Annotated in this window: 46 protein-coding genes, 1 tRNA gene and 1 pseudogene; 20 read left to right on the plus strand and 28 right to left on the minus strand. The window is 41.1% G+C overall.

What is annotated here, in order from left to right:
- Positions 1-115 precede the first annotated feature (115 nt).
- Together ACTRWE_RS12855 and ACTRWE_RS12860 are read right to left on the minus strand one after the other, a co-directional pair.
- On the minus strand, positions 116-724 hold the full coding sequence (locus ACTRWE_RS12855; RefSeq protein WP_273002276.1) for a paraquat-inducible protein A: 609 nt from the start codon (positions 722-724) through the stop codon (positions 116-118).
- Between the two features lie 53 nt (positions 725-777).
- A complete protein-coding gene (locus tag ACTRWE_RS12860) occupies positions 778-2,052 on the minus strand; it encodes an EAL and HDOD domain-containing protein (RefSeq protein ID WP_024601950.1) in 1,275 nt (424 codons plus the stop codon).
- A 267-nt stretch (positions 2,053-2,319) separates the two neighbouring features.
- On the opposite strand from ACTRWE_RS12860, the gene ACTRWE_RS12865 reads away from it, so the two are divergent.
- Both ACTRWE_RS12865 and ACTRWE_RS12870 read left to right on the plus strand, forming a co-directional pair.
- The gene (locus ACTRWE_RS12865) at positions 2,320-2,886 is read left to right on the plus strand and encodes a PhnA domain-containing protein (protein ID WP_273002272.1); all 567 of its coding nucleotides are present in this window, start codon (positions 2,320-2,322) and stop codon (positions 2,884-2,886) included.
- A gap of 135 nt (positions 2,887-3,021) precedes the next feature.
- Complete coding sequence (locus tag ACTRWE_RS12870) at positions 3,022-3,828, plus strand: META domain-containing protein (RefSeq protein ID WP_350607600.1); 807 nt, start codon at positions 3,022-3,024, stop codon at positions 3,826-3,828.
- 430 nt (positions 3,829-4,258) lie between these two features.
- Here ACTRWE_RS12870 and ACTRWE_RS12875 read toward each other — a convergent pair whose 3' ends face one another.
- Positions 4,259-5,098, minus strand: coding sequence for a 23S rRNA (adenine(2030)-N(6))-methyltransferase RlmJ (locus ACTRWE_RS12875; protein WP_013466006.1), 840 nt, complete (start codon positions 5,096-5,098; stop codon positions 4,259-4,261).
- A gap of 238 nt (positions 5,099-5,336) precedes the next feature.
- On the opposite strand from ACTRWE_RS12875, the gene ACTRWE_RS12880 reads away from it, so the two are divergent.
- From ACTRWE_RS12880 to ACTRWE_RS12920, 9 genes are all read left to right on the plus strand, one after another.
- Positions 5,337-5,567 (plus strand): hypothetical protein, encoded by a 231-nt coding sequence (locus tag ACTRWE_RS12880; RefSeq protein WP_008466311.1) that lies wholly within the window; start codon positions 5,337-5,339, stop codon positions 5,565-5,567.
- Positions 5,567-5,872 (plus strand): cell division protein ZapA, encoded by a 306-nt coding sequence (locus ACTRWE_RS12885; RefSeq protein WP_013466007.1) that lies wholly within the window; start codon positions 5,567-5,569, stop codon positions 5,870-5,872. Before ACTRWE_RS12880 ends, ACTRWE_RS12885 begins: the two co-directional genes overlap by 1 nt.
- Before the next feature lie 56 nt (positions 5,873-5,928).
- Positions 5,929-6,948 (plus strand): MBL fold metallo-hydrolase, encoded by a 1,020-nt coding sequence (locus ACTRWE_RS12890; protein ID WP_273001722.1) that lies wholly within the window; start codon positions 5,929-5,931, stop codon positions 6,946-6,948.
- 56 nt (positions 6,949-7,004) lie between these two features.
- A complete protein-coding gene (locus ACTRWE_RS12895; RefSeq protein ID WP_055012394.1) occupies positions 7,005-8,453 on the plus strand; it encodes a transglycosylase SLT domain-containing protein in 1,449 nt (482 codons plus the stop codon).
- Positions 8,454-8,519: 66 nt separating this feature from the next.
- On the plus strand, positions 8,520-9,008 hold the full coding sequence (locus ACTRWE_RS12900) for an FKBP-type peptidyl-prolyl cis-trans isomerase (protein ID WP_054202647.1): 489 nt from the start codon (positions 8,520-8,522) through the stop codon (positions 9,006-9,008).
- Between the two features lie 21 nt (positions 9,009-9,029).
- The gene (locus ACTRWE_RS12905) at positions 9,030-9,758 is read left to right on the plus strand and encodes an SDR family NAD(P)-dependent oxidoreductase (RefSeq protein WP_010391710.1); all 729 of its coding nucleotides are present in this window, start codon (positions 9,030-9,032) and stop codon (positions 9,756-9,758) included.
- Positions 9,755-10,594 (plus strand): amidohydrolase family protein, encoded by an 840-nt coding sequence (locus tag ACTRWE_RS12910; protein ID WP_350607595.1) that lies wholly within the window; start codon positions 9,755-9,757, stop codon positions 10,592-10,594. Before ACTRWE_RS12905 ends, ACTRWE_RS12910 begins: the two co-directional genes overlap by 4 nt.
- A gap of 48 nt (positions 10,595-10,642) precedes the next feature.
- Positions 10,643-12,205 (plus strand): S41 family peptidase, encoded by a 1,563-nt coding sequence (locus tag ACTRWE_RS12915; RefSeq protein WP_462880126.1) that lies wholly within the window; start codon positions 10,643-10,645, stop codon positions 12,203-12,205.
- Positions 12,206-12,208: 3 nt separating this feature from the next.
- Positions 12,209-12,595 carry a hypothetical protein gene (locus ACTRWE_RS12920; protein ID WP_350607590.1) on the plus strand — a complete coding sequence of 129 codons (387 nt, stop codon included), beginning with the start codon at positions 12,209-12,211 and terminating at the stop codon, positions 12,593-12,595.
- A gap of 51 nt (positions 12,596-12,646) precedes the next feature.
- On the opposite strand, the gene ACTRWE_RS12925 is transcribed toward ACTRWE_RS12920, so the two are convergent.
- The 4 genes from ACTRWE_RS12925 to ACTRWE_RS12940 form a co-directional block, all read right to left on the minus strand.
- Positions 12,647-13,822: a mandelate racemase/muconate lactonizing enzyme family protein gene (locus ACTRWE_RS12925; RefSeq protein WP_010391702.1), complete on the minus strand. Its 1,176-nt coding sequence runs from the start codon at positions 13,820-13,822 to the stop codon at positions 12,647-12,649.
- Between the two features lie 27 nt (positions 13,823-13,849).
- Positions 13,850-14,617: a class II aldolase/adducin family protein gene (locus ACTRWE_RS12930; RefSeq protein ID WP_350607587.1), complete on the minus strand. Its 768-nt coding sequence runs from the start codon at positions 14,615-14,617 to the stop codon at positions 13,850-13,852.
- A 134-nt stretch (positions 14,618-14,751) separates the two neighbouring features.
- A complete protein-coding gene (locus ACTRWE_RS12935; RefSeq protein ID WP_010391700.1) occupies positions 14,752-15,075 on the minus strand; it encodes a c-type cytochrome in 324 nt (107 codons plus the stop codon).
- 171 nt (positions 15,076-15,246) lie between these two features.
- Positions 15,247-15,786, minus strand: a complete 540-nt coding sequence (locus ACTRWE_RS12940) for a DUF2058 domain-containing protein (protein WP_010391699.1) — start codon at positions 15,784-15,786, stop codon at positions 15,247-15,249.
- A gap of 194 nt (positions 15,787-15,980) precedes the next feature.
- Here ACTRWE_RS12940 and ACTRWE_RS12945 point away from each other — a divergent pair, with 194 nt between their 5' ends.
- Positions 15,981-17,129 carry an MFS transporter gene (locus ACTRWE_RS12945; protein WP_350607584.1) on the plus strand — a complete coding sequence of 383 codons (1,149 nt, stop codon included), beginning with the start codon at positions 15,981-15,983 and terminating at the stop codon, positions 17,127-17,129.
- Here ACTRWE_RS12945 and ACTRWE_RS12950 read toward each other — a convergent pair.
- Complete coding sequence (locus tag ACTRWE_RS12950) at positions 17,096-17,596, minus strand: prolyl-tRNA synthetase associated domain-containing protein (RefSeq protein WP_013466016.1); 501 nt, start codon at positions 17,594-17,596, stop codon at positions 17,096-17,098. The genes ACTRWE_RS12945 and ACTRWE_RS12950 overlap by 34 nt on opposite strands.
- A gap of 1 nt (position 17,597) precedes the next feature.
- Positions 17,598-17,984, minus strand: a complete 387-nt coding sequence (locus tag ACTRWE_RS12955; RefSeq protein WP_350607582.1) for a hypothetical protein — start codon at positions 17,982-17,984, stop codon at positions 17,598-17,600.
- A gap of 165 nt (positions 17,985-18,149) precedes the next feature.
- Between ACTRWE_RS12955 and ACTRWE_RS12960 the strand changes: the two genes are divergently transcribed.
- Positions 18,150-18,225, plus strand: a tRNA-Ala gene (locus ACTRWE_RS12960).
- 180 nt (positions 18,226-18,405) lie between these two features.
- Here the strand turns inward: ACTRWE_RS12960 and ACTRWE_RS12965 are convergent.
- Positions 18,406-19,653: a glutamate-5-semialdehyde dehydrogenase gene (locus ACTRWE_RS12965; protein ID WP_076921856.1), complete on the minus strand. Its 1,248-nt coding sequence runs from the start codon at positions 19,651-19,653 to the stop codon at positions 18,406-18,408.
- Positions 19,650-20,756, minus strand: coding sequence for a glutamate 5-kinase (proB, locus tag ACTRWE_RS12970; protein WP_013466019.1), 1,107 nt, complete (start codon positions 20,754-20,756; stop codon positions 19,650-19,652). The genes ACTRWE_RS12965 and proB overlap by 4 nt, the downstream gene beginning before the upstream one ends.
- An 862-nt stretch (positions 20,757-21,618) precedes the next feature.
- On the opposite strand from proB, the gene ACTRWE_RS12975 reads away from it, so the two are divergent.
- Positions 21,619-23,478 (plus strand): cation:proton antiporter, encoded by a 1,860-nt coding sequence (locus ACTRWE_RS12975; protein ID WP_013466020.1) that lies wholly within the window; start codon positions 21,619-21,621, stop codon positions 23,476-23,478.
- Positions 23,479-23,610: 132 nt separating this feature from the next.
- Here ACTRWE_RS12975 and ACTRWE_RS12980 read toward each other — a convergent pair whose 3' ends face one another.
- From ACTRWE_RS12980 to cutA, 15 genes are all read right to left on the minus strand, one after another.
- Positions 23,611-24,249: a tetratricopeptide repeat protein gene (locus ACTRWE_RS12980; RefSeq protein ID WP_054202658.1), complete on the minus strand. Its 639-nt coding sequence runs from the start codon at positions 24,247-24,249 to the stop codon at positions 23,611-23,613.
- Between the two features lie 124 nt (positions 24,250-24,373).
- On the minus strand, positions 24,374-25,687 hold the full coding sequence (locus ACTRWE_RS12985) for an adenylosuccinate synthase (RefSeq protein WP_024601937.1): 1,314 nt from the start codon (positions 25,685-25,687) through the stop codon (positions 24,374-24,376).
- A 209-nt stretch (positions 25,688-25,896) separates the two neighbouring features.
- On the minus strand, positions 25,897-26,775 hold the full coding sequence (hflC, locus tag ACTRWE_RS12990; protein ID WP_013466023.1) for a protease modulator HflC: 879 nt from the start codon (positions 26,773-26,775) through the stop codon (positions 25,897-25,899).
- 5 nt (positions 26,776-26,780) lie between these two features.
- Complete coding sequence (gene hflK / locus ACTRWE_RS12995) at positions 26,781-27,950, minus strand: FtsH protease activity modulator HflK (protein ID WP_138765202.1); 1,170 nt, start codon at positions 27,948-27,950, stop codon at positions 26,781-26,783.
- Positions 27,951-28,050: 100 nt separating this feature from the next.
- Complete coding sequence (hflX, locus tag ACTRWE_RS13000) at positions 28,051-29,340, minus strand: ribosome rescue GTPase HflX (RefSeq protein WP_138765203.1); 1,290 nt, start codon at positions 29,338-29,340, stop codon at positions 28,051-28,053.
- 16 nt (positions 29,341-29,356) lie between these two features.
- Complete coding sequence (hfq, locus tag ACTRWE_RS13005) at positions 29,357-29,620, minus strand: RNA chaperone Hfq (protein ID WP_013466026.1); 264 nt, start codon at positions 29,618-29,620, stop codon at positions 29,357-29,359.
- 81 nt (positions 29,621-29,701) lie between these two features.
- Positions 29,702-30,619, minus strand: coding sequence for a tRNA (adenosine(37)-N6)-dimethylallyltransferase MiaA (miaA, locus tag ACTRWE_RS13010; protein WP_462880127.1), 918 nt, complete (start codon positions 30,617-30,619; stop codon positions 29,702-29,704).
- Between the two features lie 10 nt (positions 30,620-30,629).
- Positions 30,630-32,456, minus strand: a complete 1,827-nt coding sequence (gene mutL, locus ACTRWE_RS13015) for a DNA mismatch repair endonuclease MutL (RefSeq protein ID WP_138765205.1) — start codon at positions 32,454-32,456, stop codon at positions 30,630-30,632.
- 29 nt (positions 32,457-32,485) lie between these two features.
- A complete protein-coding gene (locus ACTRWE_RS13020) occupies positions 32,486-33,829 on the minus strand; it encodes an N-acetylmuramoyl-L-alanine amidase (RefSeq protein WP_024601933.1) in 1,344 nt (447 codons plus the stop codon).
- Between the two features lie 28 nt (positions 33,830-33,857).
- The gene (gene tsaE, locus ACTRWE_RS13025; RefSeq protein ID WP_013466030.1) at positions 33,858-34,325 is read right to left on the minus strand and encodes a tRNA (adenosine(37)-N6)-threonylcarbamoyltransferase complex ATPase subunit type 1 TsaE; all 468 of its coding nucleotides are present in this window, start codon (positions 34,323-34,325) and stop codon (positions 33,858-33,860) included.
- A 126-nt stretch (positions 34,326-34,451) separates the two neighbouring features.
- Positions 34,452-35,792, minus strand: coding sequence for an acetyl-CoA carboxylase biotin carboxylase subunit (gene accC / locus ACTRWE_RS13030; RefSeq protein ID WP_013466031.1), 1,341 nt, complete (start codon positions 35,790-35,792; stop codon positions 34,452-34,454).
- A 26-nt stretch (positions 35,793-35,818) separates the two neighbouring features.
- A complete protein-coding gene (gene accB / locus ACTRWE_RS13035; RefSeq protein WP_024601932.1) occupies positions 35,819-36,280 on the minus strand; it encodes an acetyl-CoA carboxylase biotin carboxyl carrier protein in 462 nt (153 codons plus the stop codon).
- A gap of 33 nt (positions 36,281-36,313) precedes the next feature.
- Positions 36,314-36,766 (minus strand): type II 3-dehydroquinate dehydratase, encoded by a 453-nt coding sequence (gene aroQ, locus ACTRWE_RS13040; RefSeq protein ID WP_013466033.1) that lies wholly within the window; start codon positions 36,764-36,766, stop codon positions 36,314-36,316.
- Between the two features lie 230 nt (positions 36,767-36,996).
- Positions 36,997-38,802 (minus strand): protein-disulfide reductase DsbD, encoded by a 1,806-nt coding sequence (locus tag ACTRWE_RS13045; protein ID WP_350607571.1) that lies wholly within the window; start codon positions 38,800-38,802, stop codon positions 36,997-36,999.
- Positions 38,802-39,122: a divalent-cation tolerance protein CutA gene (gene cutA, locus ACTRWE_RS13050; protein WP_013466035.1), complete on the minus strand. Its 321-nt coding sequence runs from the start codon at positions 39,120-39,122 to the stop codon at positions 38,802-38,804. The genes ACTRWE_RS13045 and cutA overlap by 1 nt, the downstream gene beginning before the upstream one ends.
- A gap of 240 nt (positions 39,123-39,362) precedes the next feature.
- Between cutA and ACTRWE_RS13055 the strand changes: the two genes are divergently transcribed.
- The 6 genes and pseudogenes from ACTRWE_RS13055 (at position 39,363) to rnk (ending at position 45,740) form a co-directional block, all read left to right on the plus strand.
- Positions 39,363-39,842: an FxsA family protein gene (locus ACTRWE_RS13055; RefSeq protein ID WP_064664113.1), complete on the plus strand. Its 480-nt coding sequence runs from the start codon at positions 39,363-39,365 to the stop codon at positions 39,840-39,842.
- A 109-nt stretch (positions 39,843-39,951) separates the two neighbouring features.
- On the plus strand, positions 39,952-40,239 hold the full coding sequence (locus ACTRWE_RS13060; protein ID WP_008113511.1) for a co-chaperone GroES: 288 nt from the start codon (positions 39,952-39,954) through the stop codon (positions 40,237-40,239).
- 49 nt (positions 40,240-40,288) lie between these two features.
- Positions 40,289-41,935: a chaperonin GroEL gene (gene groL, locus ACTRWE_RS13065; RefSeq protein WP_013466037.1), complete on the plus strand. Its 1,647-nt coding sequence runs from the start codon at positions 40,289-40,291 to the stop codon at positions 41,933-41,935.
- Positions 41,936-43,013: 1,078 nt separating this feature from the next.
- Positions 43,014-44,684: pseudogene (gene ltrA, locus ACTRWE_RS13070) on the plus strand (group II intron reverse transcriptase/maturase).
- A 16-nt stretch (positions 44,685-44,700) separates the two neighbouring features.
- Positions 44,701-45,033: a hypothetical protein gene (locus ACTRWE_RS13075; RefSeq protein WP_462880128.1), complete on the plus strand. Its 333-nt coding sequence runs from the start codon at positions 44,701-44,703 to the stop codon at positions 45,031-45,033.
- Between the two features lie 293 nt (positions 45,034-45,326).
- Complete coding sequence (rnk, locus tag ACTRWE_RS13080) at positions 45,327-45,740, plus strand: nucleoside diphosphate kinase regulator (protein WP_024601929.1); 414 nt, start codon at positions 45,327-45,329, stop codon at positions 45,738-45,740.
- A gap of 80 nt (positions 45,741-45,820) precedes the next feature.
- Here the strand turns inward: rnk and ACTRWE_RS13085 are convergent, their stop codons facing one another.
- A complete protein-coding gene (locus ACTRWE_RS13085; protein ID WP_462880129.1) occupies positions 45,821-47,788 on the minus strand; it encodes a methyl-accepting chemotaxis protein in 1,968 nt (655 codons plus the stop codon).
- 96 nt (positions 47,789-47,884) lie between these two features.
- Complete coding sequence (locus ACTRWE_RS13090; RefSeq protein WP_462880130.1) at positions 47,885-49,387, minus strand: NAD(P)H-hydrate dehydratase; 1,503 nt, start codon at positions 49,385-49,387, stop codon at positions 47,885-47,887.
- Positions 49,388-50,250 lie beyond the last annotated feature (863 nt).

A 50,250-nucleotide genomic window follows, 5' to 3' on the forward strand; every position in this document is an offset into this window, starting at 1 on the left:
CAAAAGTGAGTAACAAAGTTAGCGTGAGTAAAATACAGTAAATACGTTGCAATGAATTAACCTAATAATAAATAGACATTTAAAGTTTATGGTAACTGCGTTTAAAACTCAATCATTAACTGGTTTTTACCACTGGCTTTATCAAGCTACTAGCCGCAATGGCGAACAGGCAATAGCCGGTAAAATACCAAAAACCAGTACCAAACTCAGCATGCATATTAAGTAAGTCTTCTGAGTTCGCGTTTGCATTACCAGCCATGTAAGCCACGATTAATGCAATAACAAACACATCCACCATACTCCATTTACTTAAGCCAATTATCACTTTACCAAGCTTGTACTTAAACGAAGTCTCCTTCAGTGCACAATAAAACAATTGAAGCAACAACTTAATAGTTGGGATCACTATTGAAAAAAACGCCACTAATATCGCCACTAAGTAGTTTTTGTTATCGGCCAGTTCGTTAACGGTGCCCCAAATACTACGCGTTTTTTGATAAGCGCTGATCTCACCTTCAAGTTTGTCTAACCCCAACATACTCGAGACCATCATTAGCATATTACGGGTGTTTTGATTTCCTTCATCTGCCAGCATTTCAATACCGGCTTGAGCAAGTTTAGATTTATCAATTTTTCCTTCCATACTCAGCACTGGCTGGGTCACCCCGGGGATCAATAAAGCTAAGGCAATTAAAATAGTCGTGATAGGTAAAAATAAACGCATGGTGTAATACTAAGTAAAATCAATATGTGCCAATCATACCCAAACGTTTTACGTTAGTCTTGTTCAATAATGGTGGCTAATAACTCATCCGCATATTGGCGCGCATCTAACATGGCTGTATACACCAGCTCTATATCTGATGCAGGGCGAATAGTCTCTAGCAACTTTTTAGCCAATTGCCAGTTATCTTCTTCTACTGCTTTTATTAAATGTAATGAGTTCCCCATCATGCCATCAAAACTTAAAAGTGCACCAGATAACTCAGCCCCTAAGCTAAACTCTTTGGCAATAGCTTCCAGTTCCATATCTAAAATAGCATCAAGCACCGACATCAAGCCGACTAAATAGCCTTGCTCTGCAATAATCTTTCCGCCAGGCTCTAAAATCAATTGCATAAACTGCGCTCTACATAAACCTAAACGAGTAAGTTCACTAGGTTTGTCTGAGCCAAGTTCGCTCAGCGCCAGTACTCGTACAAACTTTCTAATAGAATCTTCCCCTAAATACACAACCGCTTGTGGAATTGACGTAATCACTAAATTTTTATTAGCAGAGCGAGCATTAACTAGTTTGAGAACACGTGCGGTTAAACCCACATCTTTAGAAATACGTTGATTAATTTCGTTAAAATCCAAATCAGGACGAGATGTGCAGCGCAATAAATCAAAAACCGCCATTTTTAACGGCTCAACATTACCGTAACTGAGCATTTCTGGCCGTGCAAAAAAGAATCCTTGAAAGTAATCGCATCCAGCTTCTTTAAGCTGCCTAAATTCGTCATACGTTTCGATTCGCTCTACCACTATTTTAACCTCAGGGTGATTGCGTTTGAGCTTTTTAAGTAGCATGGTGGTTTTTATTATAGGCTCTTCTACTTCAAGCTTTATATAATCAACCAAACTGAGCAAAGGTTGCCATTTTTCATGCGCGTCATAATCATCTAACGCAAATACATACCCTGCTTTTTTTAGCTCAGTTACTCGTTGAGTAACAAGCTCGATATTTTCAGTACGCTCAACAATTTCAATTACAGTATTTTCAGGCTGTAATAATGTAGGTAAATCCTCTAAAAGCCCTTCGCTAGATAGGTTTATAAACACGGTCTGATTAAGCGCCAGCTTTTCCACCCCAACCAGCATTAACGCATTAAAAAAAAGTCGCCCAGTGGCCTGCCCGTCGGTTGTTCCCGCAGGAAAGGCATTATTAACTGAATCGCGATAAAGTAACTCAAAGGCAAAAATGCTTCTATCAGCATGAAAAATGGGTTGCCTAGCAATATATTGAGTGACCAAAATAGATGAATTTTTTACGTCTGGATTATTTGGCATTACCCTTCCTGTTTTGCAGTGATGTAAGCGTTATTTTTATTGTTATACCTAACCAGTATAGTGAAACTTTAAAGACTTGCTGCAATTTTAATTCGAATAAAAAACAAGCAACTAAGCCTAAATTTATATTCTTAAAATAAAAACCTTTATTAACCTTATTTTTTATAAGGTTTTGCTGCTATCAGCCGCTCTGAGCATACCCAAAGGTTATGGTTATAAGGTATAATGCGATTATAAATTTTTTATAAACTCACAAGAGCCCCTAATATGAGCATTGAACAAGCCTTAATAGAGCGTAGCAACAACCAATGTGAACTCTGCGCAGCAACAGATAACTTAACTGTATACGAAGTACCTCCAGTTACCGAAGCTCATTCAGATAAATGCATTTACACCTGTCAAACATGTAAAGATCAAATTGAGGGCACCCGCGATTTAACTCCTACTCATTGGCATTGTTTAAATGACAGCATGTGGAGCCAAACACCGGCGGTACAAGTTGTTGCTTATCGCATGCTGACACGACTAGCAGCCGATAATGGCTGGGCACAAGACGCACTTGATATGATTTACCTTGAAGAATACACATTAACATGGGCTCAGCAAGCGCTTGCTGAAGATGATGATATTAAACACATTGATAGTAATGGCGTAGTGCTACAAGCTGGCGACACCGTTACGTTAATAAAAGATCTAGATGTGAAAGGTAGTAGCTTAACAGCAAAACGCGGTACTGCTGTGCGTAATATTGGCTTAACCAGCAACCCAGAACATATTGAAGGGCGTGTTGATGGACAACGTATTGTAATTTTAACTAAATACGTTAAAAAATAAGTAACGAATCAAGGCGCCTAGCGTCTTTTTTTATATCTCAACTTTCTGTATTGGCTGTATTTACAAGTTAAGCGATGATTAAGTAACTTAGCCGTATGCTACTGTTTATATCCGTAATTATATCTAGGAACTGTTATGTTCTCACCAAAGCCAAACTCAATCTTAAAGTCGGTTGCAGGCCTATGTTTTTTAGCAAGTGGCACACTTATGCTTAGCGCATGTAACGATGACACCGCACAGCAAAATAGCGCTGTGAAACAAACAACAGCCTCTCTACCAGTGCAAGTTAGCTACCTAGATCGCAGCCTATTAGCGCCTAATTCACAGCTAACCGTTACCTTGGTTGATGTGTCAAAAATGGATGTGGCAGCAACCGTTATTTCTGAGCAGGTAATTGATTTAGTAGGCGCACCGCCGTATAAAGTAGAGCTTGAATACAACCTTGAAAAAATTGATCCAGCCCATCGCTACAGCGTGCGCGCAACCATTAATAATCAAGGAAACTTACTATACACCAGCACAACAAGTAACTCGCCTTTTGCTAATACGGCCTCATCAGAGCCTTTAGAAATTATTGTTTCAAAAGTAGCGTCAAAGCCAGACGTTGACTTAGTAAATACCTACTTCAAAGCCGTTTCAATCGATGGCAATCCCGTTGAAGTGAATACTAAAGAGCCATTTATTCAATTTAATAGTGACAACACTGTGCACGGTTTTTTAGGGTGCAATAACTTTAATGGCGGTTATGAAGTATCGAAGCAAGCAGTGACTTTTACGCAGTTAGCAACCACGCAAAAAATGTGTCATGACAATATGGAACAAGAAAGCGCCATGGCGGGTGTGCTGCAAGCAGCAACGCAATGGCAAATTAACGGTGAAAAATTAGTATTACAAAATGAGGCAGGCAAGCAACTTGCAACCTTTAACGCTGTTTACTTTTAATTAAGCGTAACAATACTCCGCAACTAAGTAGATCAGTATAAAGCCCAGTTAAACTAGGGTCTGTTGATCTTTCAAGGTTAAATTTGCAGCAGTCTGTTTGGTATTTAGGCAAGGCAGCGCCTATGTGGTGTGGTTATTCCCCATAAATAGGCGATAACGCAGCATCAATGCCAAACAGGCGCTGCCCGAAGGGTTCTGCCTAAGGGCGATTTACTCTTTGTTGCCTACATGGATGTAGGTAAGGGGCGTGAGCAGGACGCGGAAGCTTTGCTCGGTTTTTACTTATTCTTACATGGATGTAAGCCAGTAGAATAACGCAGGAGCAGTTATCGAGCCCACTAGGTTACAAACCTCGCGCCGCGATTAAACCGCCCCTAGTTTGAACAAATTTTAATCCGCAAAGGTCAACAGACCCTAGGCTTATTTATTTTTATTCGGCAACTAACTGCTCGCTGCGATAAAAGCCACTTGGCTTACTCAACAAGCTTACTAGTTCAGGTAACACGTCATCCATAGTTTGTTTCAGCTTCCAGGGTGGATTTATCACTATCATTCCAGAGGCGGTCATACCATGTACTTCTGTATCTGCTTCAGTACCTAATTCAAATAATTGAATATTTTTAATGCCCGCGTCAATTAAACCCTGCTCCATATTATCAATACGTTCTCTGTCCACAACCGGATACCAGATCATGTAAGTCCCTGTTGCAAAGCGTTGATGTGCTTTAACAATGGTTTGTACTACCGTATTGTAATCGTCTTTTATTTCATAAGGTGGGTCTATTAACACACAGGCTCTGCGCGAAGCTGGCGGTAACAAACCAATTAAGCCTGCAAACCCATTTTCGCCGCGTACACGAATAGAACGCTTACCTTGCATGTTTTCTTCAAGTAAGACTAAATCTCGCGGATGCAGCTCAAAAAACCAGCCCTTATCTTGACGGCGTAAAAAGTGCTCGGCTATTTTTGGTGAGCCTGGGTAAAACGCCAGCGATGCGCTCTCATTAAATGATTTTATTAGTTCAATGTAGTCATTTAAGGCACTGTGTTGGCTAGTATGTTGCCACAGTTTTTCAATGCCATCTTGGTACTCTTGGGTTTTTTGCGCGTCAGGTGCAGCAAGCTCAAAAAAACCAGCCCCCGAATGCGTATCAATATAGTCAAGCGGCTTATCTTTAATTGTTTGATAACCCAGTACTTGCGCTAACACTAAATGTTTAAGTACATCGGCAGGGTTACCCGCATGAAAGGAGTGTCTGTAACTAAGCATTATTTATTTTCACCATACGCTATTTAATAAAATCAGTGAACCATAAGCACACTACTTTGACAATCGATACCAGCAAAAGCGGGGGTTTACGTGAACCGCTTCTGAATGAAAAAGCCAATAGCGTGAATTATCCCTTAACATAGAATAAAAATCACCTAAAACCAGCGTAAATGCTGGCAAATAAACACACTTTGCTTTACATTTGCATGACATTAATTACAGTTATATGAGCGCATTTATGAACAACAACACTCTTCAACAACTCGAACAACTGATCGACCAACTAATTACCCGTAATAATCAGTTACAAACTGATATTTCAGAGCTTAAAGAGCAAAATAGCAAGCTACTTGATGAAAATGAGTTATTGCAGTTAGAAGCCCTTGAAAATGAAGAAAAACAAAAAGATGCAAGTACCACCTTGTCATCATTGTTAGATAAATTACAAAGCGCGCAACAGGCAAGCTAATGTCTGAGCTGCAAAACCAGCGAGTCACTGTTGAATTGCTTGGTAAAGAGCAGCAATTTGCTTGTCCTGCGGGGCAAGAAGAGGCACTAAAAGCGGCCGCCAAAAATCTGAATGATTTAGTTGAACAAATGAAACAACGTTCAACAGTCAGAAACGATCAAAAAGCATTACTTATGGCTGCCTTAAATTTAAGCCACGAATTGCTTGAAGCGAAAACTCAAAAATCAGTTGAGCTTGAATATCAAGATCAACTGATTGATAAATTGAGTCAGTACTTAAGCTCGAACTCTGAGCACACTAAATAAAAGCGCATTTTGCGCTTTTATTGTTTTTACCGTCAAAAATACAGCTAGAGATAAAGATGCAACCATTTTTAAGTAAAGCTCAAAAAATAGGTAAGTGCTTACTGCCTTTAATTTGCTTGTTTATGCAAACAAAAAGCGAGGCAGCAATTGAGTGGCAACCGTTGTCAGCTAATATTCAATTTCTTAAGCAACCTGAAAGACTTCGTTTTTACGATTCTAACCAAGTATTAATTGAAGGCAGTGAATGTGCCTTACTCGTTGATGCCAGTGGTAACTTTGCGGCAGTAGAACAACTGGTAACTGAGCTAAAACAACGTCTAAAGACGCCTTTATGTTACTTAGTTGCAACCCACTTTCATGACGATCACTTACTGGGGATGGCGGTTATGCAGCATTACTTCCCAGACGCAAAACTTATTACTCACCAACAAGTCGCTAACGACTTTTCGCTTTACCAGCAAGCCTTAACAGACAAGCTAGAGGGATTCGAGAAAAGCATTGAGCTGAGCTATCAACGATTAGCCACCTTACCCGATGCTGAGCAAGTTCAATGGCGAGAAAAGCTTACCCGCGCTAAAAAGCGCTTATTTCGCTGGCAAGACTATCAATTAACACCACCAAAAATGAGTATTAGTGAATCTAAAACGTTAGATTTAGGTGGCTATACACTCACTATAAACCCGCATCAGGCACATACTAATGGCGATTTAACATTACTTGCCGACAAGGGTAAAACCTTAATAGGTGGTGATATAATTGACTGGCTACCCTACCCAGGGCATGGCGAGCTTAATCAATGGCAACGCTTATTAAAAAAATATATAAATAATAATACGCTGTCACTTTTTATTCCTGGCCATGGCAATTTAGTCGATAAAGTTAAATTAAAACAGTCACTCACGTTTTTAGAAGCAATTACGGAGCAGGTTAAAAACAACCCTGAAGCCAGTATTGAGCAATTACAAAAAAAATTCCCAAGTGAAGTACTAAAACCTTACCAACAAGAACCACTTGATATAAAATCAAGTAACTTATTTTTGCAATCGGGATTACTTCGCGCTAAAAACAGTCAATAACTGAACACAATGGATTGTGTTAAAATATGGAAATATATTTTTTAAAAAGGAACAAAATGCGTCACCTGATCTTATGCTTTGCCATTATATTGCTATGTAGCTGTAAAACCACACAGCCAGAGATCATTGCGCCTGTAGTCCCTGCACCTGTAGAGCAAAAAACCGCACAATCAAACACGCCGACCTCTACAAACACCAAAAAAATCATTAATATAAAAACAATACCTAAAGCCCTAAAAGTAACTCAACCAACTGACTTATGGGCACATATTGCTGATAACTTACATTTACCGGTTGAGCAAAATCAGGCGTTAAAGAAACGCATTAACTGGTATTTAAAACAACCGAATTATTTAAATATAGTGTCTCGCCGTGCAGAGCCTTTTTTATACCATATAGTAAAAAAAGTAGAGCAAAAGCAACTCCCCATGGAACTGGCATTACTGCCATTTGTAGAAAGTGGCTTTAGGCCTACCGCCCGCTCAAGTGAGCACGCTGTGGGTGTGTGGCAACTGGTTGCAGCAACTGCACATCATTTTGGGGTTAAATCAGATCAATGGTACGACGGACGCCAAGATGTACTGGCCTCAACCGATGCAGCACTAGATTACTTAAGCTATTTACATAAACGTTTTGATGGTAATTGGTTGCATGCACTTGCAGCCTATAACACCGGTGAAGGCAGAGTTAAACGTGCTATAAAACGCAATCAAAAACGAGGGAAGTCAACTGACTTTTGGGCACTAACCCTACCAAAAGAAACCGCTGACTATGTACCAAAACTATTAGCATTAAGCTATTTAGTAAAACACCCTAAGGCAAAATTTAAACGCCCAAAGCTTCCTTATAAAGCACTGACCACCTCGTTAAATGTGGCAAAACAGTTCGATTTTTCAATTATGGCCAAGCTCTCTGGTATGGGTGTAAAACAGCTACATGCTCTTAATCGGGGTTATTTAAAAAACCAAAGTTCCCCCCATGGCCCGCATACTTTGTTGCTTCCTATTGAGCAACAAGCTTTACTAAAAAACCGTTTTTTTAAAGCCAATTTTGCAGGCGAATACATAGTCAAAAAAAATGACACACTATACGGTATTGCTAGGCATTTTGGCTTGCCTTTAAAGGCACTAAAACAGCTCAATAATAAGCAAAATAACTTTATTGGTGTTGGCGAAAAACTTATTTTAGGAGAGCCTCAAACGTTACCTGAATCGCTCACTATTAACTATAAAATAAGCCCTTACTTGGAACAAAAAGAGCCCGTTATTCCAACCATCGAGGTAGATTACCACGTTAAACCCGGTGATAACCTGTGGAATATAAGTCAGTTGTATGGCGTTGCTCATAGCGATTTAGCACGTTGGAATAAGTTATCAGCATCTAGCGTATTAAAGCCTGGGACTCAGTTAGTTTTATTTATACCCCAAGCTGCGACACCTAAAACCACACCGGCTAAAAAAGATCTGTTACTCGACTTACAAAATACATTAAATCATCCCCGTTAAGTTTCTAAAGCGCAGTATTTCGCGTAAAATTGCTTTTTAATTTATTTAAATCTTAAAGAGACATGCATGCAAATCAGTAAAAATTCGGCCGTTGAATTTCATTACACCCTTAGCGAAGCCGGTGAACAAATAGAAAGTAGCCTTAACGACGCGCCATTAAGTTACATTCACGGCAGCGAAGGCATGCTACCCGGTTTAGAAACCGCACTTGAAGGTAAAACTGCTGGTGATAAATTTAGCGTAACGTTATCTCCAAGTGAATCATACGGCGAGCGTGTTGATGATTTAATTCAGCGCATTCCGCTTAAGCATTTACAAGGCGATGTAAAAGTGTGGAAGCCAGGTATGACTGCAATGGTGCAATCAAATCAGGGTCGCCATCAAGTGACTATCGTAAAAGTAGGCCGCTTTAATGCTGATTGTGATTTAAACCACCCATTTGCTGGTAAAACGCTGACCTTTGATGTTGAGGTTGTATCAGTTCGTGAAGCAACAAGCGAAGAAATCTCTCATGGCCACGTTCATGCTGAAGGTGGTTGCGGCCACGCACATTAATTGCTAATTAGAGGAGCAAGTATGTCAAAAGTTGCAATAGTAACCGGTGGCTCTAAAGGCATTGGCTTTGCTGTGGTACAGCGATTATTAACTAACGGCTATCAGGTTCATAACTTAGATATTGAGCCAAGTGAGAGTGGTGTTTTTCATCAATGTGATGTTAGTGATGTAACCGCCGTACGCCAGTGTATACAGGCTATTATTGAAAAAACACAACGTATTGATGTACTTGTTTCAAACGCTGGTAAGCATCTAAGTGCCACAATTGAGCACACCGATGAAGCGACATTCGATGCGTTAATGGCACTGAATGTTAAAGGTGCGTACGCGGCTATACAAAGCGTATTACCAACTATGAAAGCACAGCAAGATGGCGCTATTGTGTTAATTGCCTCAGATCAGGCCATTATAGGCAAACAAAACTCATTTGCTTATAACTTAACTAAGCACGCATTGGCTTCAATGGCTAAAACCACCGCCTTGGATTACGCAAGCTTTAATATTCGCGCTAATGCAGTGTGCCCTGGCACCATAGAAACGCCGTTATTTCATAATGCAATTGATGCATATTGTAAAAGAAGTGGTGCTAACAAAGCCGATATTGTTGCCGAAGAAGCCGCATTACAACCGCTCAACCGTTTAGGTCAAGCCGATGAAGTTGCTGCACTGGTAAGCTTTTTAGTAAGTGCAGATGCCAGCTTTATTACTGGTAGCTTACAACGTATTGATGGTGGCTACACAGCACAATGAGTACTAAAATTATTGACCCGCATCTGCACTTTTTTAATTTGCCGGAGGGTCAATACACCTGGCTACAAGGTGCGAACCCACCAGCTTGGTCTAACTTAGATAAAATAAAGCAGCCCATCAGCGTTGCTGAACTGATCAAAAGTACTAACTTTGAACTCGCAGGTTTAGTGCACATAGAAGCTGGGTTTGATAATAACCAGCCAGTTAAAGAATTAAACTGGTTAGCCAAACATATTAAAAATATACCTTATAAAGCAATTAGCTTTGCAACAATTAACCAGCCAAATAACGCATTTAAACTAGCACTTCAGCAGCTAGATCATCACTCTCTTGTAGGCATTAGAGATATCACTGAAGGTCATGATGCCGAGCGCTTATTGAGCCCTCATTGTCTCGATAACCTGCGACACTTGAGCCAATTAAAGCTGCATTTTGAAGCCCAATTTGAAGTAGAAAACCTCAACATCACTGAGCGGCTCATTTCTTATGCCAACAAAGTTAGTGGCTTACAAATAATCATTAATCACGCAGGGCTTGCACACAACCTTGCAAACTGGGCAACTGCAATTGAACTACTTGCAAAACAGCCTAATGTTGCGATTAAGTTTTCAGGTTTTGAATTACTCATGCTTAATAGCGAGCAGCAAAACCAATGTTTTAAACATATTTTAAAGCATTTTGGTATGCAAAGAGTGATGTTTGCTAGCAACTTCCCCGTGTGCCAAATTAATATTAACTACAACGAGTTATGGCAACATTATCGCAGCCTGTGTAGCGACGATCTTACATGGCAATATTTGAGTTACAAAAATGCTGCAAGCCTCTATCAACTCTAAATGAAAACCGCTATATTTAGCTCAACAGTTTAAAAAACGAGCATGCGTATGGCCATTTTTAATTCATCTTCTCTTAAATACACATTACTCCCTTTTTCACTAGCCGCTTTATTAACAGGTTGTGGTGGTGGAGGTAGCGACAATGCGACCAACCCAACAACTGATAATAGCGGCTGGACCTCAGGTGTATTTGCCAGTTCAGGGCAATTTAAAGGTCAATGCCAAGCAATTAATGAAAAAAACTGGCTACGCTCTTGGAGTAACGAAACCTACCTATGGTATGACGAAATTATTGATACCAACCCTGCATTAACGTCAGGGATTATTGATTACTTTAATACTTTAAAAACGGAGCAACTGACTGAGTCAGGTGCGAAAAAAGATAACTTTCACTTTAGTTTGCCGACCGATGAGTGGCAAAGACAAAATCAATCCGGCCTAAGCTTTGGTTATGGCTTTAATATAAAAATAATTGCCGGTAGCGCGCCACGCCAAGCAGTTGTTAGCTACACCGAACCAAATACCCCAGCTAGTAATCAAAATATTATTCGTGGTTTTGAGCTTTTAGAAGTTGATGGCGTTGATTTTATTAACACCACCTCATCGAGCGAGGTAGGTATTATTAATGCAGGTTTATTCCCCGAGCAAACGGGTAAAGTTACCGAATTTGTATTTAGGGATATCAGCACTAATGAAAACCGCACAGTGACGCTCACGTCTCAAAACATCGAATCGCAACCAGTAATGAATGTTCGTACCGATTTAGCCGCTGGTGATGTTGGTTATTTTCAATTTAATAGCCACAACGCCATAGCCGAAACACAGCTTTACAACGCCTTTAACCAACTCGCTGCCAGTAGCATTAAAGATTTAGTCATTGACCTGCGCTATAACGGGGGTGGGTTATTACAAATGGCTAGCCAAGTAGGCTACATGGTGGGGGGCAGTAACACGCAAGGTAAAATATTTGAACGGACCATATTTAATGATAAATTCCCTAATACCAACCCCGTCACAGGCCAAGCACTGACGCCGATGCCTTTTACAAATCGTTTTGTCGGCTTTGAAAATAATCCTGCAATTGTAGCGGGCACGCCGTTACCCACCTTAAACTTAGAACGGGTATTTGTACTTACCACCAGCAGTACCTGCTCGGCTAGTGAGGCTATCATTAACGGGCTACGCGGAGCAGATGTTGAAATTATTCAGATAGGCGCAGGCACCTGTGGTAAACCGTATGGTTTTTACCCTACCGACAACTGCGACACCACTTATTTTACTATTCAATTTACTGGCGAAAATAACAAAGGTTTTGGTGAATATTCAGATGGCTTTGCACCGCAAAATACCATTGATGACGCACGACAACCGGTTCGTATTGCTGGGTGTGCTGTTGCCGATGATTTTACTAAGCGCTTAGGTGATGCTAGTGAAAGCTTATTAAGTACAGCGCTGAGCTATAGAGAAAACGGCAGTTGCCCTGCCCCAAGCTCAATAAATAGTGTTCTTGGTTTTGCGCCCACTATCGCCACCGATATGCCAGAAGTAAAAGATATGCGAGTTCAAACCATGCTACAACAAAATATTATTCTTAGTGATAACATGAGATAAGCAATGAACATATTATTAGCAATAAGCATGACTGCAGCGACATTAGGGTTAACGGGTTGCTTAGCGCAAAGCTCAGAACCCACACCTAAGCTACAGCATGCGTTACTAATTGAGCCCAATAGCGCTAAAGTAGCCGATGCGATTACGCAACTGCTACATAGCTCACAGGTTCAATTAACCGACGATGTTTTTGTAACCTCAAGCACAGTTACCCTTGAGCAACTTAATCACAAAGACCCTCAGGGAAATCCGATTATGGGCAAGCAGCTTAATATGCCGGATCAGTTTGAACTGATGATTAAGGGAGAGCGCTGTTTTGTTCGCCATTTTGATAGCAAAGCAACCATCGAACTAAAACAAGTACTTTGTAAAATAAACCCACAGCGATAAAAAAGCCGGTAAGTGACAACTCACTTACCGGCTATTTCTCAACAGAGTAAACTATTTTATTTCTACGCGTTGTGAGCGCATTACAATTTCATCGTTAAGCTCAATCCCAAGACCTGGTTCTTCAGATACTTCAAAAAAACCATTTTTAGGTTGTGGATCTTGTAAGCATAGCTCTCTATTCCACTTTTTAATCGCGTAAGTATGATGCTCGTGAATTAAAAAGTTAGGGATCGCTGTTTCTAAGTGCAATGATGCCGCCGTTGCAACCGGCCCTCCACATACGTGTGCCTGAATACGCACATCAAAAATATCAGCGTAATCACATACTTTTTTAGTTTCGGTAAAGCCACCACATAAGCCGATATCTGGCTGTAGTACATCAATACTTTGATCTTCTAAATAAGGACGTACACCCCAGCGGTTATACAAGCGCTCGCCGCCTGCAATAGGCACAGCCACTTTGTCAGCCACTTTTGCATGTAATGAATGGTTTAAGTAATTCACCGGCTCTTCAAAATACATACAGTCAAATTCTTCTGCAATTTCACCAATTTGAATTGCCGATGTCGCTCCTGGTAAGCTATGACATTCAAAAATAATATCTACTTCGTCACCCACGGCCTCTCGAATAGCCTGCATACGTGCGCGGTATAGTTTCATCTCTGGGCGAGAAATAATATTTGTGCGGTCGTAATAGGTGTTACCGTCTTTATCGTATTGAATTGGATCGACTTTCACCGCATCGTAACCTTCCGCCACCGCTTTTAGTGCCGCTTCGGCATATTCTTGTGGCTGTACCAGCGCTTTAAATTCACTGTCCCAGTCAAACTGCAGCTGTGATGCATAAGTACGCAGCTTGTCGTTAACTTTACCGCCAAGCAACTGATAAACCGGTAAACCTAATGCTTTACCTTTTATATCCCAAAGTGCCGTATCAATCGCACTCATTGCTGCGTAAACCACCGGCCCACCGCCTAGACCCCAAAAACTTTCACGTAACATGCGCGACCATAGTTTTTCAGTTTGAAACGGGTCATGGCCAATTAAAAAGGCATCGGCCATTTCTTTGATCATCGCAGCAGCTGCACTGTGGCCTAAATCGTATGCAAGACCTGCTTCACCCACACCGCTAATACCTTCATCGGTATGAATTCGAACAAATACCGGCGTCCATGCAGGACGATCAGGGCAATGAATATCAAAGACTTCAACGCGATTTACTTTCATAAAAATTCCTTATTACCCTTCAGTGGGTTATTTTGCAAAACTAGGATCAAGACGATACGCTTTTCGTAACATGGCAGGCCATGCTAGCTGGCCCCCTGTACTGCCGCTGTGAACGACGTTCGCTTGGTTATAAATGTTATCAATAATAGCTTGAGGCACAGCAGTCGCTTCTTGCGCACTTGATTGAATGGCTAACTGTATTTCACAGGCACGCTGAAGGTCATAAAAGCGCATAAACGCATCGCCTACCGTTGGGCCTACTGTTAAACCGCCGTGGTTGACCAATAGCATATGATTGGTGGTGCCTAAATCTGTTTGCAGGCGTTTACGCTCATCGCCATTCACCGCTAAACCTTCATAGCCATGGTAAGACAGAGACGGCAATGAAAACATCGAATACTGACTTAGCGGTAACAGCCCTTCTTTTTGTGTTGCAACCGCAATCGTTTCTTTGGTGTGCAGGTGTATAACGCAATGGGCATCCTCACGTACTTCGTGAATGGCACTGTGAATAGTGAACCCTGCAGGGTTAATATTAAAGGGTGTATCGTCAATAATGCGGCCATTTAAATCTACTTTGACTAAGTTAGATGCAGTGATCTCATCAAACGTTAAGCCAAAGGCATTCACTAAATAATGATCAGTGCCCGGTAGGCGAGCAGAAAGGTGCGTATAAATTAAATCCCCCCAACGAAAATGGTCAACTAATCGATAACATGCGGCTAAATCAACACGTAGTTGCCACTCTTGTTCTGATACTTTATTTTTTAAATTGAGCTGGGGTAAATCAAACATAACAAGCCTTTTAAAACACAGCATAGCGCTAGTGATTGTAGATGTTTAGAAGTCTAAATGAGTATTAGCATGATGGCAATCACCAAATAAAAAAGCCACACATAGGTGTGGCTCTTTTTAATTAGCGTTAACGGTTATTGTACTTTTGATAGGTAATCGGCAATCGCTTCAAATTCTTCATCAGTCACAGTCGCAACCATCGCTTTCATCGCCATAGACATACCGTTGTTACGAGCGCCTGACTTGATGTCTTTCATTTGCGCTACTAAATATTCTTTGTTTTGACCATTTAGTTTAGGGTACATCGCCATAATAGGTGCTTTACCTTCTGCACCATGACATGTTTGACAATTTTTAGCTGTGTAAAGTGCAGCGCCATCTGCAGCGGCTGCTGAAAATGAAAAACTTGCGGCTAAACCAATACCCGCCCCTAATAAAAGTGTTTTTATCTTGCTCATTGTATTTACTCTTCTTTTTACGGTTAAAAAAAACGGTTGAGATTATTGTAGTCAATAAATCTTTAAAAAGCATACGTCCTTGGTAAGGTTTGACGATCAATCAGAACAAATACGTGTATCCCTCATAAAACACATACTAGCTTGCTTTAACTGAGCAGATACTTAATAGGCTTACCAAATAAGATCGTCTGGCACTTCAAAATCAGCATACGGATCGTCTTCATCTTTGGCTTTATTTTCAGGCTCAACATGAAACACAATATACTTTTCATCCACCTCAGCCACTTTACGCGCAGGCTCATCTTCTAATACGTAAAACTGACCTTCTAACACACAAATAGCTAAACGCCCGCCCGAGAGCGCCTTTTGCGTTTGCTCATTCACATCAAGCCCTTTCACTTTATTTTCATAAGTGAAGTTAAAGGTACGCTCACCGCGAATTGACTCTTGATTATGATGCTCTAAAATTTGCTTAACACGGGCGACTTGCTCGCGCTGCTTTAATTCTTCTTGGCGCGCTTTATTGAGCTCTTCAGCTTTTTGCTGCTGCTCCAACTTAGTTTGCTGAATATGCTTTTGTAAATCGTTCGGGTTGCTCGTCGCTCCCTTCTTTTGCTTTTTCTGTTGCTTGCGCTTTTCTGATTTAGCAACTTTAGCTTTATGTGATGTTGTTAAACCAGCTTGGAGCAATTGCTCTTGTAGTGACCCCATGGCGTGTTCCCACTAAAAACGAATATTAATGCTATTTTAATCACCAACGAGCGTAAATAACAGCGCTATTGGTATTAATCTAACAAACTACTGAAAACAAAGCATGATTTAGCGCAATAAAGGTTAATTTATGAAAACCCAAGCAGTTTTGTATATAATGCAGCTCAACTAATAAGCAATGTATATGGCAGTTAATGCGCTTACCTCACCTACTCATCTGTTCAGTTTTCATTTTTTTTGTTTTATACGCACCACAGCCATTATTAAGTTTATTTGCTACTGAATTTAATGTTGCTCCTGCTGTTGCAGGCAGCTTAATGACGGCCACTATGCTGCCTTTAGCTATTGCCCCTTTAGTGTATGGACTGTTTTTAGCTAAGCGAAACCCTTTATTGACATTACGCTTCGCTATGTTGTTACTGGGTGTCGGTTGTATCTTATTTATTTATGCCCCGAGTTTTGAATTACTTCTACTGGTAAGGTTTTTACAAGGACTGACTTTACCTGCAGCATTGACTGCCATGACCAGCTTTATTGGTATGAGCTATCAAGCAGATACATTACAAAAAAATATGACGCTATATATAGGTAGTACGATTGTCGGTGGTTATTTTGGTCGTGTATTGGCTGCGCTCTTTAGCGATGTTTGGTCGTGGCAGAGTTTTTATTACCTAATAGCAGCCATGCTGATTATTCTAGCGTTAAGTATTCCCCATAAACGTTTTAATCTCGTTAAATCAACCGAGGTTTTATCGCCATTAGATTATATAAAACAACTTAAAGAGGGCTCTGCACTTAAGCTCTATGGTGCCATTTTTTGTATGTTTTTTTGCTTTGCAGCATTATTAAACTACTTGCCTTTTATTTTAAAAAATACCTTTTTAATTAATAACACGCGCGACATTGGCTTTGTTTATAGTGGCTATTTGGTGGGTGCTTTGGCTTCTATTTTCACTCCTTGGCTATTAAAAAAAATGACTTCAGCCTGGCGATTGTTGGCCGCGGTATTCGTGTTTTATAACCTCAGTATTGTGTTATTAATGAGTCATTCACTGTTGTTGTTTTTAATTGCATTCACACTCTTTTGCGGCGCTATGTTTGTGATTCATTCCACAGCGGCACCACTGGTTAATAAAATCAGTCACGCACCGCCAAGCGTTACCAACGGGTGCTATGTATCATTTTATTACAGCGGCGGCGCAATGGGCTCGTTATTACCAGGGGTGGTTTATCAAACTCATGGACAAACGGCGTTTATGGCAACATTACTCGCTGTATGTTTGTGTGGACTGGGGCTTATTTTGTGGGCTCAACGCGATGGCAAAAACATCACCCGCGGCTGATGCTCAGTAAAGTCAAAAAAACGCAGTAAATCAGGCTTAGTTAATAACCATGTTTGGGTATTTTCAAACGGGTGGCAATGAAATAAATCGCCAAACCAAATATCTTGATCAAGCCAAAGCGTTACATCACGCTGTTTGTCGTTCATTAAGCTGAGCATTGACACGCAACCCGGTGCAACCTTTAAGTACTTAGCCAAGCGCTCATTAGAGGCAAAGCCTAAGCGCGATAGCCCTTGCTGTTTGGCAAGTGACTTTAAATCCAACTGTTTATCATGCGCGGTGATCACTAAAAAATGACGCTTACCTTCATTGTCTCGCAAAAATAGGTTTTTTAAACGTGTTCCTGGGCGATTTACCATCAGTTCATCGGCATCTAAACTGCCATGTAGCGCTGGATGTTCTATTACGTCATATTCTATATTTAGTTGGGTTAACACTGCCGCTAGTTTTTGTTTATCCGCTAACATATTACAAACAACGCCCTCTTAATTGCACACTTAAATCACGCCATAGTACTTCGTTTATTTCATGCTTATCTGCACAATAGTTACGCTGTGCTAGTTCTTTATTAAGAAACTCTACCGCTTGATCTTCTAATTGTAATTTTAAAACACTCGACTCTTCAAAATGCTCTTGCTCAGCAAAACGCTGAACATCATTGCGGGTTAGTTTTTTATTAATATTAATTTGCTCACGACTTTTAGCCTTTACAGAAACCACATAAGCAAAAAGCTTGTTACCTTGCTCATCAAGGGTGTCATAAAATTGTTTATTATTAATTTCGTAGGGCGGTTCATCTACTGAACTGGCACAACCAAAAAGGAAAATCATGAAAACTAACGCGTATTTTTTCATTATGTATTGTCGTTTTAGTAAATATTTAGCTCGAGTTTAACAAAAATTAGTTAAAACGGAAAAATTTGTGAAAAAATACTTGACCAAAAACGTAAAAATATTTAAAGTTCACCCCGCTTGAGACTCAGCACTTAAGCATTTACATTGTATGTAAATTAGGAATGTGGGGCTATAGCTCAGCTGGGAGAGCGCCTGCCTTGCACGCAGGAGGTCAGCAGTTCGATCCTGCTTAGCTCCACCACTTTCCTACTCTCTCCCCTAAGTAATATCCTTATTTTTATATTCTAAATAAATTTCTCTGTTAATAATTTTTTGCCCTGTTTTAATCTTTATGTTTGCTTAGTTGTTTGATTTTGCTAAATCGAGATCAAAAATGCCGAGCAAAAGCCCGGCATTTTTATCGTTTATTAGGTTGGGTAAGTTATTCGCGAACTTGACCAACACCATTAACTAAATATTTCTCAGTCGTTAGTGACTCAAGCCCCATTGGACCATAAGCATGCAACTTAGTCGTTGCAATACCAATCTCGGCGCCTAAACCTAGTTGTGAGCCATCAGAGAAACGTGATGACGCATTAACCATAACAACCGATGCATCCACACTACGTTGGAATAACTCTGCCGCAGCATCGTTTTTAGTACAGATAACTTCGGTATGATTTGAGCCAAATTGAGCAATGTGCTCAACGGCTGCATCAAAGCTTGGCACTATACGAATAGCAATTTCTAAATCTAAATATTCTTCACCAAATTCGTTATCTGCAAGCACAGTGACATTATCAAAATACTCAGCCGCTTTGGCATCGGCATTTATTTTTACGCCTTCTTGGCGAAGCACTACCGCGCACAGGTTTAAAAACTCATCAGCAACATCTTGGTGTACTACTAACCCTTCTAAGGCATTACATACGCCAGTACGTTGAGTTTTACCGTTAAGTAGTAGATTGAGTGCCACTTCTAAGTCTGCATCTTTATCTACGTATAAATGACACACGCCTTTAAAGTGCTGAATAACAGGAATTGTACTGTTTTCTGTTACATAGTTAATAAGCCCTTCACCGCCACGTGGGATAATTAAATCAATACTGTCGCGTTGCTGCATTAATTCCATTAGTAAAGCACGGTCAGGATCTGGAATAACTGAAATTAGCGCCGTTGGCAAACCATGTTTAGTAAGCACGCTGTGCATTACACTAGCAATGGCTTGTGAGCTTTTAAGCGCTTCTTTACCACCGCGCAAAATAACACCATTACCCGACTTAAAGCACAATGCACCCGCGTCAGCCGTTACATTAGGTCGTGCTTCGTAAATCATACATACCACGCCCAGTGGTACACGCATTTTTCGAATTTTAATGCCATTTGGACGTTCAGTGATATCACGTAACTGGCCAACCGGATCATCAAGTGAAACAATCACTTCGATACCTTCAGCCATCGCTTCAATGCGCTCATCATTCAATGTTAAACGGTCTATCATTGACGCTGCTAAATTATTGTCACGCGCAGCGCTTAGGTCACTTTCATTTTCTTTGATTATAAATTCTTTTTGATCTCTTAATGCCGCTGCCATATCGGTTAACACGTTGTTTTTAGTCTCGGTATCGAGTAAAGCAAGTGTATGTGCAGCTTTTGCTGCTTGGCGTGATATATCCGTAATTAAACTCATGACTTCTCCAATAATGCGATATCTTTTTCTGAAATAATTGGTCCAATTGAATCCTGCATTTTTTCGCTGAATTCACTCTGCTCGTTGTCTGCAATAAAGTTTAACAAGCAGCTACTGTAATTTGCTGTGGCTTTAGCTAAACGCGTACCATCTTCACTGCGAACTAAGATAGTATCGCCCACAGCAAACTCGCCATGTACTTCCTTGATCTCATCGCCTCGTAAACAGCCGTCTTCGCCTTCTAGCGAATCATCAAATGACCCATCGACAACCACTTCACCTTGTTCATTTGCGGTATGTGTCATCCAGTGAATAGAGTCTTGCATTGGTTTTTCATAAGGCAAGAACACACTACCTGGATTTTCGCCCGCTAATAAACGAGTAAAGGTTTCTTCTTTAAAGCCATTAATAATATACGTTGCAATACCATGTGATGTGGCTTTTTCTGCCGCTTCAATCTTGGTTTTCATTCCACCGGTGCCTACTGCACTGGTAGCACATCCTGCCATAGCATAAATAGAATCATCAATTGATTTTATTTCAGGCAATAATACGGCATCGTCATGCAGATTTGGATTTTTGTCGTACAGCCCATCTACATCCGAGAAAATCATTAATGCGTCAGCGTCAGCGGCAGCTGCCACCATCGCTGATAAGTTATCGTTATCACCCACTTTTAAATCATCTGTTGTCACCGCATCATTTTCATTAATGATAGGTAGCACGCCGTGCTCTAACAAGGTAAATACGGTTTCACGGATACTCTGGTAACGCTCACGGTCACGTAAGTCACCATGAGTTAATAATAGCTGCGCTGATGGAAAATCAAAGAAACGATCCCACATGGCCATCATTTCTGTTTGCCCTGCTGCTGCCATGGCTTTTTTCATAACAACTGAGCGCGGCTTCTCTGATGGAAATAAATGCGAGCCTGCCGCTACAGAGCCTGATGACACTAAAATAACCTCTATACCACGTGCGCGACAGTGAACGATAAACTGTGCGATGGTTAACAAGTAGCGTGAACGACAGCCATCTTGATCGGGTGCAATTAAGGCACTGCCCACTTTAAGTACGATACGTCGCCAATTTAACTTTTGCATAAATGCTCAACTTTCCATTTTATTTGTATTCATCACACTGATGAATGAAACCAGGTCGCTATGTTTAAAACATAACGTCGAATTTGTTTATCATTGCCCACACTTTTTTTACACACGCGTACACCGTCTCTAAAACCATTGTTTTAAATTGAGATGCAAAAAATAAATAGTATTAACCCAATAAAATTGGATTGTACTAACTAAAAAAATATAAAGTGTTGTTTATGTATCGCTGTAAAAAGCTGTGTGCGGCTTTTTTATTAACAACATACATAGAGCCTCTTAAGTCTGGTACACCAACAGATAGGGTGATGACTTAAGGACCGAGATTTAACCGCCACGATGGGGATTAAATATTGAAAGGTAATAATTCAACTCAAACTTTAATTTATGTGCGTTACGCAGATAAACACCTTGAGCAAAACTATACCAAAGAGTTCGGTAAATGATATTTTATGCTCGAACATTATAAAACATCGCTGAAACAATCACTAAGAGAGTTCAGATGTTTATATCTAACACGTTTACTTACTTAAACAACAAACTTTATTAGATAACTAATTATTCGAACACGAAGTATAATACGTTAAAATAGCCGCTTAGATCAAGGCTAAAATTAAAGCTAAATAGGTCATAACAGACAAGGCATGCACATTTTGCAATAGATATCATAAAGTTAGACTACTATAAATAGTAATTATAGAGACTATAACTTTGATAACACTCTCACAAAAGACGTTAACACTAAATAAATAAACATTATTTATTAGCTAAATTTAATTTACACGTGTATACCCACTGTATTACTGGTTGGTAACCGTTATACTTTTAAACATTATTAAAATTAAGGAGTTTTTACTCTATGTCAGCAATTTATATAGCCGGTATTGCACTGTGTTCAGTGTTAGCCCAATGGGTCGCTTGGGCGTTTAGAGTACCCGCTATTCTGTTTTTATTGCTTACAGGGCTTTTATTAGGGCCATTTAGTGGCGTATTAGACCCTGATGCATTATTAGGTGATTTACTTTTCCCTGTGGTCTCTTTGAGTGTCGCTGTGATTTTATTTGAAGGGTCCTTAACCTTACATTTTCGAGAACTTAAAGGGATCAGTAAAGTCGTCAGAAATCTCTGCTCTATTGGTATGCTTACAACTTGTATTGTTATTAGTTTTAGCGCCTATTGGTTACTCGAGTTAAATTGGCGAGTTGCTGCAGTACTTGGCGCAGTGCTTGTTGTTACGGGGCCAACCGTTATTGCTCCATTACTTAACTCGATGCGACCTACCCAGGATATCGATCGTATTTTACGCTGGGAAGGCATAGTAATAGACCCCATTGGCGCTTTATTTGCAGTACTAGTGTTTGAAGCCGTAATGCTGGTTGGTCAGGGTGAAGTACTTAGCCACACTATCGTTGCACTGGTTAAAACCGTTGGCGTTGGTTTAAGTATTGGTGTGGTTTCGGGTTGGATCACGACGCAACTAATGCGCCGAGAATGGCTGCCATTTGAGCTACATAAGTTTGGTATTTTAGCGTTAGTGTTAATTAGCTTTTCTATTTCAAACCACATAAGCCATGAGTCAGGCTTACTGGCTGTGACGGTGTTTGGCATTTGGTTAGCTAATCAAGATGACTTGGAAATAGATTCGGTACTCGAGTTTAAAGAAGATTTGTCGATGATTTTAATCTCGACTTTATTTATTTTATTGGCCGCAAGACTACAACTCTCTGATTTAATGATGCTCGACAGCGACGTATTTATATTTTTAGCTATTGTGCTATTTATCGCCCGCCCATTGTGTATTGCTATTTCAACCTTTGGTACAGACTTACCGATGAAATCGCGCCTAGTACTTGCTTGGATTGCACCTCGCGGTATTGTTGCAGCAGCTGTTGGTTCAGTATTTGCGCTGAGTATGATGGAAGCGGGAGTGGCCGATGCCGAAAAAATGGTGCCACTCATATTTACTGTTATTATTGTTACTGTGGTACTGCAAAGCTTAACGGCTATCCCTGTTGCGAAACTACTTGGAGTGCGTCAACCATCCCCTAATACTATTTTAATCATTGGTGCAAACCATGTATCGCGTGCAATTGCACGTGGCTTAAAAGAGCAAAATATTCCTGTTCATCTATCAGATCCTGCTTGGGAGAACTGTAGAATGGCGCGTATGGATGGCCTGCCTTGTTATTACGGTAACCCGCAATCGGAGCATGCTGAACGTTATTTACCTTTAACCACGATTCGCAGTGTTTTAGCGCTTTCACCTAATCGCCACCACAACGCATTAGGGGTGCAGTACTTCTCTCATTTATTAAATGAAAAAAATGTATTTTCACTACGTTCCTCTTCTTCGCACGCCAAAGCAAATAAAGACAGTGCGACGTTTTTATCACGACAAATTCTGTTTGGTGAGAACGGCGCATATGCACGCTTAAGCAGTGTTATTGCCAAAGGCGGTAAAGTGAGTGCAACACGTATATCTGAAGAGTTTAGCTGGCAGCAGTATTTAGAAATGAATCCTGAAGCGATCCCACTGTTTATTCTCAAAGGGGATAAAGACAGTGATGAAGACGCACCAGTGAAAATGAGGCCTTTTACCAGTGATATGGAAAAGCCACCACAAGAGGGTGAACGAGTAGTTGCATTGCAACCGCCTAAAATATCGCTATTAAAAGATCCGGCCAATAACAAAGCCAAAGACAATAAAAAAGACGAGTAATAACTAAAAAGCGAGAGTGCTAAAAAAGCACTCTCGCTTTTTTATTTACAAACCTGAACTCTGATTAAAAGATTTACTAACATATTAAATCATAGTCATAATTAGGTTTATTTTCTCTAGCTAGAGTTTAGGTTACATTGGTAAGCGCGCGCGGGTAACGACACTAGCTGGCATTTTTTCAGCAAGTTTAGTTAATGCTCGCTCTATTTTTTTATGTGTCGCTTTATCGGCTACCGTGGTGTTAAACAGCCAACGATAAGCATCTTCAAAGTCTCTTGGACTACCATAGCCTTGATTAAACAAGCCCACTAATCGTAGTTGCGCTTTTAAGTTACCTTGCGCTGAGGCCTCACGTAAGTAGGTGATTGCCATTGTTTTGTCTTTTTGTACTAACTGCCCAACGTCGTAGTAGCGACCTAGTTGCTCTAATGCAGCCGCTAAGCCCTGCTCAGCCGCTTTTTTCATGTAATACACACCCAAAGCTACATCACGTTCAACACACACCTTGTAGGCGAGCATATCACCGTATAAAAATTGATACGACGGCAATGCCATTTTATTGGCTCGTGCTTCTATATCTTGCACTAACTGGCAATTATCTGCCTTCACGCGGGCTAGATGAGTGTTCTCATTAATTAAAGCTATTAACTCAGATTCGGTATACAGCGGCACAGCTGCAGGGCTTTCTTCAGCTAAGCTATTGCTTATATTAAATAAAGAAAGTGTAAGTAGTGATAATGACCACACTGAGCAACGAGAAGATAAACGCATATTAACCACTTTAAAAATAAACTTACCAAATAATATACAAAGATCGTTCCACTATTAATAGGTGTGCTTTTTTATAGGCATAAAAAAAGCTGCACATGGCAGCTTCTTTTCAACATAAACCCAATTATGCAAATGGGCTACGAAGTATCATGGTTTCAACACGATCTGGACCTGTAGAGATAATATCAACAGGGACGCCCGTGATTTCTTCAATACGTTTAATGTAATCAATTGCTGCTTTAGGTAAACCTTCAAGCGATGTTACACCCACGGTATTTTCAGACCAACCAGGCATTTCTTCGTATACTGGTGTTACTTTATCGTAACCTTCAGCCGCTAATGGCGTAACGTTAGTCACAGTACCATCTTCAAGCTTATAACCAGTACAGATTTTAAGTGTTTCTAAACCGTCTAGAACGTCAAGTTTAGTTAAACAAAAACCTGAAATGCTGTTAATTTGAACTGCACGGCGCATAGCCACTGCATCTAACCAGCCAGTACGACGTAAACGACCAGTAGTAGCACCAAACTCATGACCTTTGTCACCTAAATGCTTACCTACTGGGTCTTGTTTTTCAAGGCCATCGTAAAGCTCTGTAGGAAAAGGACCTGAACCTACACGTGTTGTGTACGCTTTAATGATACCTAGTACATAATCAAGGTGTAATGGGCCAAAACCCGCACCTGTAGCAACGCCACCAGCAGTAGTGTTTGAAGATGTAACATAAGGATAAGTACCGTGATCGATATCAAGTAATGTACCTTGTGCACCTTCAAATAAGATGTTGTCACCGGCTTTACGCGTTTGATCTAAAAGCTCAGTTACATCAACTACCATTGCTTTTAAGATGTCAGCAACAGCCATTGCGTCATCAAACGTTTTTTGAAAATCTACTGCATCTACTTTGTAGTAGTTCACTAATGTGAAGTTGTGGTATTCCAATACTTCTTTTAACTTAGTAGCGAATAATTCAGGATTGAATAAATCGCCAACACGTAAACCACGACGTGCTACTTTATCTTCATACGCTGGACCGATACCACGACCCGTTGTACCGATTGGTTTATCGCCACGCGCTGTTTCGCGAGCTACATCTAATGCAACATGGAAAGGCAATATTAGCGGACATGCTTCACTGATTAAAAGACGTTCGCGTACTGGTACGCCACGCTCTTCAAGCATGCCAATTTCTTTCATTAGCGCTTCTGGTGATAAAACAACACCATTACCAATCACACATTTAACATTGTCACGTAATACACCCGATGGAATAAGGTGTAGAACTGTCTTTTCACCGTCGATCACTAAGGTATGGCCAGCGTTATGACCACCTTGATAACGAACTACTAAAGATGCTTTATCTGTAAGGAGGTCAACTACCTTACCCTTACCTTCGTCACCCCATTGGGTGCCTAGTACAACAACGTTTTTACCCATTGCAAATTCACTTAGAGAAAATTAGGACGAGATTTTACCAGAAAACTAAAGCAAAGTTCACCCCGTTTAGCTTATTTTTTCCTCGTGCCCTTAGTAAACATCAGTGTTTAGCTAATAATCACATAAATAACAGTGATTTATAAGATTAAAATTCAGATAACAAAAAGCCCTGCAATTGCAGGGCTTTTTAAATTTAACTAAAGCTGTGATTACTGAGCTTTCGCACCTTTCATGTATTGGAAGAAGTCGCTATCCGGTGATAACACCATCACGTCTTGCTTTCCTTTGAAAGTTTGCTTGTAAGCTTCTAAAGAGCGAACAAAGCTAAAGAACTCAGGGTCTTTATTATAAGCACTAGCGTAAATCGCAGCAGCATCAGCATCGCCTTGACCACGAACAGAACGCGCATTACGTTCTGCATCAGCAAGCATTACTGTTACACGGCGGTCAACACCTGCACGAATCGTTTCTGCTTTTTCCTGACCTTCAGAGCGGTGCTCTTTAGCAACGGCAGTACGCTCAGCACGCATACGTTGGTAAATAGAGCTACTCACCTCTTGAGGTAAGTTAATTTGCTTAACACGTACATCAAGTACTTCAATACCCAGCTCACTAGCACTTTCAGAGGCTTGTACTAACGCTTCTTCCATCAGCTCGCTACGTTCACCCGATACAATTTCACGAATAGTACGCGTACCAAAGTTAGTACGTAGGCCATTATTTACTTTTTGCTTAAGCAGTGTTTCAGCGTATTGCTTATCACCACGTGCACGCAGGTAAAAAGAGCTAAAGTCGTTAACACGCCATTTTACAAACGAATCAACAATTAAGTCTTTTTTCTCGCTAGTTACAAAGCGATCCGGTGTGCCATCTAGCGTTTGAATACGCGCATCAATGCGGCGCACTTGGCTAAAAAATGGCACTTTTAGATGTAGACCTGGACCATAAACTACCGCTTGATCATCGCTGTCTTTTTGTACTTTACTAAATAAAAGTACAATCGCCTTTTGGCCTTCAGAAACCACAAATACTGACGAGAAACACATTACAATGGCAGCTAATAGGATTACTAAACTAAAGTTTTTCATTATGCTTATCTCCCGTCGTTGAAGCGATCATTGTTAAAGCGATCATTACCACTATTAACAGTGCTGTTACGTGACGTATTTACCTTGTTACGTAAATCGTTAATATCGCTTGAGCTAGGTAAAGCAACGCGTGTTGATGAACCCTGTTTTTCCATGATTTTATCAAGTGGTAAATACATCATGTTGTTACCGCCCTTAACGTCAACCAATATTTTAGAGCTATTACCTAATACTTCTTGCATTGCGTCTATGTATAAACGCTCGCGTGTTACTTCTTTAGCTGCTTGGTATTCTGGAAGTAATTTCTCAAAACGAGCCACTTCACCTTGCGCTTCTAAAGTAATACGTTCTTGGTAACCTTCAGCTTCTTGCGTCATACGAGTCACCTGACCACGCGCACGCGGTTCAATTTCACGGGCATACGCTTCGGCTTCACGAATAAAGCGTTGCTGATCCTCTTGGGCCGCAATTGCATCATCAAACGCATCTTTAACTTCCATTGGTGGACGAGAGTCCTTGAAGTTAACGTCAGTTACGATTAAACCTAAGTTATAAGGTTCGATGATTTGATTTAGCTCATCCCAAGTATTTTGACGTACAACTTCACGGCCGTTAGTCAGTACTTGGTCCATTTTTGAATGGCCAACAACATAACGCAGCGCACTATCTAATGCTTCTTCAAGGCTGCTGTCAGCGTTAGTGACACTAAACTTGTATAAGTAAGGGTCGATTACTCGATACTGCACTTCAAATTCAACGCTTACTACGTTTTCATCTTCGGTTAGCATAAAGCCTGATGCTGATAACGAGCGAACAGCTTCGATATCGACTGGAATAACCGTTTCAACAAAGGTCATTTTCCAACGCAAGCCAGGATCTGCAATTCGGTCAAACTTACCAAATTGAAGAACGACGCCGCGCTCAGCTTCTTTCACCGTATAAATACCGCTTAACGCCCATACAATTGCAGCGATAATAAGTACAAATGAAATACCGGCTCCGCCAAGTCCACCGCCGCTACCATTGCCGGATTTTCTACCGCCAAATAAGCCGTTAAACTTGTTACTGAATTTACGGAACACCTCGTCTAAATCAGGTGGGCCTTGATCACGTCCGCCTTTGTTATTCCACGGATCTTTGTCATTGCCATTATTACCCGGTTCATTCCAGGCCATAGCTATACTCCATTGTTATCTAAATAAATTCGGAAATTGTGTTAAATCTAACAAATCTTATGCATTTCTTATACTAAAACCGACATTAATCTTTCAGTTTTTAGTCGCAGCTAATAAAACTTTCAATCTCTGGGCCAAAATCTTTAATCAAACGATTCCACTCAATCATAGGTAATCGCACATCTAGCAACCAATTACCTTGCTCATCAAAACGTTCGTTATGTACTGCACTTAAGTTAAATAAAGATGCTCTTAAACGTCCATACTGAGGAGCCAGTATTAAAGTTTCACTCAACATCTTTTTAGCTAGTAGGTCACTAATAGCCTCACTTAGCAGCTCGCAACCTTCACCTGTTTTTGCTGATAACCATATCCTTATAGGTTGGCCTTCGTCATCGCGATCAATACGTGGGGTTACATCATCCAGCGCATCAATTTTGTTGTATACAAGTAATTGCGGTACATCATCAGCTTCAATTTCTTTGAGTACTTCTTGTACCTGTTCAATATTTTCTTTTCGACGAGGGTCGGCTACATCTATCACGTGTAATTGTAAATCAGCCTCTCGCGTTTCTGTCAGCGTTGCTTTAAATGCAGCCACTAAGTCATGCGGTAAGTGGCGAATAAACCCTACAGTATCCGCTAAAATAACCGAACCAACATCGCCAATATCTAATTTGCGTAAGGTTGGGTCTAGTGTTGCAAACAACTGATCAGCGGCATACACATCAGAATTTGTAATACGGTTAAATAAGGTTGATTTACCCGCATTAGTATAACCCACTAAAGAAACCGTTGGGATCTCATTACGAGTACGTGCTCGTCTACCTTGCTCACGTTGTACGCCAACTTTAGCCAAACGGGCGCGTATATTTTTAATACGTGCACGTAATAAACGTCGATCGGTTTCTAACTGCGTTTCACCAGGACCACGTAAACCAATACCGCCTTTTTGGCGTTCAAGGTGGGTCCAACCTCGGATTAAACGAGTCGACATATGACGAAGCTGCGCTAACTCAACTTGAAGTTTACCTTCGTGAGTACGTGCGCGCTGAGCAAAAATATCAAGGATAAGTGTGGTTCTATCAAGCACCCGACATTGGCAAACACGCTCTAAATTACGTTCTTGAGACGGACTTAACTGATGGTTAAAAATGACAACATCGGCATTGTGGATTTTGACAATTTCAGCTATTTCTTCTGCTTTGCCGGTACCGACAAATAGCTTCGGATGTGGTGCTTGACGGCTGCCTTGCACAACCGCCAAACTACTAACACCAGCAGAAGATACCAACATTTCTAATTCGTGGAGATCTTCACGATCCCCCTCTTTAGGTAAGTCGATATGGACTAAAATTGCCTGTTCGCCAGATTCATAGCGGTCAAACAAGCATTACGCTCCTAATTTAAAAGTTTCCAGCTTCAGGTTCTTCAGTGTCTTCATTTCCCTGAACACCTTGGAAGTTGACTGCGCGTGCAGGTACAACTGTAGAAATTGCATGTTTATACACCATTTGGTTAACAGTGTTTTCCAGTAAAATTACAAATTGGTCAAATGACTGAATTTTACCTTGTAATTTTATGCCATTTACCAAAAAAATTGATACTGGAATGCGCTCACGGCGTAGTGCATTTAAAAATGGGTCTTGTAACGATTGGCCTTTTGCCATGTTATTATTCCTTCGTTCTAGGTGTTATTATAATTAAGTGGCTGAACTGATTTAACAAAGATAAATTTTGTCCAACTACTACTAGCTTAGCGAACTTACTACACGATGCAAGTTTTCTTCATCACCTGTTGTTAACCATGTAACATCAGGCCAGCTTCTTAACCACGTTAATTGGCGTTTAGCCAATTGACGTGTGGCTGCAATGCCGCGAAAAATCATTTCATCATGATCAATTTCACCCGCAAGGTAATCCCACATCTGTCTATAACCTACACAACGAATAGAAGGCATATTGGGATGTAAATCCTCACGTAGATATAGGGTCGAAACTTCTTTTTCAAACCCCTGTTCAATCATTATTTTAAACCTTTCTTCAATTCGATGATGTAATTCACTGCGATCATCGGGTGCAATTGCAAATTGATGAAAAGTATAGGGTAATGCTGGCTGCTTTTGCTTTTGCAATTCAGTCATCGTTTTACCTGTTATACGGTAAACTTCCAAAGCACGATTAATTCGCTGCGAATCATTTTCACTCATCTTTTGTGCGGCTTGCGGATCAACTTTAACCAGCTCTTGATATAAATGTGGCCAACCGTACTGTTTCGCCTGTACTTCAAGCTCAGCTCTAACGTTTGCATCGGCCTCAGGTAATGGCGACAACCCATCAATTAGCGCTTTGAAGTACATCATTGTACCTCCAACCAATACAGGCACTTTACCTTGTTGATGAAATTTATCAATTTTTTCTATAGCATCACGTCTAAAATCAGCAACCGAATACGTTTCACTCGGATCAAGTAAGTCAATTAAATGATGTGGGGCACGAGCTAATTCGTCGGCATCAGGCTTAGCCGTACCAATATCCATACCTTTATAAACAAGCGCAGAATCAACGCTAATAATCTCAGTATTTAAATACTCACACAGTGAAATTGCCAATGCTGTTTTACCAGCAGCGGTTGGGCCCATTAAAAATATGACCGGTAAATTACTCAACACGAATACCTTAATTAAATTGCGTTAGATAAGAGTTTAGATCTATTTTAACTGCTTTTTCTCGCAAGCGTTCAATTGTTTGCGGATTATTTTGTAAGCGCGCTTGCTGCTCTAAAAAGACATTGCTCGCATAGAACCGTGCGGGAATTATATTTACCTGCCATTGTAGCCATTCATCAATACTTGCTAACTGAGCCTTACATCCCTCAAGCAATGCACCTATTGCAGCACTTACATCTAATAAGTACAGACTTGTAGGCAGCTTCTTTACCATAATAAACTGCTTTTCTATTAATAACTCAAAACCTAGTAAGGTAAACCAAGACTGCTGAGCAGCAAGAAGCGCCGTGTCTTGTTTTGATACGTTAACACGCACAGGCAATAGAAGTGCTTTACCTTCAAGGCTGCCGTGCTCTTTTATTTGTGTATGCCAATCATCCGCTAATGTGTATTTAAAGTGTGAACAATAAAGTTGATTTTCATTATTGAACACGCAAACGCCCTTTTCAATGCTTATTATATCGACAGTGCGCAGTGCTGTATCTGATACTTGCGTCTCATTAGATTGTACAAATGCTGCCGCAGTATCAAAGTGCTGCGCTTGTTGCTCATTCACGCCCTGATAAAACGCATTCACATCATGGTAATTTTGGCTTTCAATACGCACCTGTCTACCCGCACCTTGACGACTGCCACTATAAGAGGCATTACTTGTAGATGGCGAATGACTTGGTTGTAATGACGACTTAGGATAATCAAAAAGTTCACTATTGGTCGTGTGTTCTTGGTTAAACGATGTAACCGGTGATTGATGCGTGTGAGCGGCTGGCGAATTAACAAACTCAGCTTGAAGTGGCACCACAACTTGTTTGATAGCTTGTAAAATAAAGTCATGTACCAAACGACCTTGATGAAAACGTACCTCATGCTTTGCCGGGTGCACGTTAACATCCACTTGGCGTGGGTCTATATCAATGTAAATCACAAATCCGGGAAGTTCTTGCTCGCCACTGACCTCTTCAAATGCTTGACGAATAGCATGCAGAATAAGTTTGTCGCGCATCATACGATTATTTACATAGGTATACTGAGTAGTATTAGCCGATCCAACTGGCAATACCCAACCGTGTAGTTGCAACCCAGTCTCACCCGATTGAATATGCAATCCTTGCTCAGCAAACGCTTTACCCGCCACTTGTGCGACTCGTGTAATCGCTTGAGCGGGATCAGCTTTAGCGCGATACTGGCGCACCACTTTTTCATTATGGGTTAATGTAATTGATACATCAAAACGGCTCAGCGCAATACGCTTAATAAGCTCATCAATATGACTAAATTCGGTTTTTTCAGTGCGTAAAAACTTACGTCTCGCTGGGGTGTTAAAAAATAAATCTTTAACTTCAATTGTGGTACCGCTAGGGTGAGCAACCGGCTTTACCTCTACGGCCATATCTCGGCCTTGTGCAAAGGCTTGCCACGCAGCTTCTTGATTTTCCGGTTTAGAGCTTAAGGTTAAGCGAGATACCGAACTAATAGATGCTAAGGCTTCCCCCCTAAAACCAAGAGAACAAATATTTTCTAGGTCGTCTAAGGACTTTAGTTTACTGGTTGCATGGCGAGAGAGCGCTAATGTGAGCTCATCCTTTGCAATACCCGCTCCATTGTCGCGAATACGAATTAACTTGTGGCCCCCGCGTTCAATATCTATTTGAATACGTGTCGCGCCTGCATCAAGGCTGTTTTCTACTAACTCTTTAACCACCGATGCGGGACGCTCAACAACTTCACCCGCCGCAATTTGGTTTGCTAAGCGCGCAGGTAATATTTCAATACTCATAACAACCTTAAATGTGTGCGCTTTTAAAATTAACTCTGAGGAATATCAAGTTCCTGACCAATAAATAGCGTATTTGAACTGAGCTTATTAACTTGTTTTATTTTACTGATACTCACGCCATATCGACCTGCCAACATGCTCAGTGACTCACCAGGACGTACTTTATGTTTTGTTGGGTATTGAGACTTTAATGACGCAAACAGTGAGTCGTCAGGCGGGTTACGTAAATAGTAATTTTTAATTGAGGTAAACATGGCTTTAGCTAAGCGCTCTTGATGATTGGCACTTTTAAGCAGTCGCTCTTCACGTGGATTAGAGATAAACCCAGTTTCAACCAAAATAGACGGAATATCTGGCGACTTTAATACTGCAAGGCTGGCATGTTGCGGCTCTTTTTTATGAAGTTTAGCCACCTTTCGTAGCTCTTTAACTACTTCCTCAGCCACGTTTAAGCCGGTTTTCATGGAGTGATCCATCGACATATCAAGCAAGGCTTGCGCTAAGTACTTTTCATTTGCAGCATCTTTAATTACATCGGCAGCACCGCCAAGTAACTCAGAGTGTTTTTCTTTATCCTCAATCCATTTACCAATTTCTGAATTGGCACGTCGCAGCGACAACACCCATACAGAAGCACCATTTGGCCCAGGGCTGGTAAACGCATCTGCATGAATAGAAACAAAAAAGTCTGCTTTTTTCTGACGTGCGCGGTTAGTCCGTGTATTGAGTTTTACAAAGTAATCGCCACTGCGAACCATACGCGAAATCATGCCTCGCTCAGCATCAATCATCCGCTCTAAACGCTTGGCAATTTGCAGTGTAATGTCTTTTTCGTAAGTGCCTGACGGGCCAATGGAGCCAGGGTCTTCACCGCCATGCCCTGCATCAATAGCAATTACAATATCGCGCTCTTGGCTTAATTGGCGTTTTTTAGCCGCCGTTTGCGCAGGGGTAATTGCACCTTTAGCTTGGCTTTTATCGTATAAATCGACCACCAATCTATTTTTATAAGGGCCTGTGGGAGCTAATGCAAATATAACCGGTTTAACTGGCCCATTTAATTCAAACACTAAACGCACGCTGTGTTTATTTTTAGGTTTCGAGTAACGTAACTTACTAACAATTTGGTGTTTTGGTGGCACACCTGGCAATGTTTTCAACTCATCAGTGTTTTCTAAATCAACCACTAAACGGCTTGGATTTTTTAGCATAAAGTAGCTGAAATCGGGTTTATCGTCGAGATCAAACACCACCCGGGTGCTATCAGGGGATGGCCAGACACGCACACTATTAATAGTGTTTTGCGCCCACAATGGCAAGCTCACTGTAAAAACCATGAGGTAAATAAAAAGTTTAACTAAACCACGACTCATTTTGATAATCACTGCCTTAACTATTTTATTATCTATTATTTAGTTTTTCGACAATTGCTACACCACGCTCACTCGCACTGTTAATAACAATTTTACGCTCATCACCTACATAACTTAGCGTAGCATTTAGATCGGGAACAGGAATAAATTCTCCGCCTTTTTCCGGCCACTCAACAATACAAGTTGCCGTTTCTGAAAAATAATCACGAATTCCCATAAATTCAAGCTCTTCTGGGTCACCTAATCGGTATAAGTCAAAATGATAGACATTGCCACGCACAAGCTCGTAAGGTTCAACAAGTGTATAAGTGGGACTTTTAACCTTACCTGTATGACCAAAACCTTGCACTATACCGCGAGTAAATGTCGTTTTACCGGCCCCCAAATCACCATGCAAATAAATAACTGCGCCCTGTTCTATTATGGCAGCTAATTTATTACCCATAGCAACAGTGGCATTTTCATCGACTAAATGAAAATCAAAACTACACGACATGATTACCTCAAAATTTACGAAAAGCGCATATTTGTTAATCATACCAGATTATTTATTTAAGGTGATACTGCCTCTTTTTTAAAGATAAAAAAACCGGCCTGAGCCGGTTTTTAATTAGCATAGACTTTACAGCCCTAATTTCTTCTCAAGGTAGTGGATATTTGTACCACCGTTTTTGAAGTTTTCATCTGCAAGAATGCGTTTATGCAATGGCGTATTCGTTTTAATACCGTCGATTACCAACTCATTCAATGCATTACGAGCGCGAGCAATAGCAACATCACGGTTTTCACCGTAAGTGATCAGCTTACCAATCATAGAATCGTAATGTGGCGGTACCGTGTAATCAGCATAAATATGGCTGTCCCAACGAATACCTAAACCACCAGCTGGATGAAAGCGAGTGATTTTACCTGGTGATGGAATAAAGGTTTCAGGGTCTTCAGCATTTATACGACACTCAATAGCGTGGCCACGAATAACAACGTCGTCTTGAGTGAATGATAATGGCTGACCAGCGGCAATTTTTAGCTGCTCTTTGATTAAATCCACACCGGTAACCATTTCAGTCACTGGGTGTTCAACCTGAATACGGGTATTCATTTCAATGAAGTAAAACTCGCCGTTTTCGTATAAAAACTCAAACGTACCTGCACCACGATAACCAATTTCGATACACGCACGTGTACAACGCTCACCAATGAACTTACGTACTTCTGCAGTAATCCCTGGTGCTGGCGCCTCTTCCACTACTTTTTGGTGGCGACGTTGCATTGAACAATCACGCTCACCTAGATGAACCGCGTTACCTTGACCATCGGCCAATACTTGCACTTCAATGTGGCGTGGGTTTTCAAGGAATTTTTCCATGTAAACCATGCTGTTGCCAAAGAACTGCTTAGCTTCTTGCTGCGTAAGCGCAATCGAGTTGATTAACTCAGCTTCGTTGCGTACAACACGCATACCACGACCACCACCGCCACCAGCTGCTTTAATAATTACCGGGTAACCAATACGCTTAGCAATTTGCATGTTGCGTTCTTTATCATCCGATACCGGACCATCAGAACCTGGCACACATGGAACACCGGCTTTACGCATCGCTTCGATAGCTGATACTTTGTCGCCCATTAGGCGAATAGTGTCGCCGCGAGGACCAATAAATACAAAGCCACTTTGCTCAACTTGGTCGGCAAAGTCGGCATTTTCAGCAAGAAAACCATAACCTGGGTGAATAGCGACCGCATCAGTTATTTCAGCTGCGGCAATAATGCGTGGAATGTCTAAGTAACTTTCAGTTGCTGCTGGTTTACCAATACAGATGGTTTCATCTGCTAGTAATACGTGCTTAAGATCGCGATCCGCCGTTGAATGCACAGCAACCGTTTTGATCCCAAGCTCTTTGCAGGCGCGCAATATACGAAGTGCAATTTCACCTCGGTTTGCAATGACTACTTTATCTAACATGAGAGTTGGCCTTTTACGTTGCGCTATTATTCAATGATGAATAAAGGTTGATCAAATTCTACTGGCTCGCCGTTTTCTACTAAAATAGCTTTTACTGTACCGGCTTTATCTGACTCAATTTGGTTCATCATTTTCATTGCTTCAACGATACATAATGTGTCGCCAACTTTAACCTGTGAACCGACTTCAACATATGCTGGCGCTTCTGGAGAAGCTGCTGCGTAAAAAGAACCTACCATAGGTGATTTAACTTGGTGTCCTGTAGGACCTGCCGCTGGTGCTTCAGACTCTGCTACAGGTGCTGCTGGTGCAGCCGCAGGAGCGGGTGCTGGAGCATATTGCTGTGGAGCAAATTGCGCGTATGCAGGACCGGCACTCATGTTGTTACGGTTAATACGTACTGATTCTTCACCTTCAGTGATTTCTAGTTCTGCAATACCTGATTCTTCTACTAATTCAATTAGTTTTTTGATCTTGCGAATATCCATAAACGACCCGCCTATTAGTTTGTTAGTTTAAATTTAGTTTGAGTTTTGCAATCGGCTCACCGCTGCATGTAAAGCAGCGTGATAGCCCATTGCACCTAATCCACAAATAACGCCTTGCGCCACATCAGAAAAATAAGAATGATGGCGAAACGTTTCACGTGCATGCACATTACTTAAGTGCACTTCAAAAAACGGAATATCAACGCTTAGCAATGCATCACGTAATGCGACGCTTGTGTGCGTAAATGCTGCAGGGTTAATTATTATGTAATCAACCGCTTGCCAAGCATCATGAATGCGTTCAATGAGCGCTTGCTCACTATTACTTTGAAAATGCGTTAACGCCACATCTAAACTATTAGCAGCGCTGTTTAACTCGCTCATAATATGCTCTAAAGAGTGCGAACCGTACTTATCGGGCTCACGCTTTCCTAGCATGTTTAAATTTGGGCCATTTATAACTAAAATCTTTAATTTTGCAGCCATAATACGCGATATATCCTATAAGTAATGAGTTAAGCGGTTACTAACTAATTTTTCACTAAAAAGTAAGCTGAAAAAAGTAAGATAGCAACAATTTCTCACGTTAACCAACTATTATAGTGATTTCGAAGTAAATAGCAGCAAAATACTGGTCTAATCTCTATTTTGGGGACGAATCTTGAGGGGGGAATAATGGCACAACATTAACAATCATGTTGTGCCATATAGAATGGTTATTCAGCGCTGGCACGCACTGCAGCAAGGTGCTTAGCGAAATCATCCGCATTTAAAAAGCCAGTAACACGTTGTGCACTTAGCTCTTCACCTTGAGTATTGAAGAATAAAATACTCGGTAAACCAAACACTGAATATGCTTCCATTAGCTCAATTGTTTCATTATCGCTTTGGGTTAAGTCAATTTGAATCAGTTGGTAATGGCTAAACTCACTTTGTACTTGCGGGTCGGGAAAGGTGTAATGCTCAAACTCTTTACACGCTACACACCAGTCAGCGTATAAGTCCACCATAACCATGCGCCCTTCGCTATTTGCTTGTGATACGGCTTGTTTAAGCTCGGCTAAATTGGCAACGTGTTTAAACTCATTGCTTTGCGAGGTTGTTTGTAAACTCACGGCTTGTGTTGGCCAAAAATAGTTTTTGGTTAAATTAAAGCCAGTAAGCATTAATAAAACAGCCATAAACCACAATAAGGTTTTTAATTTGCCTTGAGTTTGGGCGCTTTGCCAATAATGGAAATAAAGCGCTGTGGCGATAGCTAATAAGCCTGCCATAAGCATAATAATTTCAATATCTATAATGCGCTCTAGCAAAATAAGTGGCACAACTAACATAATAAAACCAAATAAGGTTTTAACTTGTTCCATCCAGCCGCCAGCTTTCGGTAATAGCTTACCTCCCGATGTACCTAATAATAACAGCGGTAGCCCCATACCTAAACTCAGTACGTAAAGTGTTAGCCCGCCTACTAGGTAATCGCCGCTTTGTGCCACAAATAATAATGCGGCTGATAAAGGCGCTGTAGTGCAAGGAGATGCAATAAGCCCTGATAAAACCCCCATCAAGAACACCCCAATATAGTTACCGCCTTTTTGATTGTTGCTCACTTGGGTTAGCTTGTTCATCATGCCGCTGGGTAACTTTATTTCGTACCAACCAAACATCGACATAGCCAGCAGTACAAATAATAAGCTAAAGCTAATTAATACATATGGATGCTGTAAATAGCCTTGCACTTGCCCGCCTAACGCAGCAACCACAAGCCCTAATGCTGCATAGGTAACCGCCATGCCTTGAATATAAACAAATGATAGGGCAAATGCTTTTTTGGTAGATAGGTTCTTTTGACCCGCAATTAAGCTAGATAAAATAGGGAACATCGGAAATACACACGGTGTAAATGCCAAACCTACACCCACGGCAAAGAAAATAGCTAAGTTAACCATTAAGCTTTGGCTGGCTAACTGCTCTGTAAATGTGAGTTCTTTATCAGGTGTTGATGCAGTTGCTGGTTTTTCTGCAGATTGGCTAAGTGCTGCAAATGCACTGCTTGCTGCGGTATTGTCATTAGTATTAGTTTCACTTGCCAGTACACTTAATGGAATGCTGATGATTTCAGGTGGATAACACAGCCCTGCTTTTGCACAGCCTTGATAACGCACCTTCACAACGCCATCTTCACTCACATTACTTAGTTTGCTGATAACGCTAAGAGAATTAAAAAACACCTCAGTTTTGCCAAAAAATTCATCTTCAATTATTTCACCAGCGCCCAACTCAGGCACGTCAATGCTGGCACCTTTGGCAATAATTTCTATTTTATCTTTATATAGGTAATAGTCATCAGCGATATCCCAACCAATAAATAACGTACTTCCTTGCTGGTCAAAATCAAATACAAACGCTTCATTTACCGGTAAAAATGTGTGCTGAGTCGGTTTTAGAAAATCATCAAGGGTATTTTGTGCTGCCCAAGCAGGCGCCATTAATACGCTTAATAAAAAAAATAAAATAAAGCGCATTAATGAAGCACCTCGTCCATCCAATTAAAGTAAGCCAAGTTACCCGTTGCCACATCAACAACTTGTATTTCTGGTACTTCGTAGCTGTGAAGATCTTTTAAGGTTAAAAATACATCGTTCATTTTGTCAGCCTTAGTTTTAATTAGCAGCTTTACTTCAGTTGCTTCAGCTACTTCACCTTCCCATATGTAAATAGAAGTCATGGCCGGTAAAATATTTACACAAGCGGCTAGTTTCTTTTCAATTAGCGCCATAGCCAATAAACGGGCTTCATCGTTATCTTTGCAAGTGGTAAAAATAAGTTTAAATTGCGTTGTCATAGTGAACCTTTACTTGTTTACGGGGGTCTAGCCCCATAGTAGCTGATAGCGGGTATAATGTGTAGACACGAACTCTGTCTGCATTTTGGGTCTTTGCAGTAAATTGATTTAGACCCGCTACCTATAACTTTACTAACATTAACGTTTATTACTTACTCTTATTAGCTTGAAAATAGACCCGACAACCCTCACTTATATTTCATTAGCACCTTAATAAGTGTCATTTTTTTAGAGAGTCTTATGTTTAGAATTTTATTTTTGCTGTTTATCATCATCCCTATTATTGAAATTGCCTTACTAATTCAGGTTAGTGACGTGATAGGTGGCTTCGCAACAATCGCTTTGGTAGTACTAACCGCGATTGTGGGTGCGAAAATGGTGAAACAGCAAGGAATGGGCGCACTACAAAACGTACAAGTGCAAATGGCTCAAGGGCAAATGCCTGCTAAAGAATTGTTTACCGGTATTTGCGTAATTATTGCAGGGGTACTTTTATTAACACCCGGCATTATGACAGATGTATTTGGCTTACTACTCCTTACCCCTGCTATTCGTAACAAATTAGCTGCAGGACTTGCTAGTCAAGCAACTGTAAGAATGAGCGCCAGCATGCATCAAACTGGCACTTCAGGGTTTTCGCAAACTCATCAATCAATGCATCACGAGCAAGATGAAAACCGCCCTAAGACCATAGATGGTGAATACGAGCGAAAAGATTAAAAATTTATCATTTTTTCTCTTGGAATTTTTCACTCCACCCCCATTAATGAAAGCAAATTAGATACACTTTTTTCTGTACTGTTCAGAAACTGTTAGGAGAACTAAAAACATGAACATTCGTCCTTTACAAGATCGCGTAATCATCAAGCGTCTAGAAGAAGAAACCAAGTCTGCTGGCGGTATTGTATTAACTGGCTCTGCAGCTGAAAAATCAACTCGCGGAGAAGTTGTTGCCGTAGGTAATGGTCGCGTTTTAGAAAACGGTGACGTTCGAGCATTAGAAGTGAAAGCCGGTGACACTGTGTTATTTGGCTCATATGTTGAAAAAACAGAAAAGATCGAAGGTCAAGAGTACCTGATCATGCGTGAAGACAATATTTTAGGCATTGTAGGCTAAACCTACTTTTCGTTTAACACACATTTTAAGAATTTAGAGGAAATTAAACATGGCAGCAAAAGAAGTACTGTTTGCAGGCGACGCACGTGCAAAAATGCTAACTGGCGTAAATATTCTAGCAAATGCAGTAAAAGTGACATTAGGCCCTAAAGGTCGTAACGTTGTATTAGACAAATCATTTGGCTCTCCTGTGATCACCAAAGATGGTGTATCTGTAGCAAAAGAAATCGAACTTGAAGACAAGTTTGAAAATATGGGCGCACAAATGGTTAAAGAAGTAGCGTCTAAAGCAAATGATGCTGCTGGTGACGGTACCACTACCGCAACTGTGCTTGCTCAGTCTATTGTAAACGAAGGTCTTAAAGCGGTTGCTGCGGGTATGAACCCAATGGATCTTAAGCGCGGTATTGATAAAGCAATCATTGCTGCAGTTGCAGAACTTAAAGCGCTTTCTGTTCCATGTGCTGATACTAAAGCGATTGCACAAGTAGGTACTATTTCAGCTAACTCTGATAAAGAAATTGGTGAAATCATTGCTGATGCAATGGAAAAAGTAGGCCGTAACACAGGTGTTATCACGGTTGAAGAAGGTCAATCACTGGAAAACGAGCTAGATGTTGTAGAAGGCATGCAGTTTGACCGTGGTTACTTATCTCCTTACTTTATCAACAACGCTGAAAAAGGCGCAGTTGAACTAGATAACCCATTTATCTTACTTGTAGATAAAAAAATATCTAACATCCGTGAACTATTACCAACATTAGAAGCAGTTGCTAAAGCAAGTAAACCTCTACTAATCATCGCAGAAGACCTTGAAGGTGAAGCGTTAGCGACACTGGTAGTTAATAACATGCGTGGTATTGTAAAAGTATCAGCGGTTAAAGCACCTGGTTTTGGCGATCGTCGTAAAGCAATGCTACAAGATATCGCGGTTTTAACTGGCGGTACTGTGATTTCTGAAGAAATCGGCCTTGAGCTTGAAAAAGCAACAGTTGAAGACTTAGGGACTGCTAAACGCGTAGTAATCACTAAAGATGACACAACAATCATTGATGGTGCTGGTGAAGAAGACGGCATTAACGGCCGTGTTGCACAAATCAAAGCACAAATTGAAGAAGCGACTTCAGACTACGATAAAGAAAAGCTACAGGAGCGCATGGCTAAATTAGCTGGCGGTGTTGCAGTAATCAAAGTAGGTGCCGCTACTGAAATTGAAATGAAAGAGAAAAAAGATCGTGTTGAAGATGCATTACATGCAACTCGCGCAGCGGTTGAAGAAGGCGTAGTACCAGGTGGTGGTGTTGCATTAGTGCGTGCTGCTAGCAAATTAGCAGACTTACTAGGCGATAACGAAGACCAAAACCACGGTATTAAAGTGGCACTTCGCGCGATGGAAGCACCACTTCGTCAAATCGTTACAAACGCAGGCGACGAAGCATCTGTTGTTATTAACGCAGTGAAAGGCGGTGAAGGTAACTACGGTTACAACGCAGCCACTGGCGAATACAACGACATGATTGAAATGGGTATCCTAGATCCAACGAAAGTAACCCGTTCTGCATTACAATTTGCAGGATCGATTGCCGGTCTAATGATCACCACAGAAGCAATGGTCGCTGAAATTCCTAAAGAAGAAGCGGGCGCTCCTGATATGGGCGGCATGGGCGGCATGGGTGGTATGGGCGGCATGATGTAGTGCGACGAGAGTCGCGTAGGTCACTAGCCTAGCAGGACTAGCTCAGAGTGAGTGCTAACTATAGCACTCACTTTCCCAACCTGCAAAACTAGTAGTCGACTCCGGTATTCGGGGGTAAAACCGAATGCCGGACTTATCTGAGTGATAAGGTCGCGCAATCGTGACTTTACGATTGGAAAACAAGTCACCGAGACATCAGTCATCGGCATTACGGAAACAAACAATTTCAGAGTTTCAGGTTTACCCCCTGAAGAGTAGCGAGAAGGTAATTCATCGCATGCCTTTTGGGCGCTCTGTTGTTAAGTAGTTTCGCTTCAAAAGCTGAGGATGCAACCTTTATAAGGTTACTTCTGAACGCGTTTTCTAAATCTCGACGAGTTTACGACCTACGGGCGTAAGCTGTTGTAGTTATTGTCTCAACTTTTATGTTTTCAACATTGAGTAGCGAGACCTGTTATACGGCTAACAGTAGCCTAGGGATAGTGCGATGAGGGTAACCCCATGGTGCAAAGCTTCCTGACAATGTACCCCTGTGTAAACGGTGTCTTAACTCGTGAGAGTGGGCATAGTTGGCTAACAATAAGCTGGCTGGGGGCTAGGCTGGGCAATATGGTTAACGTAAGTGAACTGTTGATAAATACCGTCAACCGCAAAGAGCGAAATATTGTTGATGCGCTCTGACCAAAAGGTACGTGGTCGGTTAATCCTTTTACATCTGGGATTACGCCGTCTTATGACCACCGGTAGATAGACAGAACCTACGTTGCTCGTGTAACTGCAATGGAACTCGGTAAGCCCGATTATTCGCCTGATTGCTAGTAACAGTAACACAGGCAAGCAATCCGTAAGGAGCGCTATTGGATAAGCGGGTAAAGGATGTCTGACCAAGCGAAGGCCGAACTGTAATGGCTCGGATAGGGGTTCTAACTTTGCCCTAACTCGAAAGAGTGCCAAATTCAGACTGGTCTTTAATCGTGTGAAGGCGTGTAAAGCCATCTAACAAATTAACCCAAGCGGGGATTAGCTATCCCGCAAGGGCTTGGCTTTTCTCCGTTTTGTGGTTATGGAGGAAAGCAAGATGAGTACGGAATGTATGTTCAATGTACCTGCGTTCTCCCACCAAGCAAACAGCTGGCATACCATTGATTGGTATGCGGCTGAACGCAAGGTGAGAGGGCTACAAGTACGGATCGCGAAGGCGACGAAGCAGCAACAGTGGCGCAAGGTGAAAGCCCTGCAACGCATGTTGGTGCGCTCGTTTTCTGCCAAGGCATTGGCGGTTAAACGGGTAACTGAAAATCGAGGCAAAAGGACTGCCGGTGTCGATGGGGAGTTATGGAGTACACCTGAGAGTAAATGGCTGGCGCTATTTCGATTAACGCGTAAGGGCTATAAGCCCAAACCGTTGAGGCGGGTTTATATTCCAAAAGCGAACGGTAAGCGTCGACCGCTTGGGATACCGACCATGCTCGACAGAGCCATGCAGGCGCTATACCTGCTAGCTCTAGAGTCTGTATCGGAAACCACCGCCGATAGAAATAGCTATGGCTTTCGCCCGATGCGCTCAACGGCAGATGCGATTGAGTAATGTTTTGTGAACCTTAGTCGCAAGCATTCTGCCAAATGGGTGTTAGAGGGGGATATCAAAGGGTGCTTCGATAACATCAGTCATGACTGGTTACTTGCCAATATTCCATTGGATAAACGAGTACTCGGAAAATGGCTGAAAGCCGGTTACATGGAATCCGGTAAGTTGAATCCGACTGAAGCAGGGACACCGCAAGGGGGAATTATTTCCCCTGTGTTGGCCAATATGGCACTTGATGGTTTGGAGGCGGTGCTCGAATCCCATTTTGGGAAGAAGAACACTAAAGCCAGCTACAAGACCAAGGTCAATTACGTGCGATATGCAGATGACTTCATTATTACTGGTATCTCACAAGAGTTGCTAGAAGATGAAGTAAAACCTCTCGTTGAAGCCTTTATGGCTGAACGAGGGCTGACGCTATCGCCAGAAAAAACGGTGATAACCCACATTGACGAAGGGTTCGACTTTTTGGGGCAGAACTTACGCAAGTATAAAGGCAAGCTTTTGATTAAGCCAAGCCGAAAAAACCTGCGAACGTTCCTCCATAAAGTCAGAAACATAATTAGCGGCAATAAAACGGTGACGGCTGGTTTGTTGATACACATGCTCAACCCTGTACTTAGAGGTTGGGCAAACTATCACAGACATATCGTTGCCAAGGAAACCTTTAATTATGTTGATTATCGGGTGTGGAAAATGCTTTGGAAGTGGTGTAGACGGCGGCATAAAAACCGTTGTCTCCGCTGGGTTAAAGATAAATACTTCAAAACAGTGGGCAAACGCAACTGGGTATTTTCCGGTAAATGGGAGGAGTCGAAAATGCTTCGCCTGTTCTCATGTAACGATGTGGTGATAAAGCGACACACCAAGATAAAAGCAGAGGCTAATCCTTATGACTTGGCATTTGAGGAATACTTCGAGCAGCGCTTAGAGCGAGCTTGGCGTGAATCAATGCAGGGCAAAAGGAAAGTGCTGATGCTCTGGCTCAGGCAGCAGCAATGCTGCGCTATGTGCCGCCACAAAATTACCAAAGAAACAGGATGGAATATCCATCATATTGTGGAAAGGGTAAAAGGCGGTTCAGATGAGCTAGATAATTTGGTGTTGTTGCACCCTAATTGTCATAGGCAGTTGCATTGGGGTAACATGGTTGATAAATAGTCAGGTAGGAATGAAGATGGATACGACCAAAGGAATGATGTCTTTACTGAAAGATATCAGCGAAGGTAAATATAATTCGTCTATTAGTAAAAACGATATTGACAACTTTCATGACTTGGAAGCATTGGTTGAGTGCGGCTACTTGAAAGCGGTACACAGTCCAACATATGTCAATCCTGGATATTTTGATATCAAGCTAACATCCATTGGCCTTAAAGCCCTTGAGGATAGTCAGTCAACAAAATCTGAATGGACTTTGCCCAATAGGTTGACCGCATTAAACATCGTGGTTGCTCTACTGGCTATAGTTGTTTCGGCAATAATTGCACTGTATATCATAAAAGGTTAAGTCGCTGGTCTGTACTTAGGTACTGACTTATAAAGGCTTGAGCCGTATGCGGGGAAACTCGCACGTACGGTTCTTAGGGGAGGGACAACCAGTAATGGTTGTTCCTTACCCGACATCATCCCCTCACACACCTAGCTCAAATAAAAACCCAGCTTCGGCTGGGTTTTTAGCAATAGAGATAAAATAAATTCACTAAGACAACAATAAAATTATCTCAGTGTATTCCAATGCAACTGAGTTCCTGCAAGCTATACCCAGAGTAAATTTTATTTAACATGATTAAGGATATTAAGTTGAATACTAAACCTGAAATAATCATCTCATCACTGGATGCAGATCGATTGTATGCGCTAATGGAATCGTTACCTGCGAACAGTTTTGCGGGTGAAAAAGAACTTGAAGCAGAACTTGGTAGAGCTAACATCGTTGAGCCACACGAAGTTCCCTCAACCGTGGTAACCATGAATTCAACAGTGAACTTTGTTGTTGAATCTACAGGTGAGGAGTTTACTTTAACGCTTGTTTACCCGAAGAATATTGACTCAAGTGGCAACAAAATATCAATCTTAGCCCCTGTTGGTAGTGCATTACTTGGCCTTTCACAGGGAGATCAAATTGAATGGCCAAAGCCAGGCGGTGGGTTAATAACAGTAACTATTAAAGAGGTAACTTATCAACCAGAAAGAGCTGGCGAGCTTCATAGATAGACTTTTAAATCCTCACAATTTTAAATTAATAAACAAACTTATATAAAAAATCCAAGCAAGGCTTGGATTTTTTTATTGAGTTACTGCTGACTAATGTCGTATAGCCTTTGTGCTTGACTATTAGAGGCTTTACTTACTTCTCTAAAGTCTTCGGCATCGGCGGCATTTTGCCCTGATATTTCTCGGATCCGTTCCGCTAGTTTTTTAACATTGACGGTTACTTGAGCCTGTTCTTCAGTGGCTACGGCAATACTTGCTGAGCGCCCTTTAATGTCGTTAAATGCATCGACTATATTTTCATATTGCGTGCGTGTTGTATTTGAACGATCATTGACCACTTCTGAGAACTCTCGGCATTCTTGAATAACACTGACTCCTTTTGCAGCCGCTTGTTGTAACTGACTGATCATGGTTTCAATTTCACCAGCTGATTGTTGCGTTCTTTGTGCCAGTGTTCTAACTTCATCAGCAACGACCGCAAACCCCCTTCCAGAATCACCAGCACGAGCAGCCTCAATAGCAGCATTAAGCGCAAGTAAATTAGTTTGCTCAGAGATATTCATAATCACATCTAATACCGAACCAACCTGCTGTGAATCTTCAGAGATTTGTGATATTGCATTGGACGACTCAGTTAGTTTATTGAACAACAGCTGGATAGATTCTGCGTTTTGTTCAATAACATTAAATCCAGAGTTTACAAGATCTGATGACTTAGCGGTAATATCTGCAACGCCACCAATATCTTCTGATGCCGATGAAGCCGCTATCGACATTTCATTGATAGCCGTGGCTAACAGCTCATTTTCTTGCATTAGTTCATGTGCGCGTTGCTGACTATTACTACTCAAGTTATCAATAGATTCAGCATTATTTTTTACTGAGGCCGCCTCTTCTTTAATCAGCCCAAGAATTTTAATAAGATGATCACCGTAATCATTAATAGCTTCGCAAAGATGACTCATTTCATCATCCCCCGATATTGGTAATTTAGAATCTGTTTGCCCTTGCATTAATGACCTAACTTGCGCCGAAGTCTGCTCTATTTGCTCAACTAATCGCTTACCAAAGACTAATAATGCCGATATAAATATAACAATGAGCACAATGAATGAACCATACAAATAATATGTCAGCGTATTAGCTGCTTTTTTTGCAATCGCTGTTGGAATTATCACGCCAGAGCGCCACTTTTGCTCCGGCAGTGAAAATGTCACTAGAATTGAGCTATCCCCCTTTATGACACCTGAACTAAACTCTGCTACGAGTCTATCTTTATTTTTCAAGGCGTTAACTAGAGGCTGTAAAGAGCTATCTTTACTCACAACTTGTGAAAAATTTAGCATGGCTAAGTTCGTATCTCTAAATGTAGGAATAGAAACAAACTGCTGCGCACTATCAATAATAAAACTGTAGGTACCGGTTGCTTGGTTTTCAGCAAGTAGTGACTTTTCAATATGAGAAAGCTCTATATCTAAAGTAGCGACTCCCCAAAACTGATTATTACGCTCAATTTTAACGGAACAAGTTACCATAGGCACATTCGAAACTGCATCAACATAAGCCTCAGACCATACACATACGCCTGGTTGAGCGTTAGCAGCACTTGTATACCAGCTTTCTTGTTGATATGGACTGCTATCAGCTTGGTTGTAGTCATCTAATAAAGTGTATTGACCATTATCGCCCTTAGCCCAAAACAAAGATGCCCTTTGTGCTGATGCATCTAACATATTTGGCTCTGGCCATATTCCACCACCGGCAATGCCTGAACCACTAGCAATTAACGGTGCCAAATTTTTAATAAATTGATCTTTATCAAGGGGAAGTGTTTGAGCAACAACAGATAAGCTTTTAGTTAATGCTGCACTTTTTCCTAAATCCTTAGCAAATGATTCACCGATTACTTTAGCCTGTAACTTAGCAGCAGAAATAGCTTCATTTTTTATAATTGGCGTTATTACCCATTGCATAATTACGGTTAAAACGAGCAAAGAGAAAACGATAAGTAATAAGCTTCCCGCATACATTTTTTTCTGTATTAACATTTTTAACCTCAGTTACAACCAAACAGCGTTAACTAAGTATAAGAAGGTTAATCGATTTATCAAAAAAAGAACAAAATTAATATGAATGCTTTTATCTTATGGTTTTATATTATTAATTAACCGCCTCACTATACAAAACAGATCGCTAGGTAGCATACCTCGCTCTCCATTTTTTTGCCCAGCAATATCAGCCGCTTTAGCATGCAGTGTAACACCATAGCAAGTCGCCTCAGCACAATCTAACCCTTGAGCAAGTAATGCCCCTACAATACCAGTAAGAACATCACCGCTACCGCCAACAGCAAGCGCAGGGCTTCCTTCTTCACAAACCCAAGTATGCTTACCATCGGCTATTAAAGTTCCTGCGCCTTTTAAAACACAAACTGCTGAGTAACGTTTAGCACATTGTTGAACATAGCTGAACCGATCAGACTCTATCTCCCCAGTCGACACCTTTAATAATCGAGAGGCTTCGCCCGGATGCGGGGTAAGTACACACCGCGTGGGCATTTTCGGTGAAGCTTGTTTAGCGAGTAAATTAAGTGCATCAGCATCAATAACTAAAGGCATATTATTACGTGTACAATACTCAATGACTTGATTAAAGGTATTTTGCGCCCATTCGTCTTGTCCAAGACCTGGGCCAATAACAGCACAGCTTGCCCACTCCAATGCGTGTTGCAAGTTATTACTACTTACCATAAGCTCTGGTCGGCCAAAACTGACTGGCATAATTGAGCTTTCATGGGTATACACTCTGACCATTCCAGCACCAGCTCTAAGCGCTGCCTCGCTTGTTAATCTGATAGCACCTGCCGTTCCTTGATTCCCACCAATACACAGTAATTTTCCATAACTACCTTTATGACTATTCAGAGCACGTGGTCCTAAGCCTTTAAAACTATTGATATTAATAAGCTTACCCGATGGGCTCGCTAATTCTACGAATGGCTCACCAATAGCCAAGTCATCAAAGATAAGCTCACCAACATACTCTTTACCCGCAGCCGTTGTTAACCCTTGTTTTACCCCTACAAAAGTAATTGTTTTAGTGGCTTTAATTGCAATGCCTAAAGGTTGGCCTGTATCAGCATTTATACCTGATGGCACATCAATACTGAGTATTGGTTTAGTGCTTTCATTCGCCGCTTTAATTATAGTGGCAACATTATCGCGTACCGTATTTTCAAGACCAGTGCCCAGTAATGCATCAATGATTACATCACACTCATCGAGTGCATCAGCGCTAAAGTTACAAATTTCACCACCGGCATCAATCCAGCGCTTTTGTGCTTTTGCAGCATCGCCGGTTAATTCTTTATTTTCATCTACGGCACACACCACTACATGTCTATCGGCTTGCTTAATAAGGCTAGCCGCAATATAGCCATCTCCTGCGTTATTGCCACTCCCTACGAGTACTAGAGTCTGCTGTGCATTGAATGATTTCCAATTTAAAAATGCGGCATGCCCCGCTCGTTCCATTAGGGTAAACAGATCACAACCACTGGCTTTTGCAGCATTACCCTCATGCTCTCTTATTTGCTGTGTTAAATATACGAATTGTTTAACGCTGGAAGATGAAGGTAATAACGACATGATAGGCTCTATTAAAATAAGTGTTGATTAAGTAGACTTTGGGCTCATTGGTTTTTTTTCAAGTAAGATCAGAAATGTATCATGCAAAAATAAGGGTGCAATCCTCTTATTTGAGTATTTATTACCAATTTATACCAATTCGCTTAATTAAGCAGTCTATTTTGAGGCAGGAAAAACGGGGTGATAGCTAGGCAAAAAACTCGCTATTTAGTTGTTCTAAATGAGAATTTTTTAACACAGGTAGCGACACGTTTAGCCCCCAAAATGATTGAGTATTATTGCGGATTGGTATTATATGGATTTTCTACCTGATGCTGATACGTTATTCTTAGCGACAACGCAGTAGAATATCGTAGTGCCCACAGCGCTCTAGAGCCACACAGCAAGGTACACTTATGTTTTTTTAATGGGATGAATTGGACTCTGAGGTAGTCGGTGCGTTCTTTTACCCGTGGGTTTCGTGTTACTCAACCCACGCTACGAAGTACAGGTTGACGCTGTGCAGCTGATAGCTGACGGCTGATAGCTAATATTTTTACTTTCCTGCAGACGTAAAAAAGCCCGACTATTGCTAGTCGGGCTTTCTCAATTTGGAGCCATGGTGCGCTACTTCGTAGCAACAACGCAGTAGAATATCGTGGTGTCAGCTCTGATCAACTCTCTTCCTTTAACCTAATACCTTTCACCTCGAACCTGCATTTTCACTTTCCTACAGACGTAAAAAAACCCGTCACATTGCTGTAACAGGTTTCTTTTATTTGGAGCCTGGTAATGTCGTAGTGCCCACAGCGGTAGAGAGCCACATAGCAAATGTATAGAGTCGGCATTAGGCGCTTATTCTTTTCCTTTTACCTGATGCCTTT

This window comes from Pseudoalteromonas sp. G5_S1_54_S4 (genome assembly GCF_054968565.1).

Bases quoted from the DNA above. Each gene is read 5' to 3' on its own strand.
- ACTRWE_RS12855 (WP_273002276.1), bottom strand. From the start codon at position 724: ATGCGTTTATTTTTACCTATCACGACTATTTTAATTGCCTTAGCTTTA.
- ACTRWE_RS12860 (WP_024601950.1), bottom strand. From the start codon at position 2,052: ATGCCAAATAATCCAGACGTAAAAAATTCATCTATTTTGGTCACTCAA.
- ACTRWE_RS12865 (WP_273002272.1), top strand. From the start codon at position 2,320: ATGAGCATTGAACAAGCCTTAATAGAGCGTAGCAACAACCAATGTGAA.
- ACTRWE_RS12870 (WP_350607600.1), top strand. From the start codon at position 3,022: ATGTTCTCACCAAAGCCAAACTCAATCTTAAAGTCGGTTGCAGGCCTA.
- ACTRWE_RS12875 (WP_013466006.1), bottom strand. From the start codon at position 5,098: ATGCTTAGTTACAGACACTCCTTTCATGCGGGTAACCCTGCCGATGTA.
- ACTRWE_RS12880 (WP_008466311.1), top strand. From the start codon at position 5,337: ATGAACAACAACACTCTTCAACAACTCGAACAACTGATCGACCAACTA.
- ACTRWE_RS12885 (WP_013466007.1), top strand. From the start codon at position 5,567: ATGTCTGAGCTGCAAAACCAGCGAGTCACTGTTGAATTGCTTGGTAAA.
- ACTRWE_RS12890 (WP_273001722.1), top strand. From the start codon at position 5,929: ATGCAACCATTTTTAAGTAAAGCTCAAAAAATAGGTAAGTGCTTACTG.
- ACTRWE_RS12895 (WP_055012394.1), top strand. From the start codon at position 7,005: ATGCGTCACCTGATCTTATGCTTTGCCATTATATTGCTATGTAGCTGT.
- ACTRWE_RS12900 (WP_054202647.1), top strand. From the start codon at position 8,520: ATGCAAATCAGTAAAAATTCGGCCGTTGAATTTCATTACACCCTTAGC.
- ACTRWE_RS12905 (WP_010391710.1), top strand. From the start codon at position 9,030: ATGTCAAAAGTTGCAATAGTAACCGGTGGCTCTAAAGGCATTGGCTTT.
- ACTRWE_RS12910 (WP_350607595.1), top strand. From the start codon at position 9,755: ATGAGTACTAAAATTATTGACCCGCATCTGCACTTTTTTAATTTGCCG.
- ACTRWE_RS12915 (WP_462880126.1), top strand. From the start codon at position 10,643: ATGGCCATTTTTAATTCATCTTCTCTTAAATACACATTACTCCCTTTT.
- ACTRWE_RS12920 (WP_350607590.1), top strand. From the start codon at position 12,209: ATGAACATATTATTAGCAATAAGCATGACTGCAGCGACATTAGGGTTA.
- ACTRWE_RS12925 (WP_010391702.1), bottom strand. From the start codon at position 13,822: ATGAAAGTAAATCGCGTTGAAGTCTTTGATATTCATTGCCCTGATCGT.
- ACTRWE_RS12930 (WP_350607587.1), bottom strand. From the start codon at position 14,617: ATGTTTGATTTACCCCAGCTCAATTTAAAAAATAAAGTATCAGAACAA.
- ACTRWE_RS12935 (WP_010391700.1), bottom strand. From the start codon at position 15,075: ATGAGCAAGATAAAAACACTTTTATTAGGGGCGGGTATTGGTTTAGCC.
- ACTRWE_RS12940 (WP_010391699.1), bottom strand. From the start codon at position 15,786: ATGGGGTCACTACAAGAGCAATTGCTCCAAGCTGGTTTAACAACATCA.
- ACTRWE_RS12945 (WP_350607584.1), top strand. From the start codon at position 15,981: ATGCGCTTACCTCACCTACTCATCTGTTCAGTTTTCATTTTTTTTGTT.
- ACTRWE_RS12950 (WP_013466016.1), bottom strand. From the start codon at position 17,596: ATGTTAGCGGATAAACAAAAACTAGCGGCAGTGTTAACCCAACTAAAT.
- ACTRWE_RS12955 (WP_350607582.1), bottom strand. From the start codon at position 17,984: ATGAAAAAATACGCGTTAGTTTTCATGATTTTCCTTTTTGGTTGTGCC.
- ACTRWE_RS12965 (WP_076921856.1), bottom strand. From the start codon at position 19,653: ATGAGTTTAATTACGGATATATCACGCCAAGCAGCAAAAGCTGCACAT.
- proB (WP_013466019.1), bottom strand. From the start codon at position 20,756: ATGCAAAAGTTAAATTGGCGACGTATCGTACTTAAAGTGGGCAGTGCC.
- ACTRWE_RS12975 (WP_013466020.1), top strand. From the start codon at position 21,619: ATGTCAGCAATTTATATAGCCGGTATTGCACTGTGTTCAGTGTTAGCC.
- ACTRWE_RS12980 (WP_054202658.1), bottom strand. From the start codon at position 24,249: ATGCGTTTATCTTCTCGTTGCTCAGTGTGGTCATTATCACTACTTACA.
- ACTRWE_RS12985 (WP_024601937.1), bottom strand. From the start codon at position 25,687: ATGGGTAAAAACGTTGTTGTACTAGGCACCCAATGGGGTGACGAAGGT.
- hflC (WP_013466023.1), bottom strand. From the start codon at position 26,775: ATGAAAAACTTTAGTTTAGTAATCCTATTAGCTGCCATTGTAATGTGT.
- hflK (WP_138765202.1), bottom strand. From the start codon at position 27,950: ATGGCCTGGAATGAACCGGGTAATAATGGCAATGACAAAGATCCGTGG.
- hfq (WP_013466026.1), bottom strand. From the start codon at position 29,620: ATGGCAAAAGGCCAATCGTTACAAGACCCATTTTTAAATGCACTACGC.
- mutL (WP_138765205.1), bottom strand. From the start codon at position 32,456: ATGAGTATTGAAATATTACCTGCGCGCTTAGCAAACCAAATTGCGGCG.
- ACTRWE_RS13020 (WP_024601933.1), bottom strand. From the start codon at position 33,829: ATGAGTCGTGGTTTAGTTAAACTTTTTATTTACCTCATGGTTTTTACA.
- tsaE (WP_013466030.1), bottom strand. From the start codon at position 34,325: ATGTCGTGTAGTTTTGATTTTCATTTAGTCGATGAAAATGCCACTGTT.
- accC (WP_013466031.1), bottom strand. From the start codon at position 35,792: ATGTTAGATAAAGTAGTCATTGCAAACCGAGGTGAAATTGCACTTCGT.
- accB (WP_024601932.1), bottom strand. From the start codon at position 36,280: ATGGATATTCGCAAGATCAAAAAACTAATTGAATTAGTAGAAGAATCA.
- aroQ (WP_013466033.1), bottom strand. From the start codon at position 36,766: ATGGCTGCAAAATTAAAGATTTTAGTTATAAATGGCCCAAATTTAAAC.
- ACTRWE_RS13045 (WP_350607571.1), bottom strand. From the start codon at position 38,802: ATGCGCTTTATTTTATTTTTTTTATTAAGCGTATTAATGGCGCCTGCT.
- cutA (WP_013466035.1), bottom strand. From the start codon at position 39,122: ATGACAACGCAATTTAAACTTATTTTTACCACTTGCAAAGATAACGAT.
- ACTRWE_RS13055 (WP_064664113.1), top strand. From the start codon at position 39,363: ATGTTTAGAATTTTATTTTTGCTGTTTATCATCATCCCTATTATTGAA.
- ACTRWE_RS13060 (WP_008113511.1), top strand. From the start codon at position 39,952: ATGAACATTCGTCCTTTACAAGATCGCGTAATCATCAAGCGTCTAGAA.
- groL (WP_013466037.1), top strand. From the start codon at position 40,289: ATGGCAGCAAAAGAAGTACTGTTTGCAGGCGACGCACGTGCAAAAATG.
- ACTRWE_RS13075 (WP_462880128.1), top strand. From the start codon at position 44,701: ATGGATACGACCAAAGGAATGATGTCTTTACTGAAAGATATCAGCGAA.
- ACTRWE_RS13085 (WP_462880129.1), bottom strand. From the start codon at position 47,788: ATGTTAATACAGAAAAAAATGTATGCGGGAAGCTTATTACTTATCGTT.
- ACTRWE_RS13090 (WP_462880130.1), bottom strand. From the start codon at position 49,387: ATGTCGTTATTACCTTCATCTTCCAGCGTTAAACAATTCGTATATTTA.